Source organism: Streptomyces sp. NPDC031111 (genome assembly GCF_055570675.1).
Genome location: NZ_JBVIGS010000009.1, coordinates 218,349 through 274,219, shown reverse-complemented (window position 1 = coordinate 274,219; position 55,871 = coordinate 218,349). Strand labels below are relative to the sequence as shown.

At 72.5% G+C, this 55,871-nt stretch carries 53 protein-coding genes (2 of these 53 cut by a window edge); 18 read left to right on the top strand and 35 right to left on the bottom strand.

Annotated elements, in window-relative coordinates; genetic code table 11:
• From ACZ470_RS20790 to ACZ470_RS20745, 10 genes are all read right to left on the bottom strand, one after another.
• Positions 1-516: the 5' portion of a hypothetical protein gene (locus tag ACZ470_RS20790; protein ID WP_468429099.1), read on the bottom strand. It extends 51 nt beyond the left edge of the window; only the first 516 of its 567 coding nucleotides appear in the window; it begins with the start codon at positions 514-516; its stop codon lies off the left edge, out of view.
• A 105-nt stretch (positions 517-621) separates the two neighbouring features.
• Positions 622-3,210 (bottom strand): bifunctional FO biosynthesis protein CofGH, encoded by a 2,589-nt coding sequence (locus ACZ470_RS20785; protein WP_468429097.1) that lies wholly within the window; start codon positions 3,208-3,210, stop codon positions 622-624.
• 24 nt (positions 3,211-3,234) lie between these two features.
• The gene (locus ACZ470_RS20780; protein WP_468429095.1) at positions 3,235-4,119 is read right to left on the bottom strand and encodes an LLM class F420-dependent oxidoreductase; all 885 of its coding nucleotides are present in this window, start codon (positions 4,117-4,119) and stop codon (positions 3,235-3,237) included.
• 33 nt (positions 4,120-4,152) lie between these two features.
• Positions 4,153-5,631: a phytoene desaturase family protein gene (locus ACZ470_RS20775; protein WP_468429093.1), complete on the bottom strand. Its 1,479-nt coding sequence runs from the start codon at positions 5,629-5,631 to the stop codon at positions 4,153-4,155.
• Between the two features lie 2 nt (positions 5,632-5,633).
• Positions 5,634-5,840, bottom strand: a complete 207-nt coding sequence (locus tag ACZ470_RS20770; protein WP_468429092.1) for a hypothetical protein — start codon at positions 5,838-5,840, stop codon at positions 5,634-5,636.
• A 55-nt stretch (positions 5,841-5,895) separates the two neighbouring features.
• Positions 5,896-6,741, bottom strand: a complete 846-nt coding sequence (locus ACZ470_RS20765) for a serine hydrolase domain-containing protein (protein ID WP_468429090.1) — start codon at positions 6,739-6,741, stop codon at positions 5,896-5,898.
• A 15-nt stretch (positions 6,742-6,756) separates the two neighbouring features.
• The gene (locus tag ACZ470_RS20760; protein ID WP_468429088.1) at positions 6,757-7,785 is read right to left on the bottom strand and encodes an HTTM domain-containing protein; all 1,029 of its coding nucleotides are present in this window, start codon (positions 7,783-7,785) and stop codon (positions 6,757-6,759) included.
• Positions 7,758-8,399 carry a DUF5819 family protein gene (locus ACZ470_RS20755; RefSeq protein WP_468429086.1) on the bottom strand — a complete coding sequence of 214 codons (642 nt, stop codon included), beginning with the start codon at positions 8,397-8,399 and terminating at the stop codon, positions 7,758-7,760. The genes ACZ470_RS20760 and ACZ470_RS20755 overlap by 28 nt, the downstream gene beginning before the upstream one ends.
• A gap of 7 nt (positions 8,400-8,406) precedes the next feature.
• Positions 8,407-8,760: a hypothetical protein gene (locus ACZ470_RS20750; RefSeq protein WP_468429085.1), complete on the bottom strand. Its 354-nt coding sequence runs from the start codon at positions 8,758-8,760 to the stop codon at positions 8,407-8,409.
• 124 nt (positions 8,761-8,884) lie between these two features.
• Positions 8,885-9,157 (bottom strand): helix-turn-helix domain-containing protein, encoded by a 273-nt coding sequence (locus ACZ470_RS20745; protein ID WP_468429083.1) that lies wholly within the window; start codon positions 9,155-9,157, stop codon positions 8,885-8,887.
• Positions 9,158-9,469: 312 nt separating this feature from the next.
• Here ACZ470_RS20745 and ACZ470_RS20740 point away from each other — a divergent pair, with 312 nt between their 5' ends.
• The 5 genes from ACZ470_RS20740 to ACZ470_RS20720 all read left to right on the top strand — a co-directional run bounded on the left by ACZ470_RS20740 (position 9,470) and on the right by ACZ470_RS20720 (position 15,232).
• Positions 9,470-10,999, top strand: a complete 1,530-nt coding sequence (locus ACZ470_RS20740; RefSeq protein ID WP_468429081.1) for a CehA/McbA family metallohydrolase — start codon at positions 9,470-9,472, stop codon at positions 10,997-10,999.
• A gap of 13 nt (positions 11,000-11,012) precedes the next feature.
• Positions 11,013-11,417: a nitroreductase/quinone reductase family protein gene (locus ACZ470_RS20735; RefSeq protein ID WP_468429079.1), complete on the top strand. Its 405-nt coding sequence runs from the start codon at positions 11,013-11,015 to the stop codon at positions 11,415-11,417.
• A gap of 125 nt (positions 11,418-11,542) precedes the next feature.
• A complete protein-coding gene (gene afsR / locus ACZ470_RS20730) occupies positions 11,543-14,500 on the top strand; it encodes an SARP-family global regulator AfsR (RefSeq protein ID WP_468429077.1) in 2,958 nt (985 codons plus the stop codon).
• A 198-nt stretch (positions 14,501-14,698) separates the two neighbouring features.
• Positions 14,699-14,902 (top strand): regulatory protein AfsS, encoded by a 204-nt coding sequence (gene afsS, locus ACZ470_RS20725; protein WP_468429076.1) that lies wholly within the window; start codon positions 14,699-14,701, stop codon positions 14,900-14,902.
• 183 nt (positions 14,903-15,085) lie between these two features.
• Positions 15,086-15,232, top strand: a complete 147-nt coding sequence (locus ACZ470_RS20720) for a hypothetical protein (protein WP_468429074.1) — start codon at positions 15,086-15,088, stop codon at positions 15,230-15,232.
• 72 nt (positions 15,233-15,304) lie between these two features.
• Here ACZ470_RS20720 and ACZ470_RS20715 read toward each other — a convergent pair whose 3' ends face one another.
• From ACZ470_RS20715 to kbpA, 3 genes are all read right to left on the bottom strand, one after another.
• Positions 15,305-15,808 carry a hypothetical protein gene (locus tag ACZ470_RS20715; RefSeq protein ID WP_468429072.1) on the bottom strand — a complete coding sequence of 168 codons (504 nt, stop codon included), beginning with the start codon at positions 15,806-15,808 and terminating at the stop codon, positions 15,305-15,307.
• 172 nt (positions 15,809-15,980) lie between these two features.
• Positions 15,981-18,356 (bottom strand): protein serine/threonine kinase AfsK, encoded by a 2,376-nt coding sequence (gene afsK, locus ACZ470_RS20710; protein WP_468429071.1) that lies wholly within the window; start codon positions 18,354-18,356, stop codon positions 15,981-15,983.
• Positions 18,357-18,536: 180 nt separating this feature from the next.
• Positions 18,537-19,268, bottom strand: a complete 732-nt coding sequence (kbpA, locus tag ACZ470_RS20705) for an AfsK-binding protein KbpA (protein WP_468429069.1) — start codon at positions 19,266-19,268, stop codon at positions 18,537-18,539.
• Between the two features lie 134 nt (positions 19,269-19,402).
• On the opposite strand from kbpA, the gene ACZ470_RS20700 reads away from it, so the two are divergent.
• From ACZ470_RS20700 to ACZ470_RS20690, 3 genes are all read left to right on the top strand, one after another.
• The gene (locus ACZ470_RS20700) at positions 19,403-20,038 is read left to right on the top strand and encodes a TetR family transcriptional regulator (RefSeq protein WP_468429213.1); all 636 of its coding nucleotides are present in this window, start codon (positions 19,403-19,405) and stop codon (positions 20,036-20,038) included.
• Between the two features lie 206 nt (positions 20,039-20,244).
• Positions 20,245-20,670, top strand: a complete 426-nt coding sequence (locus ACZ470_RS20695; protein ID WP_468429067.1) for a pyridoxamine 5'-phosphate oxidase family protein — start codon at positions 20,245-20,247, stop codon at positions 20,668-20,670.
• A gap of 45 nt (positions 20,671-20,715) precedes the next feature.
• Positions 20,716-21,381 carry a pyridoxine/pyridoxamine 5'-phosphate oxidase gene (locus ACZ470_RS20690; protein WP_468429065.1) on the top strand — a complete coding sequence of 222 codons (666 nt, stop codon included), beginning with the start codon at positions 20,716-20,718 and terminating at the stop codon, positions 21,379-21,381.
• Here ACZ470_RS20690 and ACZ470_RS20685 read toward each other — a convergent pair.
• On the bottom strand, positions 21,359-21,976 hold the full coding sequence (locus tag ACZ470_RS20685; protein WP_468429063.1) for a GNAT family N-acetyltransferase: 618 nt from the start codon (positions 21,974-21,976) through the stop codon (positions 21,359-21,361). The two genes, ACZ470_RS20690 and ACZ470_RS20685, sit on opposite strands and share 23 nt — an antisense overlap.
• Positions 21,977-22,082: 106 nt before the next feature.
• Here ACZ470_RS20685 and ACZ470_RS20680 point away from each other — a divergent pair, with 106 nt between their 5' ends.
• Positions 22,083-23,264: a flavin-containing monooxygenase gene (locus tag ACZ470_RS20680; protein ID WP_468429062.1), complete on the top strand. Its 1,182-nt coding sequence runs from the start codon at positions 22,083-22,085 to the stop codon at positions 23,262-23,264.
• An 87-nt stretch (positions 23,265-23,351) separates the two neighbouring features.
• Here ACZ470_RS20680 and ACZ470_RS20675 read toward each other — a convergent pair whose 3' ends face one another.
• The gene (locus ACZ470_RS20675; protein ID WP_468429060.1) at positions 23,352-24,659 is read right to left on the bottom strand and encodes an MFS transporter; all 1,308 of its coding nucleotides are present in this window, start codon (positions 24,657-24,659) and stop codon (positions 23,352-23,354) included.
• Between the two features lie 71 nt (positions 24,660-24,730).
• Here ACZ470_RS20675 and ACZ470_RS20670 point away from each other — a divergent pair, with 71 nt between their 5' ends.
• Positions 24,731-25,780, top strand: coding sequence for a GlxA family transcriptional regulator (locus ACZ470_RS20670; protein ID WP_468429058.1), 1,050 nt, complete (start codon positions 24,731-24,733; stop codon positions 25,778-25,780).
• A gap of 392 nt (positions 25,781-26,172) precedes the next feature.
• Here the strand turns inward: ACZ470_RS20670 and ACZ470_RS20665 are convergent, their stop codons facing one another.
• The 3 genes from ACZ470_RS20665 to ACZ470_RS20655 form a co-directional block, all read right to left on the bottom strand.
• On the bottom strand, positions 26,173-26,613 hold the full coding sequence (locus ACZ470_RS20665) for an ATP-binding protein (RefSeq protein ID WP_468429211.1): 441 nt from the start codon (positions 26,611-26,613) through the stop codon (positions 26,173-26,175).
• Between the two features lie 490 nt (positions 26,614-27,103).
• On the bottom strand, positions 27,104-27,616 hold the full coding sequence (locus tag ACZ470_RS20660; RefSeq protein WP_468429057.1) for an EF-hand domain-containing protein: 513 nt from the start codon (positions 27,614-27,616) through the stop codon (positions 27,104-27,106).
• A gap of 150 nt (positions 27,617-27,766) precedes the next feature.
• Positions 27,767-28,147 carry an STAS domain-containing protein gene (locus tag ACZ470_RS20655; RefSeq protein ID WP_468429056.1) on the bottom strand — a complete coding sequence of 127 codons (381 nt, stop codon included), beginning with the start codon at positions 28,145-28,147 and terminating at the stop codon, positions 27,767-27,769.
• Positions 28,148-28,507: 360 nt separating this feature from the next.
• Between ACZ470_RS20655 and ACZ470_RS20650 the strand changes: the two genes are divergently transcribed.
• Entirely contained in the window at positions 28,508-29,089 is a 582-nt protein-coding gene (locus ACZ470_RS20650) for an RNA polymerase sigma factor (RefSeq protein ID WP_468429054.1), read from the top strand.
• Complete coding sequence (locus ACZ470_RS20645) at positions 29,086-30,231, top strand: maleylpyruvate isomerase N-terminal domain-containing protein (RefSeq protein WP_468429052.1); 1,146 nt, start codon at positions 29,086-29,088, stop codon at positions 30,229-30,231. Before ACZ470_RS20650 ends, ACZ470_RS20645 begins: the two co-directional genes overlap by 4 nt.
• Before the next feature lie 140 nt (positions 30,232-30,371).
• On the opposite strand, the gene purU is transcribed toward ACZ470_RS20645, so the two are convergent.
• Positions 30,372-31,253, bottom strand: a complete 882-nt coding sequence (purU, locus tag ACZ470_RS20640) for a formyltetrahydrofolate deformylase (RefSeq protein ID WP_468429051.1) — start codon at positions 31,251-31,253, stop codon at positions 30,372-30,374.
• 47 nt (positions 31,254-31,300) lie between these two features.
• Positions 31,301-31,747 carry an SCO4402 family protein gene (locus tag ACZ470_RS20635; protein ID WP_468429209.1) on the bottom strand — a complete coding sequence of 149 codons (447 nt, stop codon included), beginning with the start codon at positions 31,745-31,747 and terminating at the stop codon, positions 31,301-31,303.
• A 172-nt stretch (positions 31,748-31,919) separates the two neighbouring features.
• Here ACZ470_RS20635 and ACZ470_RS20630 point away from each other — a divergent pair, with 172 nt between their 5' ends.
• A complete protein-coding gene (locus tag ACZ470_RS20630; protein WP_468429049.1) occupies positions 31,920-33,233 on the top strand; it encodes an ABC transporter substrate-binding protein in 1,314 nt (437 codons plus the stop codon).
• Between the two features lie 75 nt (positions 33,234-33,308).
• On the opposite strand, the gene ACZ470_RS20625 is transcribed toward ACZ470_RS20630, so the two are convergent.
• Positions 33,309-34,955, bottom strand: a complete 1,647-nt coding sequence (locus tag ACZ470_RS20625; protein ID WP_468429047.1) for a hypothetical protein — start codon at positions 34,953-34,955, stop codon at positions 33,309-33,311.
• 188 nt (positions 34,956-35,143) lie between these two features.
• Complete coding sequence (locus tag ACZ470_RS20620) at positions 35,144-36,529, bottom strand: transcriptional regulator (RefSeq protein WP_468429045.1); 1,386 nt, start codon at positions 36,527-36,529, stop codon at positions 35,144-35,146.
• Between the two features lie 307 nt (positions 36,530-36,836).
• Between ACZ470_RS20620 and ACZ470_RS20615 the strand changes: the two genes are divergently transcribed.
• From ACZ470_RS20615 to ACZ470_RS20605, 3 genes are all read left to right on the top strand, one after another.
• On the top strand, positions 36,837-37,499 hold the full coding sequence (locus ACZ470_RS20615; protein WP_468429043.1) for a bifunctional DNA primase/polymerase: 663 nt from the start codon (positions 36,837-36,839) through the stop codon (positions 37,497-37,499).
• A gap of 130 nt (positions 37,500-37,629) precedes the next feature.
• Positions 37,630-38,406 (top strand): ABC transporter ATP-binding protein, encoded by a 777-nt coding sequence (locus ACZ470_RS20610; RefSeq protein WP_468429041.1) that lies wholly within the window; start codon positions 37,630-37,632, stop codon positions 38,404-38,406.
• Positions 38,403-39,998 carry a transporter gene (locus ACZ470_RS20605; RefSeq protein WP_468429039.1) on the top strand — a complete coding sequence of 532 codons (1,596 nt, stop codon included), beginning with the start codon at positions 38,403-38,405 and terminating at the stop codon, positions 39,996-39,998. Before ACZ470_RS20610 ends, ACZ470_RS20605 begins: the two co-directional genes overlap by 4 nt.
• 16 nt (positions 39,999-40,014) lie before the next feature.
• On the opposite strand, the gene ACZ470_RS20600 is transcribed toward ACZ470_RS20605, so the two are convergent.
• A complete protein-coding gene (locus ACZ470_RS20600; protein ID WP_468429038.1) occupies positions 40,015-40,893 on the bottom strand; it encodes an alpha/beta fold hydrolase in 879 nt (292 codons plus the stop codon).
• A gap of 514 nt (positions 40,894-41,407) precedes the next feature.
• Positions 41,408-42,100 (bottom strand): metal-dependent transcriptional regulator, encoded by a 693-nt coding sequence (locus tag ACZ470_RS20595; protein WP_468429036.1) that lies wholly within the window; start codon positions 42,098-42,100, stop codon positions 41,408-41,410.
• A 226-nt stretch (positions 42,101-42,326) separates the two neighbouring features.
• On the opposite strand from ACZ470_RS20595, the gene ACZ470_RS20590 reads away from it, so the two are divergent.
• Positions 42,327-43,082: an SIS domain-containing protein gene (locus ACZ470_RS20590; RefSeq protein WP_468429034.1), complete on the top strand. Its 756-nt coding sequence runs from the start codon at positions 42,327-42,329 to the stop codon at positions 43,080-43,082.
• Between the two features lie 206 nt (positions 43,083-43,288).
• On the opposite strand, the gene ACZ470_RS20585 is transcribed toward ACZ470_RS20590, so the two are convergent.
• From ACZ470_RS20585 to ACZ470_RS20575, 3 genes are all read right to left on the bottom strand, one after another.
• Positions 43,289-44,683, bottom strand: coding sequence for a PAS domain-containing protein (locus ACZ470_RS20585; RefSeq protein WP_468429032.1), 1,395 nt, complete (start codon positions 44,681-44,683; stop codon positions 43,289-43,291).
• Between the two features lie 132 nt (positions 44,684-44,815).
• Positions 44,816-45,271: a GNAT family N-acetyltransferase gene (locus tag ACZ470_RS20580; RefSeq protein WP_468429030.1), complete on the bottom strand. Its 456-nt coding sequence runs from the start codon at positions 45,269-45,271 to the stop codon at positions 44,816-44,818.
• Positions 45,272-45,584: 313 nt separating this feature from the next.
• Complete coding sequence (locus ACZ470_RS20575; RefSeq protein WP_468429028.1) at positions 45,585-46,685, bottom strand: citrate synthase 2; 1,101 nt, start codon at positions 46,683-46,685, stop codon at positions 45,585-45,587.
• Between the two features lie 292 nt (positions 46,686-46,977).
• On the opposite strand from ACZ470_RS20575, the gene pdxH reads away from it, so the two are divergent.
• Positions 46,978-47,646 carry a pyridoxamine 5'-phosphate oxidase gene (gene pdxH, locus ACZ470_RS20570; protein WP_468429026.1) on the top strand — a complete coding sequence of 223 codons (669 nt, stop codon included), beginning with the start codon at positions 46,978-46,980 and terminating at the stop codon, positions 47,644-47,646.
• A gap of 9 nt (positions 47,647-47,655) precedes the next feature.
• Here the strand turns inward: pdxH and ACZ470_RS20565 are convergent, their stop codons facing one another.
• The 8 genes in view from ACZ470_RS20565 to ACZ470_RS20530 are tightly spaced (at most 54 nt apart) and all read right to left on the bottom strand, a layout consistent with a single transcriptional unit that may run on beyond the window.
• Entirely contained in the window at positions 47,656-48,237 is a 582-nt protein-coding gene (locus tag ACZ470_RS20565; RefSeq protein WP_468429024.1) for a hypothetical protein, read from the bottom strand.
• A 34-nt stretch (positions 48,238-48,271) separates the two neighbouring features.
• Positions 48,272-48,886: a TetR/AcrR family transcriptional regulator gene (locus ACZ470_RS20560; RefSeq protein ID WP_468429023.1), complete on the bottom strand. Its 615-nt coding sequence runs from the start codon at positions 48,884-48,886 to the stop codon at positions 48,272-48,274.
• Entirely contained in the window at positions 48,874-49,608 is a 735-nt protein-coding gene (locus ACZ470_RS20555) for an enoyl-CoA hydratase family protein (RefSeq protein ID WP_468429021.1), read from the bottom strand. Before ACZ470_RS20555 ends, ACZ470_RS20560 begins: the two co-directional genes overlap by 13 nt.
• Entirely contained in the window at positions 49,605-51,185 is a 1,581-nt protein-coding gene (locus tag ACZ470_RS20550; protein WP_468429019.1) for a 4-coumarate--CoA ligase family protein, read from the bottom strand. Before ACZ470_RS20550 ends, ACZ470_RS20555 begins: the two co-directional genes overlap by 4 nt.
• A gap of 36 nt (positions 51,186-51,221) precedes the next feature.
• Positions 51,222-52,367 (bottom strand): acyl-CoA dehydrogenase family protein, encoded by a 1,146-nt coding sequence (locus ACZ470_RS20545; protein WP_468429017.1) that lies wholly within the window; start codon positions 52,365-52,367, stop codon positions 51,222-51,224.
• 54 nt (positions 52,368-52,421) lie between these two features.
• Positions 52,422-54,266, bottom strand: coding sequence for an acetyl/propionyl/methylcrotonyl-CoA carboxylase subunit alpha (locus ACZ470_RS20540; RefSeq protein WP_468429015.1), 1,845 nt, complete (start codon positions 54,264-54,266; stop codon positions 52,422-52,424).
• 5 nt (positions 54,267-54,271) lie between these two features.
• Complete coding sequence (locus ACZ470_RS20535) at positions 54,272-55,870, bottom strand: acyl-CoA carboxylase subunit beta (RefSeq protein ID WP_468429013.1); 1,599 nt, start codon at positions 55,868-55,870, stop codon at positions 54,272-54,274.
• Positions 55,867-55,871, bottom strand: the end of a protein-coding gene (locus ACZ470_RS20530; protein WP_468429011.1) for an acyclic terpene utilization AtuA family protein. Its footprint extends 1,678 nt past the window's final position; the window shows 5 of its 1,683 coding nt (coding positions 1,679-1,683); the start codon falls outside the window, past its right edge; its stop codon occupies positions 55,867-55,869. The genes ACZ470_RS20535 and ACZ470_RS20530 overlap by 4 nt, the downstream gene beginning before the upstream one ends.

The following is a 55,871-nucleotide window of genomic DNA, read 5'->3' as shown; positions in this document are numbered from 1 at the left end:
CTTGCCGTCGGGCTTGGCGACGCGGATGCCGCCCGTCTTCGCGCCCGGGTCGGCGGGCGGGGGCGAGGAGCCGTCGACCGCGTTGGAGAAGGCGACGAAGACGCCGGACTTCTGGGCGAAGTACATGATGTGCTCCACCGCCACGCCGTCGCTTCCGGTGGTGGCCTCGGTGCGGGTGCCGATCGTGTAGGAGCCCGGGTCCGGGGAGACCGTGCCCGGCCAGACCACGAAGGAGCGGCGCGGGGCGTCGCTGGCGTCGACCAGCCAGACCCGCTTCTCGCCGAGGGAGTAGACGATCCGGCGGCCCGTACCCGAGTCGGCCGGGACCGCCACCGGCTTCTTCTCCTCCGGCTCGGCGGACGGCTTGGCGTCCGCCGTCGCCGACGCGCTCGGCCGGGCCGTGGCGGCGACGGGCTTCGTCCCCTGGTCCGCCTGGACGGCCAGGACCGCCACCACGGCTATCGCCCCCGTGGTCAGCCCGGTCACCCAGGCCCACGAAGGAAGACGGGCAGACACCGGTACGCATCTCCTCAGCTACGGGTCCCGATCGAAAGCCACGGGGCCCGATCGAACGCGGGTCGGAACATCCTACTGCCAGCGCCCGCGCTCCCCCGGGCCGTCTCAGTCCAGCACCGGCAGCAGCTCCGGGAGGTGGCCGTCGGAGGCCGCCGCCGCGCGCTGCCGTTCCTCCGGGACCTCGCCGTAGAGGGTGGTGCGGGGTTTGGCCGGGCGGCCGGCGGCCTCGGCGACGGCGATCAGGTCCTTGACGGACTTGTAGGAGCCGTAGGAGGAGCCCGCCATGCGGGAGATGGTCTCCTCCATGAGCGTGCCGCCGAGGTCGTTGGCGCCGGAGCGGAGCATTTCCGCCGCACCCTCCGCGCCCAGTTTGACCCAGCTCGTCTGGATGTTGGGGATGTGGGGGTGGAGGAGGAGGCGGGCCATCGCGGTGACCGCGCGGTTGTCGCGGATCGTCGGACCCGGGCGGGCGATGCCGGCCAGGTAGACGGGGGCGTTGGTGTGCACGAAGGGCAGGGTCACGAACTCCGTGAAGCCGCCGGTGCGCTGCTGGATGCCGGCGAGGGTCCGCAGGTGCCCGAGCCAGTGGCGGGGCTGGTCGACGTGGCCGTACATCATCGTCGACGAGGAGCGGATGCCCAGTTCGTGGGCCGTCTCGACGACCTCGATCCACGTCGCCGCCGGGAGTTTGCCCTTGGTGAGGATCCAGCGGACCTCGTCGTCGAGGATCTCGGCGGCGGTTCCGGGGATGGTGTCAAGGCCGGCCTCCTTCGCCGCCGTCAGCCACTCCCGGATCGACATGCCGGTGCGCGTCGCGCCGTTGACGACCTCCATCGGGGAGAAGGCGTGCACATGCATGCCGGGGACGCGCTCCTTCACCGCCTTCGCGATGTCGAAGTACGCCGTCCCGGGCAGGTCGGGGTGGATGCCGCCCTGCATGCACACCTCCACCGCGCCCACGTCCCACGCCTGCTGGGCGCGGTCGGCCACCTGGTCCAGGGAGAGGGTGTAGGCGTCGGCGTCCGTGCGGCGCTGGGCGAAGGCGCAGAAGCGGCAGCCGGTGTAGCAGACGTTGGTGAAGTTGATGTTGCGGGTGACGATGTACGTCACCTCGTCCCCGACGGCCGACTTGCGGACGTCGTCCGCGACCCCGCACAGGGCGTCCAGCGCCGGACCGTCCGCGTGCAGCAGGGCCAGCGCCTCCGCGTCGGTGAGCTTCGTCGGGTCGTCGGCCGCCGTGCGCAGGGCCTCGCGGACGTCGGTGTCGATGCGCTCCGGGACCATCCCGGGGGCGGCGGCCTCGCGCAGGGCGTCCCAGTCGCCGTACACCTCGTCGAAGTCGTCGCGGCGGTCGCCCGTACGCCCCTCGGTGTCGATGGTGCGGTGCAGATCGGTGCGGCCCGTCGCGGTGAACGCCTCGTCCGGCTCCTGCCAGGGCAGCCCCTCCGGGAGGGCGTCGGGGCGCGCCAGGCCCGTGGCCGGGTCGGCGAGCGCGGCGACGTGCGGGCGCAGCCGCGGGTCCAGCCACGGCTCGCCGCGCCGTACGAACTCCGGGTAGACACAGAGGCGTTCGCGCAGCTCGAAGCCGGCCGCCCGGGACTTCTCGGCAAGTTCCTCGATCTGCGGCCAGGGGCGTTCGGGGTTGACGTGGTCGATGGTGAGCGGGGAGACGCCGCCCCAGTCGTCGATGCCGGCCGCGATCAGCCGCCCGTGCTCGGCGTCGACCAGGTTCGGCGGCGCCTGGAGGCAGGCGGACGGGCCGAGGACGAGCCGGGCGACGGCGACCGTGGCGACCAGCTCGTCCAGTTCCGCGTCCGGCATCCCGCGCATCGCCGTGTCCGGCTTGGCGCGGAAGTTCTGGATGATCAGTTCCTGGATGCCGTGGTGGGCGCGGGAGATCTTCCGCAGCGCGAAGAGGGACTCCGCGCGCTCCTCGTACGTCTCCCCGATGCCGATGAGGATCCCGGAGGTGAAGGGGACCGACGAGCGGCCCGCGTCCTCCAGCACCCGCAGCCGTACGGCGGGTTCCTTGTCCGGGGAGCCGTAGTGGGGGCCGCCCGGCTCGGACCACAGACGGGTCGCGGTCGTCTCCAGCATCATGCCCATGGACGGCGCGACCGGCTTGAGGCGCTGGAAGTCGGTCCAGGTCATGACCCCGGGGTTGAGGTGCGGGAGGAGTCCCGTCTCCTCCAGGATGCGGATGGAGATCGCGCGCACGTAGGCGATCGTGTCGTCGTAGCCGTGCGCGTCGAGCCACTCGCGCGCCTCGGGCCAGCGGTCCTCGGGCTTGTCGCCGAGGGTGATGAGGGCTTCCTTGCAGCCGAGCGCGGCGCCCTTGCGGGCGATGTCCAGCACCTCGTCCGGCGACATGAACATCCCGTGCCCGGCCCGGCGCAGCTTGCCGGGCACGGTGACGAACGTGCAGTAGTGGCACTTGTCCCGGCACAGCCGGGTCAGCGGGATGAAGACGCTCTTCGAGTACGTGATGACACCCGGCCGCCCCGCCGCCTCGAGCCCCGCGTCCCGCACCCGGGCGGCCGACGCGGACAGGTCCTCCAGGTGCTCACCGCGCGCCTGGAGCAGGACCGCCGCCTCGGAGACGTCCAGGGAGACGCCGTCCCGGGCGCGTCTGAGGGCACGACGCAGGGAGTTCTCGGTGGGGCCGCCGGTTCCGGTGGTCGCGGAAGTCGTCATCCTTTGAGCATACGTTCGCAGTGATCAGGACCTTCGCCCGTCCGCGTCCCCGTCCACTTCCCCCGCCAGGAAGGGCTGGTAGGCGTCCAGCGCCCGCAGCACCCCCGCCTCCCCCTCCGGCGGCAGCTGCACCACGACCTCCTCGATCCCCAGCTCCGCGAAGTGGGCCAGCTTGCCCGCGCTGGGACGCACGGCGTACGGAACGACCTGGAGGGCGCCGGGGTCGCGCCCCGCGTCGGCCCAGGCGGTGCGCAGCGCGGGCAGCGCCTCCGTCAGGCCGCGCCCGCCGATCGGCAGCCAGCCGTCGGCGTACTCACAGATGTGCGCGAACAGCTTCGGCCCCGCGGCCCCGCCCACCAGCGTCCGCGGCCCGACCACCGGACCGCGCGGCTTCTGCACCGGCTTGGGGTGCGCGAAACTGGCCCCCACGCTCCCGAACCGCCCTTCGTACGCCGTGGGTTCCTCCGTCCACAGCGCCCGCATCAGCCCCATCCGGTCCCGGACCAGCTCCCGCCGGGTGCGCCACTCCACCCCGTGGTCGGCGGCCTCCTCCACGTTCCAGCCGAAGCCGAGCCCGAGCGTGAACCGGCCCCCGGAGAGGTGGTCCAGGGTCGCGACCTGCTTGGCCAGGTCGATCGGGTCGTGCTGCGCGGCCAGCGTGATGCCGGTGCCGAGCCCCAGCCGCTCGGTGACGGCGGCGGCCTGCCCGAGCGCGATGAAGGGGTCCAGCGTGCGGCCGTACTCGCGCGGCAGCTCCCCGCCCGCCGGATACGGGCTGGTCCGCTCGACGGGGATGTGCGTGTGCTCCGGCAGATACAGCCCGGCGAAGCCGCGCTGCTCCAGCTCACGGGCGAGCCGGACCGGGGTGATCGTCTCGTCGGTGAGGAAGATCGTGACGGCGATGCGCATGAGCGGGCCTTTCGTACGCGGACGACGGACCCATCAATACCCGTGGACGCCCTTCCTGTCCATACCGACCGGTCGGAACTCGCCTTGTGGGCGGTCTCGCCGTGTGAACTCGGCCAGGGCCGCCGTCGCGGCATGGTGTCCGCACATCCCGTGCACCGAGGGGCCGGGCGGAGTCGCCGACGAGCACAGCCAGGTGCCGGGCAGCGGCGTCCGGTACGGGTTCCACCGGGGCAGTGGGCGGGCGAGCGTCTGCCACAGGGTCATCGCGCCGCAGCCGATGTCCCCACCCACGTAGTTGGCGTTGTACGCGCCCAACCGCGCGGCCGACACCCCGCGTTCGGCGATCACCGTGTCGGTGAACCCCGGGGCGTGGGTCTCGACGGCGGCACGGATCATCGGCAGGGGGTCGCGGGTGTCGCCGTGTGGCACGTGCGCGTAGGCCCAGACCGGCCGCCGTCCCCGGACGGCCCTCGACGGGTCCGCCACCGCCGGGTCGACCAGGATGACGTAGGGGTGCTCGACCGCGCGTCCCCGGGCGGTCTCCCGTTCGGCGCGGGCGAGTTCGGGGGCGGTGCCGTGCTCGCCCCCGAGGTGCACCGTCGCGGCGGCGGCCAGTCGCCGGTCGGTCCAGGGGATGGCCCCCTCGACGAGGAAGTCCGCCTTGGCGGCCCCCGGTCCGTACCGGTAGCGCCCCAACCGGCGCCGGTAGGCGGGGGGCAGGGGGGCGATCCGGGCCAGCTCGCGGGGCGAGACGTCCAGCATGGTGATGCTCCGCGCGGGCAGGTCCCGCAGGTCGTCCACCCGGACGCCGGTGTGCGTCCGGACGCCGAGTCGCGCCAGCTCCGCGGCCATGACGGCGGCGACGGCCCCGGAACCGCCCTCGGGCACGGGCCAGCCGGTGGTGTGCGCCAGGTGCCCCAGCAGGAGGGCGACCGCCGCGGTGGCGGGCGAGGGGATCGGGCCGATGCCGTGGGCGGCCACACCGGTGAGGAGGGCGCGGGCCGCCCCGGTGCGCAGCCCGCCCCCCGCGCGCAGGGCGTGCTCCGGCAGCCGGGGGGCCAGCACGGCCAGGGCGCGGGCGGGCGGCAGGGTGCGCTGGGTGGACAGCATCAGGTCCACCACGGCCCCGGAACGCTCCATCAGCGGGCGCATCAGGCGCCGCCAGCGGGGTCCGTCGGCGCCCAGTTCCGCGCAGGTCGCCTCCAGGTCGCGCCAGGCGACGGCGGCCCTGCCGCCCTTGAGGGGATGGGCGTAGGCGGCGGGCGAGTGCAGCAACCGGACCCCGTGCGCCTCCAGGTCGAGTGTCCTCATGAACGGGGAGGCCGGAGCCATCGGGTGCACCGCCGCGCAGATGTCGTGCACCACCTCCGAGTCGAAGAGCGGCTCGGTGCGCAGTCCCCCGCCGAGGCGCTCGTGGGCCTCGAACACCTCCACGGACAGACCCGCGCGGGCGAGGGTGAGCGCGGCGGCGAGTCCGTTCGGCCCGGAGCCGACCACGACGGCGTCGGTCATGATCAGTGGAGCGCCAGATAGCCGATGCCGGCCGCCCCGGTGAGGACCACGGCGGCGATCGCGGCCTGCCGGTGGCGGCGCAGCAGGCAGCCGCACAGCACGGCGGTCAGGGCCACGGCGGCCGTGCCGATCGAAGCCCGCAGCGGCCCCTGGCTGTAGCCGAACTCGTCGACGTGCTGGGCGAGCCAGGAGAACCAGGCGAGTCTCATGACGCTCTCTTCCTGAGGTGGGGGGTTGGACACCGGAGGGGGCGGTCACTCACCCTCAGCCGCCGCCGAGCGGTGGGGCGGCGGCGAGCATCCGCCGGGCGAGGCGGTCGGTGCGGGACGGGCGGCCCAGGCGGTGGAGCAGCAGCCAGCGGCCGTCGTCGTGGGCGGCGGCCACCACGGACGAACCGCGGGTGGCGCCGTTGTGCCACAGGACGGACGGACCGCGCCGCCAGGTGGGGGCGGGAGGGCCGAGCACGCGGTCGACGAGCAGGCCGACCAGGACGTCCGCCATGGTCCCGCACGTCGACCACAGACCGCCGGCCGGCAGGATCGGCCCGGTCAGCGTCCACAGGCGCGGCCGGCCGAACAGGTCCGTCGGCACGAGCCGCAGACCGTCCGGGGGGACGGCCGTGACCGCGCCCGGCGCCAGCCCGAGGGGCCGCAGGACGTGCTCGTCCACCAGACGCTGGTACGGCAGCCCGGTCGCGGCGGTGAGGGCGTGCCCGAGGACCGCGTAACCGAAGTTGGAGTACAGCTCCTCGCCGAGCCGGCCCGTGCGCAGCCGGCCGAGGTCGCTCAGCGACTGCCGCAGGGCCGGCTCGTCGAAGGTGCCGTACGGGTCCCCGGGCGGGCCGGGCGGCACGGCGGGCAGGCGGGGCAGGCCCGAGGTGTGCTCGGCGAGGTGCCGGAGGGTGATGCCGGTCCCCCGGTCCACCTCGTCCAGGTACTCCTCGAGCGGCGCGTCGAGCGCGACCGTGCCGGCTCGGTCCAGCCGGGTCAGGACGGTCCCGGTGAAGACCTTGGTGAGCGAGCCGAGCTCGACGAACCGGTGCGCGTCGTGGCCGTGCGCGGCCCGGTCACGCACGCCCGGTCCGCCCAGCACACACAGGGGTGTCCGCACGTCGTTCCTCTCCTGTCAGACGAGTTCGGGTCGGGACGGTTCGACGACGTCACCCGCCGGTTTCGTTCCGCCGGCCGGTGCCGGGCCGTCCCGTTCCACGGCGGCCCTGAACCGTGCGGCGCGGAGCCGGCACCAGGCGACGGCGCGGTCCACGGCACCGGAGAGGAAGACGAGATCGCAGGCGATCATGGTCAGCGCGAAGCCCGTCAGCCCCATGAAGAACGCGATCGACAGGTGGAAGCAGATGGAGGCCGCCGCGGCCCACGGCCGCAGGGCCGGGACGAGGACACCGAGCGGGAAGTACACCAGGAACGCCACGGTCCCGTAGGTCCCGAGGACCACCAGGGCGTCGTTCTCGTACACCAGGTGCGACCAGCCCGGGAGTTCGAACTCGTCCACCCGCATGATGTAGAAGAGGGCCGTGCCGTCCTGCCACTCCTCCCCCATGACCTTGTAGAGGCCGGAGACGACGTAGACCAGGCAGATCTGCGCGGCGACCATGAGGACGCCCAGGTTGTGGAGGGGCACGGACAGCGCCCGCAGCCGGTCCGGTACCCGCCCGGCGAACCGGGCCGCGAGTCCTGTGGGCAGGACGAAACGGTCGTAGCACCGCGTCAGGAGCAGATACGGGATGACGACGTGGGCGAGGTTGTCCCCGCCGTCCAGGAGTCCGGGCTGCCGCTGGTAGACGGACCACAGCAGGGCCCAGTGCAGGGCGAGCCCCGGCCGGCCGCCGACCCCCAGCATCACGGCCAGCGCGACGGCGATGCCGGCGTGGTAGACGAACTGGAACCAGAGCGGGGACGGGGACAGCGCGTAGAGGCTGAACCCGGACAGCTGCGCGCGGAACTCGTCGTGCGGCAGCAGTCCCTCGGGGCCGAACAGATACGCCCGCTCCCGGTACTGGCTCACGTAGTACATGAGGCCGACGAAGCCGAGCAGGACGCGGGTTCCCGACACGCCCGTGACGGCCACCGCGTTCAGGGACCAGTGGTCCAGCCGGGCGGCGATTCCCTTCACCGCAGGTCCCTCGTGTCGGTCCACGCGAAGTCCTTCACCATGACCTCCCCCTCGGCGGACGGATCGTTCCGCCGGGACCACGGCGGCAGCGTCTCCACGTACATACGGATCTGCACCTTCTCCGCCTCGCCGGCGCACGCGGCCGGCATCCGGTCGTGGGCGTAGCGGGAGAGGGCCTTCACCGCCTCGGCCTCGGTCGCCTTCTCGTACGGCAATGGCGGCAGGACGGGCTTCTTGTCGTTGGTCTGTTTCACCCGCAGCCGCCGCAGGATCTCCTCGCTGCTGGTGATGTTCTGGATGTGGGCGGACACCACGCGCGATTCCCGGGACGGAAAGAAGCGGGAATTCCGTGCCTTTTCCAGGCCGTGGGACGTCACGTCGTAGAACGCGGACACCGATCCGTCCGCGCAGCCGGCCCGTGCCAGAATCCCGCGGTTGTCGGAGACGGGGGTGGGCGCGAACAGCTGCCAGTTCTGCGAGAAATACGGGTCGAGATACTCGGCCACCCGGTCCCCGTACACGAGTTTCGCCGGGCTGAGCGGCGCCTGGGACAGCGCGGCCATCGTCATATGGGCGCCCAGGAGGGCGCCGCCGACGAGCAGCGCCGCCCTCCTGGTGGTGCGGTACGTCTTCGGCACGTGGTGATTACCGGTCGAAGACGGCGTCGGCGGTGACCCCCTGCGGCAGATCGGCGGGGGCGGCGAACACGCTGCCGTGCGACAGCATGTTGTCGGCGTTGCTCTTCGCCACCACGGCCATGCCCTTGCCGACGGCGGTCGCCTTGTTCGCCGCCTTGGTTGCCGCCTTGCCGACGGACTTGGCGGCCTTGCCGACGAGCGAGCCGATCGCCTGCGGCGCCTTGTCCTGCGACGGAGCCGCGGCGGCGACGGGCGCGGCCGGCTGGGCCGGGGCCGCCTGGGCGCTGCCCTGCGTCGCGACGAAGAGAGCGACACCGGCGGTGGCGACACCGGCGGCGGTGGCGATCTTCTTGATGTTCATTGGGTGTTTCTCCCCGTGATGGTGTTCCAGTTTTCGGACGGATCGAGCCTGTCAGCCCACGACCCTTTCCTCCATTGCCTCTTGAGGCATTGCCCGTCACGGCATTGCCTGCCGCGGCATTGCCTCAGGAGGCAACGTCCTCCTCGGCGAGGGCTTCGTACTGGTGGAACGCCACCAGACTCGCCTCGAACCTGGAACCGACACCCAACTTCCGCACCACACTCGTGACATGAGCCCGTACGGTGCGTTCGGCAATTCCCAGCCGGCGCGCGAGCACGCGATTCGACTCGCCCTTGGCCAGGTTGCGCAGCACCTCTCGCTCGCGGGCGGTCAGCCGTTCCAGCACCGCCGTGTCCACGGAAACCGAGAAAGGTCGACTTTCAACGACCGTCGTCAAAGCGGGACTCCCCCTGCACGCACTTCCTGTCGGCCCGGACGCATCGGCGCAACAGGACGATCGGGGACTTCTCCGCGAACGATGCTGGTCAGGCAGCGAAACGGAGTCCCCCGACTCGATTCTTTGCGCGCAGTTTACGAGCATTAACAAACACCGCGCCACCAGCGGTGAGTTGAATCACAACAGGCAACCGACAATGTCAAGTTCCCCTCACTTACACGGCAGTTCACCGCTCGGTACAAAGGTTGCACCGCACCACCCCTGCACCACCCAAGCCCTGTCATCACCACTCGACACCCTGGGAGCAGCAGCATGTGCGAGGAGCAGCAGAGCGGGACCGGGCACGCCACCGGGATCGGGCGGCGGGCCGTCTTCCTGACGGGCGCCGCCGCAGCGCTTACGTTGGGAAGCGTGAGCTTCGCTTCCGCGGCGGACGGCGACGGCCGGGAGACCAGGACGGTGCGCGGCACCCTCCCCCCGGGCGCCCCCGACTTCGTGTACGTACCCGTCGAGGTGCCGGACGGCGTCCGCGAGATCAAGGTCGCCTACACCTACGACAGGCCCACCGTGCCCGCCGGCACCACCGGCAACGCGCTGGACATCGGCATCTTCGACGAGCGCGGCACCGAACTCGGCGGCCGGGGCTTCCGGGGCTGGTCGGGCGGTGCGCGCACGGAGTTCTTCCTCCGCGCCGACGACGCCACCCCCGGCTACCTCCCGGGCCCCGTGCGCGAGGGCACCTGGCACATCGCGCTGGGCCCGTACACCGTGGCCCCGCAGGGACTGTCGTACGAGATCACCGTCACGCTGACCTACGGGGAGCCCGCCGGGACCGTACGGCCGGTGTACCCGCCGGAGCGGGCCAAGGGGCGGGGGCGGGCCTGGTACCGGGGCGACTGCCATCTGCACTCCTGGTACTCCGACGGCCGCCGCACCCCCGCCGAGATCGCCGCCCTCGCCCGCGCGGCCGGACTGGACTTCATCAACAGCAGCGAGCACAACACGCACTCCGCGCACGCCCACTGGGCCGACGCCGCAGGCGACGACCTGCTGGTCCTGCTGGGCGAGGAGGTCACCACGCGCAACGGCCACGTGGTGGCGATCGGCACGGACCCCGGCACCTTCGTCGACTGGCGCTACCGCGCCCGCGACAACCGCTTCGGCCGGTTCGCCCGGCAGATCCGCCGCGCCGGCGGCCTGGTCGTCCCCGCGCATCCGCACGCCACCTGCATCGGCTGCAACTGGAAGTTCGGCTTCGGCGAGGCGGACGCCGTGGAGGTGTGGAACGGCCCGTACACGCCCGACGACGAGGTGGCGCTGGCCGACTGGGACGGCATGCTGGTCGCGTCCGTGCGGGACGGGCGGGACTGGATACCGGCCATGGGCAGCAGCGACGCCCACCGCGACCCCGATGCCGTCGGCCACCCCCAGACCGTCGTCCTCGCCGACGACCTGACCCGCGAGGCCGTCCAGGAGGGCATCCGCGCGGGACGCTCCTACGTCGCGGAATCCGGCAGGGTCTCCCTCGCCTTCACCGCGTCCGGCGGGCGCGGCGAACACGCCGGCATCGGCGAGCGGCTGCGGGTGGACAACGACACCCCGGTCACCGTCCGCCTCGAGGTCACCGGCGCCCCGCGCTGCACGGTCCGATTCGTCACCGACCAGGGAGTACTGCACACCAGCGGCCCGCTGCCGGTGTCCGGGTCGGGGGTGGTGGAGTGGCGCACCACACCGTCGTACGCCGCCTACGTACGCGCCGAACTGCGGCACGAGACGGCCGCGGGGCCGTTCCCCGGCGCCCTGGCCGGATTCACCAACCCGATCTTCCTCGGCCGCCGGTAGGCTCCCCCGCACGATGACTGCCGCGAGCCCGCACGCCGAACGCAAGTATCGGACCGCCACCGCCTTCCAGCGCCGGGTCTGGAATCCCGTCCTGCGCTGGATGCCGTTCCAGACCCTGCTGGAGACCACGGGCCGTGTCTCCGGCCTGCCCCGCCGCACCCCGGTGGGCGGCCGGCGGGCCGGGGGCTCGTTCTGGCTGGTGTCGGAGTTCGGCGAGCGGTCGCAGTACGTCCGCAACATCAAGGCGGACCCCCGGGTGCGGGTGCGCGTCCGGGGCCGCTGGCACACCGGCACCGCGCACCTCCTGCCCGACGACGATCCCGTGGCCCGGCTGCGCACCCTGCCCCGCCTCAACAGCGCCGCCGTACGGGCTGTCGGGGCGGGGCTGCTGACCGTACGGGTGGACCTGGACGACTGAGGTCGGACTTGTGTGGGCTCCGTGAGGGCCCGCTCCTCCCCGTGTGATCGCCGTCTCGCACGGCTGACGCATCTGCCATGAACAAGGCAAACTGGCCTAGTTGCTCAGGACGCAAGGGGGACTGCATGGACGGTGTGCCGCGAGGGCCGGAGCAGCGGCGTCCCGGCTCCTCGACGGAGCCCGGGGAGCTGCGCTTCAGCGTGCTCGGCCCGGTGCGCGCCTGGCGCGACGACCGGCCGGTCGCCACCGGCAGCCCCCAGCAGCGGGCGCTGCTGGCCGCGCTGTTGCTGCGCGAGGGCCGGACGGCGACGGCGGGCGAACTGATCGACGCCCTGTGGGGCGAGGAACCGCCGTCCCAGGCGCTGGCGGCGGTGCGTACGTACGCCTCCCGGCTGCGGAAGGTGCTGGACGCCGGGGTCCTGGTCAGCGAGTCCGGCGGGTACGCGGTGCGCGGGCTCGGCGAGGGCGCGCTGGATCTCGCCGCGGCGCAGGAGCTGGCGGCGGAGGCGGAGAAGGCCCGCAACACCGGGGACCTGTGCCACGCGCGGGACGTGCTGAGCCGGGCCCTGGCCCTGTGGGACGGCGAGACGCTGGCCGGGGTGCCGGGCCCGTACGCCGAGGCTCAGCGCGTCCGCCTGGAGGAGTGGCGGCTCCAACTCCTCGAAGCCCGCCTCGACATGGACCTGGAGCAGGGCTGCCACGCGGAGGCCGTCTCGGAGCTGACGGCGCTCACGGCGGCGCACCCCCTGCGCGAGCGCCTGCGCGAGCTGCTGATGCTCGCGCTCTACCGCAGCGGACGCCAGGCGGAGGCGCTCGCGGTGTACGCGGACACCCGCCGCCTGCTCGCCGACGAGCTCGGCGTCGACCCGCGCCCCGCCCTCCAGGAACTCCAGCAGCGCATCCTCCAGGCCGACCCCGGCCTCGCGGAACCGTCCGCCCCCATGGCGGAACCGGTGGCGGTCCCCGTCCGCCCGGCCCAGCTCCCGGCGACGGTCCCGGACTTCACGGGCCGCGCGTCCTTCGTACGGGAGCTGAGCGACGTACTGACGTCGGCGTCCGGCGCCGAGGGCCAGGTGATGGCGGTCTCCGCGCTGGCCGGCATCGGCGGCGTCGGCAAGACGACGCTGGCGGTGCACGTGGCCCACGGGGCCCGTTCCGCCTTCCCCGACGGGCAGTTGTACGTCGACCTCCAGGGCGCCGGCGCGAGGTCGGCGGAGCCGGAGACGGTCCTGGGCTCCTTCCTGCGCGCCCTCGGCACGGCGGACTCGGCGATCCCCGACTCCCTGGAGGAGCGGGCGGCGCTGTACCGCTCGGTCCTGGACGGCCGCAAGGTCCTGGTCCTGCTGGACAACGCGCGTGACGCGGCGCAGATCCGCCCGCTGCTCCCTGGTACGGCGGGCTGCGCGGCGCTGGTCACCTCCCGCGTGCGGATGGTGGATCTGGCCGGCGCCCACCTGGTCGACCTGGACGTGATGTCCCCGGACGAGGCGCTGGCGCTCTTCACGAAGATCGTGGGCGAGGAGCGGGTGGGGTCGGAGCGCGAGGCGGCCCTGGACGTGGTGGCGGCGTGCGGCTTCCTGCCGCTGGCGATCCGCATCGCGGCGTCCCGCCTGGCGGCTCGCCGCACCTGGACGGTCTCGGTCCTTGCGGCGAAGCTCGCGGACGAACGCCGCCGCCTGGACGAACTCCAGGCGGGCGACCTGGCGGTCAAGGCGACGTTCGAACTGGGCTACGGCCAGCTGGAGCCGGCCCAGGCCCGCGCGTTCCGCCTGCTGGGCCTGGCGGACGGCCCGGACATCTCCCTGGCGGCGGCAGCGGCGGTCCTGGACCTCCCGGTGGAGGACACGGAGGACCTCCTGGAGTCCCTGGTAGACACGTCGTTGCTGGAATCAGCGGCCCCCGGCCGCTACCGCTTCCACGACCTGGTCCGCCTCTACGCGCGTGCATGCGCGGAACGCGACGAACAGCCACCTGGCGAGCGGGAGGCGGCGCTGTCGCGGGTGCTGGACTTCTACCTGGCGACGGCGGCGAGGGTTTACGCCATTGAGCGGCCGGGAGACCGAACCGTGGAACACCTTGAGCCCACCGAGTTCCCAGGCAAGGAGTTCAGCAACGACGTCAACGCACTGGACTGGCTCCACTCCGAGTCCGCTTGCATCCTCGCGTGCGTCCGGCAGTCTCTGAGGCCGGGCACGTTGCGGCGTGGTGTCGACCTCTTGCTGGCTTCGAAGGACTTGGCGGAATCAGGGGCGAGTTCGCTCAGCTACGAGGCGGCAGCATTTGCCGCCAGGCATGCCACGGAGGCGGCGGGAGACGCCCACGCGGAGGGGCGTGCGCGCACGACGCTGGCCCAAGTCCTCAGCCGAGCCGGACGCTTCGACGAAGCAGGTGCAGAGGCCGCGTGTGCCATTGAACTCGGGAACCGGACCGGAGATCCCTGGACAAGAGGCAACGCCCACAACGAACAGGGCATCATCGCCAATTGCAAGAACCAGCGCGCCGTCAGTGAAGCCCACCTCCTCGAAGCCATCAAGGCGTTTCGGTCCGACGGCAACCGGCCCGGCGAAGCGAGCGCGCTCTGCAATCTCTCACGCGTCCTCGTATCCGTGGGGCGCACAACCTCGGGAATCGATCTGGTCCGCCAGGGAATCACCATCTATGACGAGCTGGGGCTGACCTTCCGATTGGCCAACGCGCGGTACGCACTTGGCATCGCGCTCAGCCACGCAGCGCGTCAGGCCGAGGCGTTGAATGAGCTCTCCACTGCGCTCCAGACCTTCGTGGAGAACCGTCAACGCCTGTGGGAAGGAGCGACGCACTTCCGCATTGCCCAGGTGCATCTCTCCGCTCGTCGTCCGGCTCAGGCGGCACAGCACGCCGAGCAGGCGCTGACGACAGGGAGCATCGGCGGAGATTGGATGCGCGCCAACATCCTGACGCTGCTTGGACGCTCGCTGAGCGCCCTCGACCAGATCGATCGCGCGCGTGCGTGCTGGCGGGACGCACTGACCATCTACGAGAAGTCCGAGGCAGCCGAGGCAACCGAGTTGAGGATGCTCCTTCGGCCGGTTGGAGCGGCCTGAATCGGCGGCGTTCATCGAACGTTTATGGGTGACTGCCACTCTCAATGCATCGATCCATCGCGTCGGGGGGCAGATGGGTCGTAGGGGCTTCGCCTGTAGGGTGAGCCACCCCACAACGCCTGTTCGGCGACCCGCGGGGGAGTCGCCGAACAGGCGTCTCCGCCCGTCGCTCCGTCAATCTCATGGGGGCTAATAGCTATGAGCAACACCGCTAGCAGCAACGAAGAAGCGAAGAACGACGCCATTACGACGCTCGACAGCCACATGCCGGCCCCGCCGAAGGACGGCACGGCCACCACTCAGGACAGCCACATGCCGGCCCCGCCGAGTGACGACTCGATCACCACTCTCGACAGCCACATGCCCGCCCCGCCCGCCCTGGACCTCGACGGCGGCAAGTAGCCGTCCTTCCCGCACGGGGATCGGCCGCGGCGGCGCGGAGGGGGAGCCGTCGCGGCCGACGTGTGTCCGCACGGGTTTCTGGTCAACCTTTGACGCGAACCGTTCGAATCACTCGAACAAACGGCACAGGCCGTCATAGTGTCCCGTCTCGTACGGATTTACTCTCCCACAACAGGAGCCCCAATGACCCGAACCAAGAAGGTCCTCGCGACCATCGCCCTGGTCCTCGGCATCACCGGCGCCGTCGCGAGCCCGGCGCTGGCCGACAACAGCATGCCGGTGAGCCCGCAGGACAGCGTCGCGGTGCCGCTCGACAATCACGCTCCCTGACGTAGCACCAACCATCGATGGGGGTCGAGGGAAACCTCGGCCCCCATCGTTCGTGGCCGCGAACCTGATCGGTCAGCGGGCCGGTGTGGCGTACAGCTCAGGGGCGCAGTCCGCGACGCGGGGGACGTCCGCGCTGTCTCCGACGGTCACCTCTGCCGTAGCTGTTTCGTTGGCGGGTACGGCGACGTCCTGGGTCCGGGTGACGACCTCCGTGCCGGTGGCGTCCTCGAAGGTCAGGGTGACCGTGAAGACTCCGTCCCTGGCGTTCGGGTTGGTGACCTCGACCGTCGCGTACGGGGTCTTCTGCGAGGCGCAGGTGACCAGTTCGACCGTGGCGTCCCGCAGGGACGTGGACGCGTTGCCACCGCTGCCGCCCGTGCCGCCGGAGCCGGCGTCGTAGTCGTCATCGTCGTCGCGGTGCGAGCTCGACGAGTCGTGGTTCTGGCTGGAACTGCTGCAACCGCCGCCCCCGTCGCCGCTGCCGCCGCTGCTGCGACCGGTCGAGAAACCGGTGAGGGTGAGGACGACGAGTGCCGAGACCGCTGTGAGCTTGAGAGTGTTCCCCCGGGAATTCATGACCGACAGGCTAGCGATCTCCGTGTCACGAACATGTCACCGCCTGGCGACCGTCGCGTACCCGGCGTAGCGTCTGCCGTGAGAGCGGTGACCGTGCCGCTCCCCGCAGCGGCGGCCGCCGTCCGACGCCCCTTCCGTGCAACCGGCACGACGGCCGTCCCGCAACCGCCGCCTACGTCGTCCGGGCGGTGCCCGTCCCCTTCTCCGCGTCCAGCGCGTACACGCAGCGGTCCTTGCTGCACGCGTACACCACGCCGTCCCGGACCACCGGCGAGCCGGTGATCTCGCCACCGGTCGCCAGCTTCCATCTCAGCCGGCCGTCGTCGGCCTTGAGCGTGTAGAGCAGGTGGTCGCTGGAGCCGAAGTGGATGCGCCCCTCGGCCACCGCGGGGGCGCCCACGATCTCGCCGCCCGACTGGAAGCGCCACTTGGGTGTGCCCGTGACCGCGTCCAGGGTGTACAGCCCCTTGCCGCTGCCCACGTGGACGTGACCGGCGGCGACCAGGACCGGTTCGACGGAGGAACGGGACTCGGTGGCGATGCGCCAGCGGTCGCGGCCGTCGGTGGCGTCGAGGGCGTAGACCGTGCCGAGGTAGTCGGCGAGGTAGACGCCGCCGCCGGTGACCGCCGGCCCGGGGACGAAGGCGGGCGGGGCGAGGAAGACCGCCGGGGCCTCGAAGTGCCAGCGGACGTGGCCGGTGGCGACCTCCAGGGCGAGGACGCGGGTCCCGGCGCAGACGTAGACGTAGCCGTCGGGGGCGTGGGTGACCCGGACCGGGACGCCGCCGCAGGAGGCCGCGTCGCCGATGGGGTACGACCAGCGCTCGTCGCCGGTGCGGGCGTCCAGGGCGCGCAGCCGGGCGTCCTGCCAGACGAGGACGGTGCCCTCGTGGACGGCGGGGCCGGCCTCCGGGGACTCGAAGTCGGTCTGGCAGCCGGTGACCTCCCACAGCTTCTGTCCGGTGGACGCCTCCCACGCCTGGACGCCGCCGCCGCGCGTGCCGGTGACGACGGTGCCGCGGTCGGCCTTGAGGGAGTACACCCAGGCGTCCGTGGACAGCCGCCACAGATCGCCGCCCTCGCGGGCGTCGAGGGCGAAGAGGGTGGGGCCGTCGGAGGCGTGGATACGGCCGTCGGCGACCGCCATCGACCAGGCGACGTCACGGGTCTTGAAGCGGCGCCGTCCGGTGGCGACGTCGAGCGCGTGCACCTCGAAGGAGGTGACGTAGACGAGGTCGCCGTCGACGGCGGGGGTGCCCCACACGTCGTTGGACATGCGGAAGCGCCACGGCCGCCAGCCGCCGGGCTGCTCCGGCGGCGCAGCGGGTGCCGCGGGCGCGGGCACGGCGGGGTCGGCGCCGTTGACGCCGGGGCGGGGCCTGGACCAGGTGGCGGCCAGGGCGGCCTCCGGCGGGGGCGCCTTGACGGCGGCCGCGCGCGTGTCGGCGACGCGCGGGCCGGGTCCGATGGGCACCCTCGCGCCCGCCAGCCGCACCGGGCCGGTGTCGGGCGCGCCCACACCCGCCCCGACCGGCGCGGGCACGGACGGGGGAGGCGGCGGGACGACGGGGTCGTGCGGGGGCGGAGGAGGCACGTGCGGGCGGGCGCCACCGCCGCTGCGGCCGGCCCCGGGCGAGGGCTTGGCCGCCGGGCGGCCGCCCCGGCGCGCCTCGATCAGGCCCACCGCCCGTTCGGGCAGCCAGGCCGACGCCGTACCGCTGTCGTCCGAGCCGGAGCCGAACAGGTGCGGGGCGAGCTGGGCCTGGAGGTCGGCCGGGTTGGGCCGGGCCGTGGCGTCCATCTGCATGCACGCCTCGATGAGCGGGCGCAGTTCGTCCGGGAGGCCGTCGAGGTCCGGGCCCTCGCGCAGCAGCATGAAGACGGTCTCGACGGGGTTGGCACCGTGGAAGGGCGGATGTCCCGTGGCGGCGAAGACGAGCATGGAGCCCAGCGAGAACACGTCGCTCGCGCCGGTGACGCTGCGCGAGTCCTTGGCCTGCTCCGGGGACATGTACGCGGGGGTGCCGACGGCGACGTTCGTCATCGTCAGACGGGTGTTCGAGACGCCGGACGCAATGCCGAAGTCGATCACCCGGGGGCCGTCCTCGACGACGAGGACGTTGGAGGGCTTCAGGTCGCGGTGGACCAGCCCGGCCCCGTGGATCGACTGGAGCGCCTCCGCAACGCCCGCCGCGAGCCAGCGCACCGCCTGGGCCGGGAGCGGCCCGCACTCGTTCACTATCTCCTCGAGGGAGGGCGCGGGCACGTACGCTGTGGCCAGCCACGGCACGGCGGCGCGCGGATCGGCGTCCACGACGGCCGCGGTGTAGAAGCCGGAGACCGCGCGGGCCGCCTCCACCTCGCGCGTGAAGCGGACCCGGAACAGCTGGTCCTCGGCCAGTTCGGTCCGGACCGTCTTGATCGCCACGCGCCGGCCGGACGCCGAGCGCGCGAGATAGACCAGCCCCATGCCGCCGGCTCCCAGCCGTCCCAGCACCTCGAACGGCCCGATACGCCGCGGATCGTGCTGCGTCAGCTGATCCACCACTTGCCTGCCACCTCCCCGTACGAGTCGCGCCACCACCTGTGCGCGACCGAAGTGCAGCGTCTCACCACCGCACCGCCGTGGCGGCACGCACCCCGATTCTTCCTGTCCGCGCCCCCGGTTGCGAACCGGCCGACAAATAGGGTGTCCAGGTTTTCATACGACACAGAGGGCGGAAACGGCTCAGCGGCGCAGCAGCGCGAACGACGCCCCCTGATTGTCGGTGACCACGGCCACCGAGCCGTAGGACGTCTCGAAGGGCGGAACCTGGACCCGGCCGCCGAGCCGGGCCACCTCCGCCACGCCGGCCCCGAGGTCCTCGACGGCGAAGTGCACGAGGAAGTGGGGCGGCATCTCGGCGGCGAAGACGTCGGAGACCGGGGCGCGGCCGAAGTCGGGCTCGGCGCCCGGGCCGAACAGGGCGTCGTGGAAGAGGCCGCCGTAGAAGGCGTTGGCCGTCCCGGTGTCCCGTGTGTACAGCTGGACCCAGGCGAAGGTGCCCGGCTCGTGACGGCGGCCGAAGCCGGGAGCGGCCGCGCCCTGCCAGAGGGAGAACACGGCGCCCTCGGGGTCGGTGACGAGCGCGGTGACGCCCAGGTCGCCGAAGGGGCGCGGCGTGGAGACGATCTGTCCGCCGGCCTCGCGGATCCGCCGGCACAGGGCCTCGGCGTCCGGGGTGGCGAAGGACACCGTCCACACGGTGGGCAGCCGGCCGTCCGTCTTGCGGACGAGGGAGGCGACGGGTTCCCCCTCCTTCAGGGCCCGCACCGTTCCCTGCGGCTGGTCCTCGAAGGTCCACCCGAAGAGCTCACCGTAGAACCGCTTCCCCGCCTCCACGTCCGGCAGCTGCGCGTCCACCCAGCAGGGGGTGCCCTCTGTGTACTCGGGGTACCGCTGTGCCCTGTTTTCGGCCATGCCGCCAAAGTAACCGTGTCGCCCGCAGGCCGCAGACCAGGCACACCAGCCTCCACGGACCCGCACACCCCATTTGCAGTCGGCCGAATCGCGCTCGGATCACCCGTCGGTAAGCTGACGGCATGACAGGACAAGTGCGTACCGTCGACGGCCGCGTGGCCGGCCGGCGTGGGCAGGCGACCCGGCAGAAGCTGCTCGACTGCCTCAGCGAGATGCTCAGCTCCTCCCCGTACCGGGACGTCAAAGTCATCGATGTCGCACGGAAAGCGGGTACCTCGCCCGCGACCTTCTACCAGTACTTCCCCGATGTCGAGGGCGCCGTCCTGGAGATCGCCGAGCACATGGCCGCCGAGAGCGCCGGGTTGAGCGAGCTGCTGGAGGGCCGCTCCTGGGCGGGGCGGGCCGGCTGGCAGACGGCGCAGGAACTCGTCGACGGTTTCCTGGAGTTCTGGCGGAAGAACGACGCGATCCTGCGGGTCGTTGACCTCGGCGCGGCCGAGGGCGACAAGCGCTTCTACAAGCTCCGTATGAAGATCCTCAACTCCGTGAACAGCTCGCTGGCGGACTCCGTCGCGGAACTCCAGGCCAAGGGACGGATCGACAAGGACGTGAACCCGGCGGCGATCGCCGGTTCGCTGGTCGCCATGCTGGCGGCCGTCGCCTCCCACCAGAAAGGTTTCTCCTCCTGGGGCGTGAAGCAGGCGGAACTCAAGCCCAGCCTCGCGCTGTTGGTGCATCTCGGGGTCACCGGCAAGAAGCCGACGAAGTAGCCGAGGCGGACGCCCGGTCACCCGCAGCGATGCGCGGTCTCCCCCATGTCCTGTCAGACGGGCGGCGGTTCACTCCGGTGGGCCGCCGCCCGTCACTTTCCGCGCGGTGCGGGGAACACGGCCGCGCACGGCCGGTGTTGTACCCCGGCGAGCCGATCGCCGGCCCGAGTGAACATCCGACGCAGACGCCGCAGGAGGAACCCGGAATGGCCCTGACCCGCGAAGAGCGCGAACAGTTCCTGGCCGAACCCCACATCGCCGCGCTCGCGGTCGACGCCGGGGACGGCCGCGCCCCGCTCACCGTGCCCATCTGGTACCAGTACGCACCCGGCGGCGACGTATGGATCATGACGGGTCTGGACTCGCGCAAGAACCGGCTGATCGGTGCGGCGGGGCGGTTCTCGCTCATGGTCGACCGCGTCGAGCCCACCATCCGTTACGTCTCGGTCGAGGGGCCGGTCCTCGGCAGCACTCCCGCCACGGTCGAGCAGCTGAGGGAGCTCTCGGCCCGCTACCTGCCGGCCGACAAGGTCGAGGGGTACGTCGACTTCGCGTCGAAGAACCACGGCGAGCAGGTCGTCCTCCGCATGCGGCCGGAGCGCTGGGTGTCGTCGGACCTCGGGTCGGTGTGAGCGCGGCGGTGTGAGCGCCGTCTCCCGGCGCACGAGAATCGGGACATGGAACCCGATCTTCACGAGCTGCTGAGGTCCCTGCGGGTGTGGGACCCGGAGCACACGGACCTGCCGGAGTTCGACCCGGCCGCCGCGCCCGCCGAGCCGCTGCCGCTGTTCACGCGGTGGCTCGCCGAGGCGGTGGCGGCCGGGCAGCCCGAGCCGCACACCATGTCCCTGGCCACGGCGGACGCGGACGGGCTGCCGGACGTGCGGATCGTGATGCTGCACGGCGCGGACGCCGACGGCTGGTCCTTCGCCACGCACGCGCACAGCCGCAAGGGCGGTCACCTCGCCGCCCGCCCGTATGCCGCGCTGGCCTTCTACTGGCCGGTGCTGGGCCGCCAGGTGCGGGTGCGCGGCCCCGTCGGGGCGGCCCCGGCCGAGGAGGCGCGGGCGGATCTGCGGGCCCGTTCCACCGGGGCGCTGGCGGCCGCGCTGACCGGCAGGCAGAGCGAGGTCCTCGGGTCGGCGGAGGAGCTGGCGCGGGCCTCGGAGGCGGCCTGGGAGCGGGCGCGGCGGGAGCCCGACACCGCGGTCCCGTCCTGGACCCTGTACCGGCTGCGCGCCGACGAGGTGGAGTTCTTCCAGGGGGAGGCCCGGCGGCGGCACGTACGGCTGCGCTACCGGCGCGGGGCGGCGGGCTGGGTCAGGGAGTCGCTGTGGCCGTGAACCCGGGCTCCGGGTCGGTCGCGAGGCGCGCGTGCAGATGGGCGTCGCGGAAGACGTCGTGGCGGCCGGCCTCGAAGATCGCCCCGCGCATGGTCCCCTCGTAGCGGAACCCGCACCGCTCGGCGATCCGGCAGGACGCCTCGTGCCCGACGGCGTGGTCCAGCTCCAACCGGTGCAGGCCGAGTTCGGTGAGCGCCCAGTCCGCGGTGAGCAGCAGCGCCCGGGTGGCGACGCCCCGGCCGCGGGCCTCGGGGAGCACCCAGTAGCCGACGCGGCCGACGCGCAGCGCCGGGCGGATCTCGCTGACGCCGATGTGCCCGAGCGGCGTACGGCTCTCCGCGTCCGAGACGAGGAAGGAGGCGGCCGCGCCCTCGGCGGCCCGGTCGGCCCGTGCGCGCAGGGTCCGGCGGGCGCCCGCGAGATCCGTGACCGGGTGGAGCGGGGTGTTCCAGCGCTGGAACTCCGGGTCGGTGGTGCCACGCAGCCAGATCTCGACGTCGGCGCGGGAGGCCGGGTCCCAGGGGCGAAGGTGCAGACCGTGGCCGTGGAGCTCGGGGAGGGGCCGGGATCGGGTGTCCTTGGGTGTGGGCGCCATGGGGTCATTCAAGCCCGTCCACCGACCGAAACGATGTGATCAATCCGCAACCAATTCCGGTCTTGACCGATACCCATCAACCGGGGGCGTGATTACGCTCGCGCTCATGGCCGACTCTTCCGACGCCCCCAGATCCGCGCAGCCCACCGCGCCGAACCGGGCGGACCGCCCCGTCTACGTCATCGGCGGCGGTCCGGGCGGACTCTCCGTCGCGTACGCCCTGCGCGCCCGGGGGATACGGGCCGTCGTCCTGGAGCGGTCCGATCGCGTCGGGGACTCCTGGCGGCGCCATTACGACCGGCTGCGTCTGCACACCACCCGCCGCCTGTCCGCGCTGCCCGGCCTGCCGATGCCGCGCCGGTTCGGACGGTGGGTGGCCCGCGACGACATGGTCCGGTACCTGGAGAAGTACGCCGAGCACCACCGCCTGGAGATCGTCACCGGCGTCGAGGTGTCCCGCGTCGAGCGCTCCCCCGACGGCACGGGCTGGCTGCTGCACGCCACCGGGGGACGTGAACTGACCGGTGCCGCGGTCGTCGTCGCCACGGGGTTCAACCACACGCCCCGCGTCCCCGACTGGCCCGGCCGGGACACGTACACCGGCGAGTTCCTGCACGCCTCCGAGTACCGCGCGGCGAAGCCCTTCGCCGGCCGGGACGTGCTCGTCGTGGGGGTCGGCAACACCGGCGCCGAGATAGCCGTGGACCTGGTGGAGGGGGGCGCCTCCCGGGTGCGGCTGGCGGTGCGCACCCCGCCGCACATCGTGCGCCGCACGACGGCGGGCTGGCCCTCGCAGTACTCGGCCGTCCTGGCGCGCCGGATGCCGGTCGGCCTCGTCGACCGGATGTGCCGGGTCATGGCGAAGGTCGCGATCCCCGACCTGTCGGCCCACGGCCTTCCCCTCCCCGACTCCGGGCTCTACAGCCGGGTGCTGGAGGGGGCCGTGCCCGTGCAGGACGTCGGTCTGATCGACGCCGTGCGCACGGGGGCGGTGGAGGTCGTGGCCGCCGTGGAGGGCTTCGAGGAGGGCAAGGTCGTACTGGCCGACGGGGACCGGATCGCTCCGGACGCGGTCGTCGCGGCGACCGGCTATCTCCGGGGGCTGGAGGGGCTGGTCGGCGGGCTCGGGGTGCTGGACGGTCGCGGGAGGCCGGTCGTCCGTGGCGGCCGTACCCCGGACGGTGCGTCCGGTCTCTACTTCACGGGGTTCACGAATCCGATCAGCGGCAACCTCCGCGAGATGGCGCTGGATGCCCAGCGAATCGCCAGGGCGCTGTCCCGCAGGTAGCTGCGGGCAGTCGTGCCGCTGGGGCGGCACGGGTGGGCGCAGCGGCACCCCGCGAACGCCGGGCCGCGCGACACCCCCCGCCCAGCCCTAGGCAACCGCCGCGCCCGGTCGTCGCCGGATCACCAGCGCCATCAGCGCCGCCGCCGCGCACAACGCCCCCGACGCGTACCAGACCACGTCGTACGACCCGAACGCATCCCGCGCGACGCCACCGAGGAACGCGACCACCGCCGCCCCCACCTGGTGCGAGGCGAGCACCCACCCGAAGACGATCGGACTGTCGTCGCCGTAGTGCTCCCGGCACAGCGCCAGCGTCGGCGGCACGGTGGCAACCCAGTCGAGCCCGTAGAAGACGATGAAGAACAGCATCGGCGGATGCACGCTCGGCGCCAGCAGGATCGGCAGGAACAGCAGCGAGATCCCCCGCAGCGCGTAGTACACCGCGAGCAGCCGCCGCGCGTCGAAGCGATCCGTGAACCAACCGGACGCCACCGTCCCGACGACGTCGAAGACACCGATGACGGCCAGCAGCGACGCGGCGGTCGTGACCGGCATCCCGTGGTCGTGCGACGCCGGTACGAAGTGGGTCTGGATCAGCCCGTTGGTCGAGGCGCCGCAGATCGCGAAGCTCCCGGCGAGCAGCCAGAACGGTCCCGTGCGCACCGCCGAGGACAGCACGGTCAGCGCACGCCGGGCGGCCCCCGGAACAGGCGGCGGCTTCGGCACGAACTCCTCGGCCCCGTAAGGCTTCTGGCCCACGTCGGCCGGGTGGTCGTGCAGCAGCAGCCAGACGAACGGCACCACCGCGAGCGCGGCGAGCGCCACGGTGACGGCCGCCGGGCGCCAGTCGTGCCGCGAGACGATCCAGGACAGCACGGGCAGGAAGATCAGCTGCCCGGAGGCGGAGGCGGCGGTGAGGATGCCGCTGACCAGTCCGCGCCGCTCGGTGAACCAGCGGTTGGTGACGGTCGCGGCGAAGGCCAGCGCCATGGAGCCGGAGCCGAGGCCGACCAGCAGGCCCCAGCAGAGCAGCAGTTGCCAGGCCGCCGTCATCCACACCGTCAGACCGGAGCCGAGCGCGATCACCGTGAGGGCCACGGCGACCACCCGCCGGATGCCGTAGCGGTCCATCAGCGCCGCGGCGAACGGCGCGGTGAGACCGTAGAGCGCGAGGTTCACGGAGACCGCCGCGCCGATCGTCCCGCGCGACCAGCCGAACTCGTCGTGCAGCGGGTCGATGAACAGGCCCGGCACCGAACGGAACGCGGCGGCACCGATGATCGTCACGAACGTGACACCGGCGACGAACCACGCGCGGTGGACACGGACACGGGTCGGCTTCGGGCCGCCCGCGGGCGGCTCCACGGGAGCGGCTGTCTGGCTTGTCTGGGTCACGCCATAGAGCTTCCGGGATCGGATCGGCCGCAACGAGTGGCCCGAAAGACAGCATTCGCTAGGATCGGGCCATGGATCCGGTCGCCCTCACGCCCCCTTCCGCCTCCTCCGGCGGCCCCCGGCCCCACCGCGTCGTCGTCCTCGCCCTCGACGGACTGCTCCCCTTCGAGCTGGGCATCCCGCACCGCATCTTCGGCCGCCCGAGGGACGGGCGGGGGCGGCCGCTGTACGAGGTCGTCACCTGCTCGGTCCGGCCGCCCGGCCCGGTGGAGACCGACGCCGACTTCTCCATTCACGTCGCCCACGGCCCCGAGGCCCTCGACACCGCCGACACGGTCGTCGTCCCGGCCTCCTACGAGCTCGGCCCGGTCTACGAGCGGGGCGAGCTGACCGGCGAACTCGCCGCCGCCCTCGCCCGGATCCGCCCCGGCACCCGGCTCGCCTCCATCTGCACGGGCGTGTACGTCCTCGCCGCCGCCGGATATCTCGACGGCCGGCCCGCCACCACCCACTGGGCCGATTCCGAGCGCTTCCAGCGGCTGTTCCCGCGGGTCGAGGTCGATCCGGACGTGCTGTTCGTCGACGACGGCGACATCCTGACCTCGGCGGGCGTCGCGGCCGGCATCGACCTGTGCCTGCACATGGTGCGGCTCGACCACGGCGCCGTGGTGGCCAACGACGTGGCCCGGCGCACGGTCGTACCGCCGCACCGGGACGGCGGGCAGGCGCAGTACATCGAGCGACCGGTGCCCGATCCGCAGCAGTCCTCCACGAGCCGGGCCCGCGCGTGGGCGCTGGGCCGGCTGCACGAGCCGATCCAGCTGCGCGACATGGCCGCGCGGGAGGCGATGTCGGTACGCACCTTCACGCGCCGCTTCCGGGAGGAGGCCGGGATCAGCCCGGGGCAGTGGCTGACGCAGCAGCGGGTGGAGCGGGCCCGGCATCTGCTGGAGTCGACGGATCTGTCCGTGGACCAGGTGGCGCGCGACGCCGGCTTCGGCACGGCCCAGTCGATGCGTCAGCACCTCCAGTCGGCGCTGGGGGTGACGCCGACCGCGTACCGGCGGACCTTCCGGGCCGGTGAGCGGCTGCCGGGGGCGGTCGCGGCCGTCGGCGGATGAGCGAGAAGTTGTCCACAGGCTGTGGAGAAACCGGGGCGCCCCGGTCGACGGCGGTGCGGCGCCGTCCGCCCCGAGCACGGCAGCACCGCACCGCTCTTCGGCTTCGGCGCACCCGCCCGGGTTCCCCTCGGCCCTGAGGGAACCGATGCCGAATCACGACCCACACTCGTCGAGGGCCCCCCGTCGTCGGGCCCTCGCCGTCCCCTCGCGGCGAATCGCTGACGAACAGCGTGATCAAACGGTCACGGCGCGTCAACACCACTTCGGGGGAAAATAAGTCGGTTGAGGCATATGACCTGTTCGTCGGCACCGCGCACGGAAGCACGCCCGGCGCACCGCCTCGCACCCCCACCCGCGGACCAGGCCCCCCGTGCATCCATGCACCTGGGCGCTCACACCGCCTCGTACGCCAGCCCGCCCCGCGTCGACGCCCTCTCGGCCAGCTGGGCGCAGCGGTCCAGCTCGCACCAGATCCGTTTGCCGGCGCCCTCCGCGCTCCAGCCCCACCGGTCGGCCAGCCCGTCCACGAGGGCGAGCCCGCGCCCGCCGGTCGCCTCCCCGTCCACACAGCGCGGCACCGGCGCCCGGCCGCTGCGGTCGGCCACCTCCAGGCGGACGGTGGCCTCCCCCGCCTCCGCCCCCGGCAGGGACAGCCGCAGCACGGCCGGACAGCCGGTGTGCACCACGGCGTTGGTGACGAGTTCGGAGACGAGCAGGATCAGGGTCTCGGCGAGCGGTTCGTCGGCCTCTATGCCCGACCCGGCCAGCCGCGAACGGGCCCACCGCCGGGCCCGTCCCACCTCAGCGGGGTCGGGCCGGATCTCCAGCTGCACTTGAAGCACCTGCACCGCTCACACCATCCGAACCGGCGGACACTTGGACTCGCGCCTCACGAGGGCCACGATCGTAGCCATTTTCTGCATGACCAGAACAACGCCCGGGACAGGGGTCACGGAACGTGAATCCCTTGTGGGACAGCATGGTTGACGTACAGTCACGCCAACAAGCGCTTCGGGCATATTCCAGCGCGAAGGAGTACACGTGCGGCATACTGTGCGACGCTCGTCACGGGAAGTCGAACAGGCGCCGGCGTTCCGCCTGGCCACCCGGCGAGAAGCGGCAGGCACCGGCCGGTACGGAGCCGCCTCGGGGGCGACTCCGGCGCGGTGCGTGCCAGGAACCACTCGCATCCCACACAAGGTACCGGAGCAACCACCCGACTCCGGGCCGTGACGAGTGCCGCACAGGACACAAGCAGATATCAACGCTCCGTGATCATGGCAATGCCACGATCCGTGACATTCCCGTGGGGCGTGGGGCCGATTACTCGGGGACGGTGAAGTAGCGGGCGAAGGCCCGTACGACCTCTTCCTCGCCGATCCTGCCGTCGCCGTCCGCGTCGAGCGCGGCGGCGGCCGTGCGGGCGAGGTCCTCGGGGACGCCGAGCGCCTTCAGGACGCGCTCGATGCCCTCGACGCCGGCCGTGCCGGCCCCTTCGGTGTCGGCTACGGCGAGCGCCGCGTGCAGGAAGGGCCGGGCGATCTCGGCGAACCGGTCCGGGTTGTCGCGCAGCCGCTTGACCGCGCCGTTCACGAACTCCTCGCGCGTGATGCGCTGATCGCCGTCGCGGTCCGCGATCCCCGCCATGCCCTGCCAGAACGCCTCGGCACCGATGTACAGGGCCTGGCCCCGGTCGGAGCGGGCCGCGGTGCCGAACTCGGCGAGCAGCGCCTTGGCCGCTCCGCTGAAGTCCTCGCGGTCGATGTAGCCGTTGCCGTCCTGGTCGAAGCCGGCGAAGCGGGCCGCGATCCTGCGCTCGTACTCGCTGGTGACCATGTCTCTTTCAGGCCGCCTTAGGTCAGTGGGGTCGTCTCGCTGGGAGCGTACGTGGTGCGGGGCCGCCGGGGCGCCCGAAAACGACGCTTGGCCCAAGACCGAGGGAATAACGGGACAACCGTGTGACACGTGCGAACGGTCGCGCGTATTTCACGCCGAGAGCGGGCGGGAGTCCTCGTCGACCGCGGACGGGACGTCCGGGTGTATCTCGAACAGGCGGCGGACCCCGAGGGCGCCGAGCACCTTGTTGACGTGGCTGCCGTCGGCGGCTCCCCGCGCGGGCAGGATCAGCCGCAGGCTGCCCTGACAGGAGCGGAGCAGACGGCGGGAGGCGATGAGCACGCCGACCCCGCTGGAGTCGCAGAACCACACCTCGGAGAGATCGAGGACGAGGCTGTGCCTGCCCTCGGCCACCACGTCGTGCACCCGCTGGCGCAGCACCGGGGACGTCACCAGGTCCAGCTCGCCCGACACCCGGAGCACGGCCCATTCGCCGTGCTCTTTGTCGGTCACTTTGAAGCTCACCACCACGCCCCTCGCTCGCCGAAACGGAAGCAGTCCCTACGCTTCCTTGCAGCGCGGCTGCCCACCGGCCGTTCCCTGAAACACGGGCCGAGAAACGGATACCAAACGGAAAAGGCTTGTTTCAGTCGTCTTCGATCCGATTCGATCTGTTCCGATCGTCATGCGTGTGGGTAGGCGCGCCCCCAACGGCGTCCGACGTGCGCGCGTGGCCCCTTACCATCTGCGCCTCGCCCGGGGGCGCACATTGCCACAAAGGGGCGTGCGCTGTTGTACGTGCCGACTACATTCGTGGGGTCGCCGGCCACACGCCGGACCCGGGCACGACCGGCCCGGGACGCGGGGGAGGAACAGGGGGTGAGGGGCCGCATGCCGAAATCCGACGTACCGGCCCGCTGGGACCGCAAGATGCAGCAACGGCTGGCACACGGGGAGGCCGCCGCGCTCGGCGAGCTCTACGACCGCTTCGCCTCCCTCGTCCACGGCCTCGCCCACCTCGTCGTCGGCGACGAACGCGCCGCCGACGCCGTCACCCGGGACGTCTTCGCCCATGTCTGGGAACACCCGGAGACCTACGACCCCGGACAGGAACCCCTGCGCACCTGGCTCGCCGCCCTGACCAACCGGCTGGCCGTGCAGCGACTGCGCACCACCGGGACCGCGGCACTCGCCCGGGGCGGCCCCGGCACCCCCGAGGACCTGGAGCGCAAGGTCCGGCACGCCTCGGTGGCCGCCCGCGCCGACTACATCGTCCAGTCCATGCCGGCCCCGCTGCGGGCCGCCCTGGAACTGGCGTACTTCCAGCGCCGGGACTACCGCCAGACCGCCGTCGACCTCGGCGTCACCGACGACGAGGCCCGCCGCCGGCTCCGCCTGGGCCTGCAACTGCTGGCCACCGCCCACGACACCGAGACCCCGGGCGCCCCGCCCGGAATCGGGGGTGCCGCGTGAGCGAGAGCCCGGAGAACGGGCCGGACCGTCCGCTCGCGCTGGAGCACCACGTGCTGAAATCCCTGCTGGGCGCCTGGGCGCTGGCCGCCTGCGCGCCGGCCGAGGCGGAGGCGGTCGAGGAGCACCTCGGCACCTGCGGTCCCTGCGCGGACGAGGCGCTGCGGCTGCGCGAGGCGGTCGGCCTCCTCCAGCGTCCCGAGAGCCTCGACCTGGACCCCGGCCTGCGCACCCGCGTCCTGGAGTCCTGCCTGGAGCGCCGCCCACCGCGCGTCCCCGTACCGGAGTGGGCCGCCGCCTACGACGCGGAGACCGCGCGGCTGGACGCGCTGCTCCAGGACTTCGGGGACTCCGAGTGGCACGCGCCGGTCCGGCTGCGCTGGTACGAGTCCGACGAGGCGAGCAGCCGCCGCACCACCGTCGCCGGGGTCATCGCGCACCTGCTGACGGTCGACGGGCTGGTCGCGGTCGCCCTCGGCCTCGACGACCCGCTCGGCGACGTCACACCCGCCCGCCCCACCCCGACGGACCGCACCGAGGCGTACTGGCGGGCCGCCCACTTCCCGCCCACCCGCTCCGTGCGGACGCCCTGGCGGGAGCAGAGCCACACCCTCGTACGGACGGTGTCCTTCGCGGACGGCGGCACCGGACGGCTGCCCGTGTCGTACGGCGACTACGAACTGCCCCTGCGCGACGCGATGCTGGACCGGGCCTTCGAGTGCTGGGTGCACGCGGAGGACATCGCCGAGGCGGTGGACTACCCCTACGAGCCGCCCTCGGGACGCCATCTGAACCACATCGTCGACCTGGCCGCACGGATGCTCCCGGCCGTACTGGAACACCGCCGGCTGCACGGACTGGCCTCGCCCGTCGAGCGCCACCTGGTCGCCGCCGGGGAGCCGGGGCGCAGCCTCCGGCTGGAGATCGAGGGTTCGGGAGGGGGCGAGTGGCTGATCCCGCTGGACTCCCCCGCGGCGAAGGGGTCGGCGGAGCACGAGGTCGCGCATGTCGCGCTGGACGGAGCGGAGTTCTGTCGCCTGGCGGCGGGACATGTCGCTCCGCGGGAGGCGGCGGTGGGGCAGGTCGGTGACCGCGAGGCGATCAGGGACGTGCTGCTTGCAGCGGCGAGCATGAGCCGGATGTAGGGGCGGGTTGCGGTGCGCCGGCGGCTGCGGGCCAGTGGGGGCTGATCGCGCAGTTCCCCGCGCCCCTGGAGGGGCGCGGGGAACTGCGCGAGCAACCACAGACCACCCGCAGCCGCCCCCGCGCCGGAAATCCCGCCCCCTTAGGCGAAAACAACCGTCCGGCGGCCGTTGAGGAGAATCCTCCGCTCGGCATGCCACTTCACCGCCCGCGCCAGCGCCTGGCACTCCACGTCCCGCCCGATCGCGACGAGCTGGTCCGGCGTGACGTCGTGGCCCACCCGCTCGACCTCCTGCTCGATGATCGGCCCCTCGTCGAGATCGGCGGTGACATAGTGCGCCGTGGCGCCGATGAGCTTCACGCCCCGCGCGTGCGCCTGGTGGTACGGCTTCGCGCCCTTGAAGCTCGGCAGGAAGGAGTGGTGGATGTTGATGATCCGCCCGGAGAGCTGCTTGCACAGGTCGTCGGAGAGGACCTGCATGTAGCGGGCGAGGACGACGAGCTCGACGTTCTCGCCGCGCACGATCTCCAGCAGCTTGGCCTCGGCCTCCGGCTTGTTGTCCTTCGTCACCGGGATGTGGTGGAAGGGGATGCCGTACGAGGCGACCAGCTCGGCGAAGTCGGTGTGGTTGGAGACCACCGCGGCGATCTCCACCGGCAGCGCGCCGATCCGCGCGCGGAACAGCAGGTCGTTCAGGCAGTGCCCGAACCTGCTGACCATGAGCACGATGCGCATCTTCTCGTCGGCCCGGTTGATCTGCCAGTCCATGTGGAAGGAGTCACCGATCGCCGCGAAGCTGGCCCGCAGTTTCTCCACGGTCACGGGGGCGTCCGCCGAGAAGTGGACGCGCATGAAGAACAGTCCCGTGTCGTGGTCGCCGAACTGCTGGCTGTCCTCGATGTTGCAGCCGGTCATGAACAGATAGCTCGACACGGCGTGCACGATGCCCTGCTTGTCGGGGCAGGACAGGGTGAGGACGTACTGGTCGGCCGGGGCCGCTGCGCGGGTGGACTGCTCGCTCATGCGGTAAAGGGTCGCACAAGCGGGGGCCCGGACGGCCGGCCGTTCCGCTACGCGGACCGTGTCAGGATCCGCAGCACCTCGAGCGTGCTCGGCGCGGCGTCGGGGTCGTCGCCGTCGCTCGCCGCCATCCGCACATGGGCGTCCCGCGCGGCCCGCATCGCCTCCGGCCATCCCTCGTGCTCGAGATAGGCGGTCACCGGAGCGTCCGGGCCGACCTGGTGCATGATCCGCAGCACGCGCAGCACCGCGCTGTCGACGAGCGCCGCCTCCTGGGAGTCACGGAAGATCGTGCCGACGTACTTCTCGGCGGACCAGTTGTCCAGCCAGGTGTCCTCGACCAGCCGGTACACGGCGTCGGTGACGTCACCGTAGCCGTCCACACCGGCCAGCCAGACGTCCCGCTGGAAGGCGGGATCGGAGAGCATGTGCAGCGCGGAGCGCACATTGCTGCGCCAGCGCCACCACGGCATGTCGTTGAGTGGCATGCCGCCCATGGTGAAGGAGCGACGGCCGCGACGGGAAGAGTTCTCCGAACCTTGCACGATCGTCGATCGTACGTTTCCGCCTCCCACGGACCCCACCGGCCCCCGTAATTCACCTCCGCGTCACCGCACGTTGACCAACGGTCACTCCGGGGTTGGCCGTGTGGCGGAATCGTGCGGGGACATGACCGGCAGGCGACGCATCCGCAGCACATTCTTCCCCCGCCTCCTCGCCCGGCGCGTCAGAGCCGGCGCGCTGACCACGGGCGCGCTGGTGACGTGCGCGACGCTCGCCACCGGATGCGGGATCGTCCCCGGTGCCACGGGGGGCTCCGGGGACGACGGCCCGATCACCGTGATGACGTGGGCGCCCCAGGACACCAACGCCACCAACAAACCCGGCATGCCCGCGTTCGCCGAGGCGTACGCGCGCTGGGTCAACTCCCAGGGCGGCCTCAACGGCCGCCACCTCAACGTGCTGACCTGCAACGACGAGAACGACACCGTGACCGCCGCGCGGTGCGCCCGGCGCGCGGTCCAGGAGAAGGCCGTCGCGGTCGTCGGCTCGTACAGCCAGTACGCCGACTCCTTCATGCCCACCCTGGAGGGCGCGGGCATCCCGTACATCGGCGGTTACGGCATCACCAACAACGAGTTCACCAGCCCTCTCTCGTATCCCGTCAACGGCGGACAGCCGGCGCTGCTGGCCGGGCTCGGCCGCACCCTCGCCGACGCCTGCGGGCCGGTCACCCTGATCCGGCCCGACACGATCGCGGGCGACCAGCTGCCCCCGCTGCTGAACTCGGGCCTGACGGCGGGCGGCCACGCGTCCGCCGGCGACCAGCGGGCGGCCGAGGACGCCACCTCGTACGAGAGTCAGGCGCGGCAGGCCCTCGGGCGCGCCACCTCGGACGCGGCCGAGCAGGGCTGTGTGGTGCCCGCCCTCGGCGACCGCACCGGCACCTTCATGGACTCCTTCCGGCGGGCCCGCGAGGACTTCCCCGAGGTGCGCACCGCGACCGTGCTGGGCAGCGTCGACCAGACGACGATCGACGCGTCGGGCGGGGCGTCGGGGCCGTACGAGGGGTCGTACGTCACCGGCTGGTACCCGGCGGCGAGCGATCCGAGCTGGGACCCCATGAAGAAGGTGATCAAGGAGGAGGCGTTCGGCGACAACCGGATCGACGCCGCCGACGCCGGGGTGCAGACCACCTGGATCGCCTACACCGTGTTCAAGCAGGTCGTGGAGTCGCTGGGCGACGGCGAGGTGAGCTCCGACACCGTGACCGGTGCGCTGAACAGCGGCCTGAAGGTCACCACGGGAGGGCTCACCCCCACCCTGCGGTGGAACTTCCAGGACGAGCTCGCCGCCGTGGGCTTCCCCCGCCTGGTCAACGCGAACGTGACCCTCCAGGTGGTCAAGGACGGCCGACTGGTAGCGGCCCGCAAGGGCTTCACCGACGTGACGAAGACACTGCGGGAAGCGGATCTGGCCTGACAGCCGGCACAACGAACCGCGGACGCGTACGGCCCGGCCCCGCCCCACCCCGGGCGGAGCCGGCTCAGCGCCCCGTCACAGCTGGGTCGGCTGCCGCTCGGTCAGCCCGTACTTCTTGGCGATCGCGTTCCACAGCGCGGCGGCCTTCTTCTTCTCCGCGGTCGCGGTGCCGCTGGCCCGGTTGCCGGCCTGGGTCTGCCCGGTCGACCGGGCCTGACCCTTCTTGCAGAGCTTGCCCTTGGCCCCGGCGACCTGGTCGGCCCAGGCCGCGTAGTGGTTGTCGGCCGAGGCGGACGCCTGCCACGCCTTGGTGAGCGCGGTGGTCAGCGCCTGGTGGTTCGGCAGCTCGTCCACCGAGAGCCCGGAGAGATCGGTCACCAGCTGACTGCGCTGTCCGGCCGCGCCCCGCAGGTCCTTGGCCGCCTGCCCCAGTTCGCGGCACGCCTTCACATCGGCGACCGCGTTGATCACGGTGCTCCGGCTGTCGCCGCTGTCGGCCAGCAGCTTGTCCAGCGCCACGGCCTGCTGACGGGCCGGGTCGACGGACGGCGAGGCGGACGCCTCCTCGCTCGCGGGCGCGGTGGCGGACACGGTCTGGTTGTCGCCGCCGTCGTCGTCACCGCCCCCGTTGCCCATCAGCGCGCCCGCGCCGACGCCGAGCACGGCGATGCCGATGCCGACCGCCGCGATGAGCGGCACCCGGGAGCCGGTGCGGCCACCGCCGCGTCCGCCCCGGCCGCCGTCGTCGTCGTGGGCGGCACGTCGGCCGCCGCCCTGGGCGGGCGACGGGGTGTGGACGGCGCGGACCGGCGGCCCGTAGTCCATGCGTGGGAGCTGCTGGGTGGACCCGGCCGGGCCGCCGCCGTCGTCGCTGCGGAAGAGGCTGTCGAACTCGGCGGGCGGCTGCCGGTTGCCGTCGTCGGCCGGCGGGGCACCGTAGGGCTGGTCGGTGACGGGGGCGATGTACTGGGTGGCCTCCGCGTCGGGGTTGCCGGCGCCGTTCGGCGCGGGCAACCCCAGGTACCGGGTCTCCTCGGAGCCGTGCGCGGCGGGCATCTCGGGCGGCAGCGCGCCCGGGTTCACCGGGGGTATGTACTGCGTCGCCCCCTCGTCGACCCCGGCGGCGGGCACCGGCGGCATGTACTGGGTGGCCCCCTCCGAACCGTCGGGCGCGGCGGCCGGCGGGTACTGGGCGGCGCCCTCGGGAACGGCGGGCGGAAGATGCGCGCCGTAGGACCCGGTGTTCGCGGGCGGCAGCGGGGCTCCGGAGGCCGATCCGTACGACGGGGCATGCCCGCCGTGGTGACCGCCGTAACCGGCGCCGTTCCCGTCGTACGGGGTGTGGCCACCGTGGGCCGGCGCGCCCTCGGGCGGCAGCGGCCCGGGACCGCCGCCGTGCGTCGGGGCGGGCGGGTTCTGCGCGCCCCAGGGGGACGGCTCCGGGCCGCCCCACTGGCCGTCGGCCTGCGGCTGCCAGTCCTGGCCCGGCGCCGGCGCGGGGGCCTGCTGCTCGGGGCCCCAGGGCGTGCCCCAGGTCTGGCCGCCGGGCGGGGCCGAGGCGGGGAACCCACCGCCGGCGTTCCGGCCGTCCGCGCCGCCGCCGGGCGCGACCGGACCGGCCGTCATGCCCGGCAGCAGGGGTTCACCACCGTCGGAGGGCAGCACGATGCCTTCGCGCGCGGGGCGCGCCGAGGGCTCCTCGCCCTGTCCACTCTGCGTCACCGGGACTCCTACTAATGGGGGACCTTGTGAATCGTCGGCTCACGCTACCGGGTCCCCGGAGCCCGGTGCCACGCAGCACAGAACCTGACCTCATGCCCTGTGAGCGCGGTAACAAAACCGGGTCACCGCACGCTGCTTACGTCACCTACCTCCCGCCCTGTCTCCTTGCGGCCGGCGTCATGCCGCCGTCATGCCGCCGTCTGAAGTTCCATCCGCGCCCCGAACTCCCTCACCACGGACTCCTCCCGGTACGGCTCGAGTCGCTGCTGGAGGTCCTCCAGGTACTCGGAACCCCGGTTGGACCGGAGCCCGTCGAGCAGCTCCACCGCCTTCAGGCCGGTGCTACAGGCCTGTTCGATCTCGCGCTGCTGCACCTGGGCCGTGGCCAGCAGCACATAGCCGATGGCCCGCCGCCGCGCCCGCGACTCGGGATGCCCCTCCAACGACTCGCGGGCGCACCGCGCGGCGGCCTGGGCCTGGCCGAGGTCGCGGTGACAGTGGGCCAACTCGTCGGCCAGATAGGCCTCGTCGAAGTGCGCGATCCACACCGGGTCGTCCCCGGACGCCGGATCGGCCGCGTCCATGGCACTCATCGCGCGCCCGGCCGCCGTGTGCGCGGCGCTCGCGTCACCCATCAGCGCGTGCCCGCGCGCCTCCGCGGCGTGGAACATCGCCTCCGCGCGGGGTGTCACGCGCCCCCGCGCCCCTTCCTGCGCCGCACGCGCCAACTGGGCGATCTCGCGCGGGTTTCCGAGCTGCGCGGCCAGGTGGCTCATGGACGCGGCGAGCACGTATCCGCCGTATCCGCGGTCCCCGGCCGCCTGCGCCAGCCGCAGCGCCTGGATGTAGTAGCGCTGGGCGAGACCGGGCTGCCCGGTGTCGACGGCCATGTACCCGGCGAGCTCGGTCAGCCGCGCGACCGCCGCGAACAGGTCGCGGCCCACGGCCTCGCGGTACGACCCCGCCAGCAGCCCCGAGACGACGCTGTTGAGGTAGTGCACCACGACCGGGCGCACATGCCCGCTGCCGTACTGGTGGTCCAGGTCCACCAGCGCCTGTGTCATGGACCGTACGGCCGCCACGTCGGACTGGCCCACGCGCGGCCCGGCGGAGCGTGCCACCTGCCCGTCGGGCGCGGAGATCAGCCAGTCACGGCTCGGTTCCACCAGCGCGGACGCGGCGACGGAGGAGCCGGACAGGAAGTCCCGCCGGCCCACGTCGCTGCGCCACAGCTCGCAGACCTGCTCGATGGCCCCCAGTACCGTCGGCGAGAACTGGAGACCGACACCCGACGCGAGATTCTTGCCGTTGGCCATGCCGATCTCGTCGATCGTGACCGTACGACCCAGTTTGCGGCCCAGTGCCTCCGCGATGATCGCCGGTGCCCGGCCCCGCGGCTGCTGTCCGCGCAGCCAGCGGGCCACCGACGTCTTGTCGTAGCGCAGGTCGAGGCCGTGCTCGGCGCCGCACATGTTGACCCTGCGGGCCAGTCCGGCGTTGGAGCATCCGGCTTCCTGAATGAGCGCCTGCAGCCGTTCGTTCGGCTGCCGCGCGACGAGAGGCCTTGCGGCCATGGCGTACCCCCTGAGGCTGCGGTGCCCTGCCCACGCACCGGGTTGAGTGTCTTCCGCGGCCGTACGTCTCGCGTCCCGGCGAAAAGTTCCGGCCGGGAAGATCAATGCCCCGTCGACGTGCCGACAATGCGAGGCATGTGAGGATTGCCGGGGTTACGGCAGTCGCCGGCCCCACTCCTGGCTACCCACCCCCGGACACGGATCCTCCCGCGCGCCCCCATGGATGCACCCATGCGCCCCGAACAGGGAACCGATGCTCCTCCCCCGCGCATGCGGGCGGGCGTAACCCCTGGTGACGGCCGTAGTTGTGTTCATCGTGGAAGAGACGATCGCGGGCACCGACGCCGTACAGATCCCGAAGCAGCGCGGGGAATCGCTGCTGGACACCGCAGTTCGCTATGCCGAGGAGCGGCACTGGGACGTGTTCCCGGGCACCTGGCTGGAGGCCGTCGACGGGGTGCAGCGCTGCTCGTGCGGTGACTCCGCGTGCCCCGCACCCGGCGCGCACCCGGCCCGTACGGACTGGGCGGCGCAGGCGACCGGCAGCGCCACCGTCGCCCGCCGCATGTGGCAGAAGCAGCCGGACGCGTCGATCCTGCTGCCCACCGGCCGTACCTTCGACGCGGTCTCCGTGCCCGAGACGGCGGGGTTCCTGGCGCTGGCGCGCATGGAGCGGATGGAGCTGACGCTGGGGCCGGTCACGCTGACGCCGGACCGGCGGATGGAGTTCTTCGTGCTGCCGGGGGCGACGGTGAAGGTTCCGGATCTGCTGCGCAAGCTGGGGTGGACGCCGGGGGTTCTGGACCTGGCGGTCCTGGGGGAGGGCGGGTTCGTCGCCGCGCCGCCGACGCGGTTCGGGTGCCGGGGGGCTGTGCAGTGGGCCTGCCGGCCCACGCCCGCGAATCGGTGGTTGCCGGATGTGGAGGAGTTGGTGTCGCCGTTGGCGTATGCGTGCGGTCGGGATCGCTAGGTCGCGCCATGTGTTCAGCGGGGCTTGTGTTGTTTTGCGACCGCGGGTCCGTCGGGGCTGGTCGCGCAGTTCCCCGCGCCCCTTCAGGGCGCTGTGCTCGCCGTAGGCTGTTTCGCTGACGGAGGGAGACGTGGTGGGGACTGTTGCCGTGAGTGTGCGGGGGCTCTGGAAGCGGTTCGGGGAGCAGGTGGCTGTCGGGGGGATCGATCTGGAGTTGCCCGCCGGGCGGTTCATCGGGCTGGTCGGACCGAACGGGGCCGGGAAGACCACCACGTTGTCCATGGTGACCGGGCTGCTGCGGCCCGATCAGGGCTCCGTCGAGATCGTCGGGCACGACGTCTGGCGGGACCCGGTGGAGGTCAAGTCGCGCATCGGCGTGCTGCCGGAGGGGCTGCGCCTCTTCGAGCGGCTCTCGGGACGTGAACTGCTCGCCTACTCCGGCAGGTTGCGGGGGCTGCCCGGCGCCGAGGTCGACAAGCGGGCCACGCAGCTGCTCGACGTCCTCGATCTGACCGGTGCCCAGCACAAGCTCGTCGTCGACTACTCGACCGGCATGCGCAAGAAGATCGGCCTCGCCGCCGCCCTGCTGCACAATCCCGAAGTGCTGTTCCTGGACGAGCCGTTCGAGGGCGTCGACCCGGTCTCCGCGCAGACCATCCGGGGCGTTCTGGAGCGGTACACGGCGTCCGGCGCCACGGTCGTGTTCTCTTCCCACGTCATGGAGCTGGTCGAGTCGCTGTGCGACTGGGTGGCGGTGATGGCCGCGGGCCGGATCCGGGCCCACGGGCCGATTGCCGAGGTGCGCGGTGACGCGCCCTCGCTCCAGCGGGCGTTCCTGGAACTCGTCGGCGCGGACGGCCGCGACACCGGTTCCTCCCTCGACTGGCTGGGCGGCGGGTCCCGGTGAGCGCGCCCGCGATCACTCCCGTCTTCGTCCGGCTGAAACTGTCCCTGCTGCGCAACGGTCTGCGGCAGTCCGGGGGGCGCAAGGCCGCGTACATCGCCTCCGCCGTCGTCGCCCTGCTGTTCGCCGCGCTCCAGCTGCTCGGGCTGATCGCGCTGCGCGGCTTCGATCACGTCGAGTCGCTGGTGATCCTGCTGGTGGGGGTGCTGGCGCTCGGCTGGGCGGTGATGCCGCTGTTCTTCCCCAGCGGCGACGAGACCCTCGACCCGACCCGGCTGGTGATGCTGCCGCTGCGGCCGCGTCCGCTCGTACGGGCCCTGCTCACGGCGTCGCTGGTCGGTCTCGGGCCGCTGTTCACGCTGTGTCTGCTCACCGGGTCGGTGATCGCCGTGGCGCACGGCGGGGCGGCGTTCGCGGTGGGCGTCCTCGCCGTCCCGCTGGCACTGCTGGTGTGCGTGGCGCTCGCGCGTGCGGTCGCCGCCGCCAACGTACGGCTTCTCACCAGCCGCAAGGGCCGGGACCTCGCGGTGCTCAGCGGGCTGGTGATCGCCATCGGGGCGCAGGTGGTCAACTTCGGTGCGCAGCGGCTCGGTTCGTCCGGTCTGGAGCAGCTGGACCCGGTGGCGGACGTGGTGCGGTGGCTGCCGCCGGCGTCGGCGCTCGGCGCGGTGCACTCGGCGGGCGAGGGCTCGTACGGGGTCGCGCTGGCGCAACTGCTGCTGAGCGCCGTGGCGTTGGCGGTGCTGCTCACGCTGTGGTCGCGGTCCCTGACCCGGCTGATGACCTCGCCGGACGGCTCCACCCTCCAGGCGGCCGGGGACACGGTGGTCCGCGACCGCACGTCGACCGGCCTCGCCCGGCTGCTGCCGCCGGGCCGCACGGGTACGGTCATGGAGCGCAGCCTGCGCTACATCTGGCGCGATCCGAAGACGAAGGCCGCGTGGGTGACCTCGCTGGCGCTCGGGCTGATCGTGCCGGTGTTCAACGCCTGGCAGGGCACCGGCTCGGTGTACTTCGCCTGTTTCGCCGCCGGGATGCTCGGCATCATGATGTACAACCAGTTCGGTCAGGACATGTCCGCGTTCTGGATGGTCGCGATGACGATCTCGTCCACCCGGGACGCGTATGTGGAGCTGCGCGCCCGCGCGCTGGCGCTGCTGCTGATCACCCTGCCGTACGCCACGCTCGTCACCGTGCTGACCACGGCGATGCTCGGCGACTGGGCGCGGCTGCCGGAGGCGCTGGGGCTGACCTTCGCGCTGCTCGGCGCGATGCTCGCGACGGGCGCGTGGACGTCGGCGCGGTTCCCGTACTCCATCCCGCAGGAGGGCCACAAGAACGTCGCGCCCGGGCAGACGGGGCTGGCCTGGATCTCCATCTTCGGCGGCATGGTCGCGGCGGCGGTGCTGTGCGCCCCGGTGATCGTCCTCACGATCTGGCTGAACATCGGCGCGGGCGGCGACGACTGGCTGTGGCTCCTGCTGCCGGTGGGTACGGCGTACGGCGCCGCCCTGACCCTGCTCGGCCTGCGGCTGGCGGCCCCGCAGACGGCGCGCCGGCTGCCGGAGATCGTGACGGCGGTCAGCAAGGGGTGAGCCCGGGGCCCGGGGGTCAGCCGGTGCTGAGCGAGTCCAGGAAGGGTTCGATCGCCGCCAGCCAGGTCTCCGGCTGGTCGTAGTGGACCAGATGGCCGGCGTCGGCGACCTCCGCGTACTGGCCGTGCGGGAGGACGCGGACCATTTCCTGGGCCTCCGCGCGGCCCAGCTCGCCGTCGAGGCCGCGGACCACCAGGGCGGGGCAGCGCACCTGGGCCAGTTCCTCCCAGTGCGCGTCGAACACCCAGGTCTCGCGGGAGCGGAGCATCTGGTCCGGGTCGAAGACCGGGCGCCAGCCGTCCGGGGACTCGGCCATCACCTCGGCGTAGAACTCGCCGCGCGCCGGGTTGGGCCGCTCCACCCAGGGGTCGTCCTCGCCGAACCACTTCCGTACGTCGGCGAGCGTGGCGAAGGGGACCGGCCAGGCCTTGAACCACTCCGCCCACTCGCGCTGCGAGGCGGCGCCGAGGGCGGAGGCCCGCATGTCGCAGATGATCAGGCCGTGGACCAGGTCGGGGCGTTTCGCGGCCAGTTGCCAGGCGGTCAGCGCGCCCATCGCGTGGCCGATGAGGACGGTGGGGCCGAGGCCGAGCTGTTCGAGGGCGGCCTCGGCGTCGTCGACGTAGGCGTCGCGGGTGAAGGAGGCCTGCGGGGGCTTGTCGCTGCGGCCGTGGCCGCGCTGGTCGAGGGCGACCGCGCGGTACCGCGCGGAGAGCCGGCGGGCGGTGGACGCCCAGTGCGAGGCGCGGCCCATCAGGCCGTGCAGTAAGAGCACGCCGGGGGCGTTCTGCGCGGTGCTCTCCGCCGGGTCGGACCCGTTCTTGGGCGGGTCGCCGAACTCCCAGGCGGCGAGCCGTACGCCGTCCGCCCCGGTCACGTCGATGCGTCGCGCCATGCCCTGGCACCCCCCAAGCTCGCTGCCTGCCCGCTGCCTGTTGTGCTGGCCCTGCCTGTTGCTCCGGCCCTGTTGTTCCGACCGCAGATTATCGAATGCGCATTCGAGAATGGCTTCTTGCCCGGCAACACCCCTCGTTCGAGTGACCCCCTTCGGGGATTGATCGCCGCGGCCCAGGGGAGATCTTCAGCGGGAGGCGGACCGCTCGGGGAAACCGGTCCGAGGGGAATGACCCTGAGAGCTCGGGGCTCCGGGTCAGCACAGGGGAGGACAGGCCCCGGCGCCGTGCGGCGCCGGGGCTCCTCACGTGGTCACGGCACATCGTCCCGCCCCTCCCCTGCCGGGGTGACATCTCTGTCGGGCCCGGCCAGAGCCCCTCAGGTCATATGCCTCACGCGACAGCCTTGCACGCGAACCCGGCGAGCGCTGCCGTTCCCCGCAGTGGATCGAGAAATCGGCGCGTTCGCACCGGCGGGCGTGAATCGCTCGCCCGGCCGGTCCCGGCCGCCGCCGGTCAGGGCTTGGCCACGAACACGTGCGAGGCCACCTCCGAGTCCAGCTCGGCCGCCTCGCCGCTGCTGCCCACCAGCACGCCGCCCGCCGACTCGGTCACGCTGACCACCGAACCGGGCTGTACGCCCGCCCGGCGCAGCGTGTACATCAGCTGCGCGTCCGTCTGGATCGGCTCGCCGATCCGGCGCACCACGACCGTCTTGCCCCCGGCGCCCGGGTCGAGGTCGGCCAGCGACACCATGCCCTCGTCCAGGAACGGGTCGGCGCCGTCCTTCTCGCCCAGCTCCTCCAGGCCCGGGATCGGGTTTCCGTACGGCGACTCGGTCGGGTGCCTCAGCAGCTCCAGCACGCGGCGCTCGACGGCCTCGCTCATCACGTGCTCCCAGCGACACGCCTCCGCGTGGACCTGCTCCCACTCCAGGCCGATCACGTCGACGAGGAGACACTCGGCGAGGCGGTGCTTGCGCATCACACGCGTGGCCAGCCGGCGGCCCTCGTCGGTGAGCTCCAGGTGCCGGTCGGGGGCGACGGACACCAGGCCGTCGCGCTCCATGCGCGCCACCGTCTGGCTGACCGTCGGCCCGCTCTGGTCGAGCCGCTCGGCGATCCGGGCGCGCATGGGGACCACACCTTCCTCCTCAAGCTCGAGGATGGTGCGGAGATACATCTCCGTGGTGTCGATCAGTCCGGACATACTCGCCCCTCGATGAGATCTGCGGATTGGCTCTGCCGGAGGCCGGGGCTCACCGGCGCGTGCGCTGGCCCAGGACTCAATTCTGACGCATACGACGGACAACCGGGCCGCGCCATGAGAACGAGGGCCTTCCGGGCGGGAAACCGGGCCCTCGGGCGCCGTATTGACAGCGCACTGGTCCAGACCGCACGGTGATCCGCAACACTCCTCCCCGAAGGGATGCCGCATGAGCGACCGCACGCCGGCCGATCGGTTCCTCGACGCCGCGATCGACCTGCTCCAGCGGATCCGCGACGAGGAGGCCGAGTCCGTCGCGGCGGCGGGCACCCTGCTGGCCGACACGGTCGCGGACGGCGGGCGTCTCTTCGCCTTCGGCGCGGGGCACTCGTCGCTCGCCGCGCAGGATCTCGTCTACCGGGCGGGCGGCCTCGCGCTGATGAACCTGCTCACCGTGCCGGGGGTCGTCGGCGTCGACGTCATGCCGGCCACGCTGGGCTCCGCCCTGGAACGCGTCGACGGGCTCGCGGGTGTCGTACTCGACGCCTCGCCGCTCCGCGCGGGCGACGTGCTGATCATCATCTCCCTGTCCGGGCGCAACGCGCTGCCCGTGGAGATGGCGATGAAGGCCCGCCGGCTGGGCGTGCGGGTGATCGGCGTGACCTCCGTGGCCTACGCGACGCAGACGTCGTCCCGGCACTCCTCCGGGACGTTCCTGAAGGACCACTGCGATCTCGTGCTGGACTCCGGTATCGCGGTCGGTGACGCGGAGCTCACCCATGACAACGTGCCGGCGCCGTTCGCGCCCGCGTCGACGGTCGTCACGACGGCCCTGCTCCAGGCGGTCATGGCCACGGCGGCGGCGACGCTTGCCGATCGGGGGATCGAGCCGCCGCTGCTGCGGTCCGGGAACGTGGACGGCGGCCACGACTGGAACGCGCGGATCCTCGCCGACTACGCCGACCGCATCTTCTACCACCACTGACCCGCGGGGGCCCAGGCTCTTCTTCGCCCCCGCCGCCCCTTCCCGTCCCGACCCGGGGGCGCTGCCCCCGGACCCCCGCTCCTCAAACGCCGGAGGGGCTAAGTTTCAGCCCGTCCGGCGTTTGAGGACGAGGCCCGAAGGGCCGAAGGGGGGTCTGGGGGCGCAGCCCCCAGGGACGGGAACGGGAAGGGGCGGCGGGGGCGACATCAATGGTCGGGATCGACGAGGACCGCCAGGTCCAGGGCCGTGGCGATGTGGATCGCCACGTCCTCCGCGTACATCGCGTCGGACCGCTCGAACGCATTGCGCGCCGCCGTGCGCAGAAACGTCACGGCACCAAGCGTCCGGCCACGACTCCGCAGCACCGTGCACAGCGCGTGCACCGTATCCGCCGGCCACTGCCGCGACAGCGCCCACGCCCGCGCCTCCTCCGCCGCCATGGAGCCGACGTCCGCCCGGACCGTCCCGGCCCGCTCGACGCACTGCACGGCCGGATGCCCCTCGCCGTACCGCACCGGCAGCCCCGCCCGGCCGGCCAGCCTGCTCGGTCCCGGCGCGCCGGACGGAGTGGCGGCGATCCGTACCAGCCGCACCCGGTCGGCGTCCTCCGCGCCATCGGCCACGCGGTCGATCAGCGCGTGGTCGGCGAACCCGGCGAGGGCGAAGTCCAGATGGATCGTCGCCGCCTCCGCCGGATCCTCGCACTCCGCCGCCGCGCGCGCCGCGCGGTGCAGCTGCTGCGCCCGGAACCGCAGCAGCGACGCCTCCTGCTCCCCCTGCCGTGACTCGGTCACGTCCTGGAACAGCCAGCCGACCCCGAGCGGCACCGGCTCCTCCGCGAGCGGTGACGCCAGCCGCACGAACCCGCTCCGCCAGCACCGCCGCCGTTCGCCCTCCGCCGTGCGTACGCTCACCCACAGCTCGGCCGGCGCGGGCGGCGCGCCCTCGGCGAGGACATGGGTGAGCGCGCTCTCCAGCTCCTCCACGCCCTGGGACAGCAGCTCCCCGAGAGGCCGCCCCAGGACGGACGTACGCCCCGCGCCCAGCGCACGCGCGGCGTGCGCGTTCACCACCGCGGGCCGCAGATCGGCGTCGACCAGGACGACGCCCCAGCTCGCCTCCTCCAGCAGCGCCTCGCTCAGCGCGATGGACCGCTCCAGGTCGATCTGCGCGTGCACCTCGCTGAACGCGCAGTACACACCGGCCGGCTTCCCGTCGGGACCGCGCACGGCCGCGGACTGCGTCCGCACCAGCACCCGGCCGCCGTCCTTCGTCAGCAGCGCGAACTCGTTCACCTGCCGGCCCGGGGCGTCCATGGCCGACATCAGCCGCGCCTCGACCTCCTCGGCGTCCGCGCTGCGCACGGCCCACCCGGCGAATCCGGGCCGCCCGACCGCCTCCGCGGCGGTCCAGCCGAGGATCCGCTCCGCCTCACGGTTCCAGTGCGTCACCACCCCGGCCGCGTCGAACGCGCACAGGGCGGCGTCCATGCCGTCGAGCAGCGCGGCGAGCAGATCGGAGCCGTCCGAGCCCTCCCGCTCGGGCCCGGGCTCGTCCGGCCCCAGCTCGTCGGTGGTCCCACTACGCCTGGAAGCACTCACCTGGACCCCCTGCAGGCTGCGTCCGCACGTACGGCACGACGGTTCGCTCACTTGCAATCATTCAACTTGAACGTGATGCAGCGCACATCGAGTTCCCACAAGATTGAGAGAATCGTTGTACGCCACAGTTCCCTAGGACGGCGAGGACACCAGCCGCAGGTCGACCCACTCGTCGCTCTCGCCGTCCAGCACGTACCGCTCCCGCTCGACGAACCCGCGTGCCCCGGCGAACCGCAGCCCCTCGGTGTTGGCCGCCAGCACCACGGTCTCGACCTCCTCGGCGCCGAGCCCCCGCGCGTGCGCCAGCCCCGCCTCGTACAGCGCCGCCCCGTACCCCAGGCCCCGGTGCTCGGGCAGCACCCGCGCGATGACCGTCGCCACGGCCTCCTTCCCCGCCGGGGGCCGCACCGTGGAGCAGCCGACGAGCACGTCACCGGCGTACGCGTTGTCCAGCCGGTACCCGCGCGCGACGCGCTCCCGCGCCTCGTCGAGCGTCATCGCGGCGGGCGGCACGATCACGTTGTGGACGTGCCGCCACTGCTCCAGCATGGCGTCGCCGTCGACGGCTGCGATACGAAGATCACTCATCGTGCAAGCCAAGCGCGGTCGCGCGCGGAGGTCAACGAAAAAAGTGGTTGATCCGGCGCGCATCGCTTCTTAGGGTGGCGGTACTTCGGAAAGGAGGTGGTTCGGCAGATGTATGAGAACCGGACGGAAGAGGTGGCTGCGGGCTAGTGGCCCGCCGTCGTACTCGGTTCGGCGCCGGACCAGCGTGTGCGCGATACACGCAGCCGGCCTAATCCAACGCAGTCACCCGACCCGCGAGTCGCCGGTAACGTCCGGCCGGCTCCTCCCGAGGGAGGAACCAGACTCGCGGGTCGCCTGCGTTCACGGGCCCGGTTCAGCGGGCGATGTCCGCGTAGCCCTCGATCTCGCGCGGGTCGCGCGTGCCGGGGCCGACATAGCGGGCCGACGGCCGGACCAGACGGCCCGTGCGCTTCTGCTCCAGGATGTGCGCCGACCAGCCCGCCGTACGGGCGCAGGTGAACATCGAGGTGAACATGTGCGCCGGGACCTCGGCGAAGTCCAGCACGATGGCCGCCCAGAACTCGACGTTGGTGGCGAGGACCCGGTCGGGCCGGCGGGCGTGGAGCTCGGCCAGGGCGGCCTTCTCCAGCGCCTCGGCGACCTCGAAGCGCGGGGCGCCGAGATCGCGGGCGGTGCGGCGCAGCACGCGGGCGCGGGGGTCCTCCGCGCGGTAGACGCGGTGGCCGAAGCCCATGAGGCGTTCGCCCTTGTCGAGGGCCTGCTTGACGTACGCCTCGGCGTCCCCGGTGCGCTCGATCTCCTCGATCATGCCCAGCACGCGCGAGGGCGCGCCGCCGTGCAGCGGGCCGGACATGGCGCCGACGGCGCCCGAGAGGGCCGCCGCGACGTCCGCGCCGGTCGACGCGATGACCCGCGCGGTGAACGTGGAGGCGTTCATGCCGTGCTCGGCGGCCGACGTCCAGTACGCGTCGACGGCCGCGACGTGCCGGGGGTCGGGCTCGCCGCGCCAGCGGATCATGAAGCGTTCGACGATGGACTCGGCCTTGTCGATCTCCCGCTGCGGCACCATGGGCAGGCCCTGGCCGCGCGCGGACTGGGCGACGTAGGACAGGGCCATGACGGCGGCGCGGGCGAGGTCGTCGCGCGCCTGCTCGGCATCGATGTCCAGCAGCGGTTTCAGACCCCACACGGGGGCCAGCATGGCCAGCGCGGACTGCACGTCGACGCGGATGTCACCGGAGTGCACGGGGATCGGGAACGGCTCGGCGGGCGGCAGTCCGGGGTTGAACGCCCCGTCGACGAGCAGTCCCCAGACGTTGCCGAAGGAGACGTGACCGACCAGATCCTCGATGTCGACGCCCCGGTACCGCAGGGCGCCGCCCTCCTTGTCCGGTTCGGCGATCTCCGTCTCGAACGCGACGACTCCTTCGAGACCGGGTACGAAGTCGGACATCTGGCGGCTCCTTGTGAGGTGGGTGACAGATGGTGTTGTGGGGTGGGACGACCATGTGTCGGCAGTCGGCAGAACCTCGGGCGCACGTCCGGGGGATCCACGGTCCGTTCGAAGGGACTCGCGGTCCGGGACGTCATCCCTGTGATGCCCGGCTGGCGGTCACCCAACCGGATCAGTGCCAGCACGATATCCCCGAGTGCCATCTTTGGGGAGAGTTCGCGGCACTCAGTGCCACCACGTGACGAAGGACACCACGGCCCCCGGGGCGCCGCGCATACGGCAGGATGACGGCGTGACCGACCGAGACGCCGTCCCCTTCGATCTCGCCTCGATGCGCAAGCAGTACCGGACCGAGGGGCTCTCCGAGACCGACCTGGCCGCCACTCCCGTCGAGCAGTTCGCGCGCTGGTTCAAGCAGGCCGCGACGGACGGCGGGCTGTTCGAGCCGAACGCCATGATCGTCTCGACGGCGGACGCGGCGGGAAGGCCCAGCTCACGCACGGTGCTGCTGAAGCACTTCGACGACGACGGGTTCGTCTTCTACACGAACTACGACTCCCGCAAGGGCCGCGACCTGGCCGAGAACCCCCATGTCTCGCTGCTGTTCCCCTGGCACCCGATGGCCCGGCAGGTCATCGTCACCGGCACCGCGCGCCGCACCGGCCGCGACGAGACGGCCGCGTACTTCCGCACCCGCCCGCACGGCTCCCAGCTGGGCGCGTGGGCCAGCGGCCAGTCGTCGGTCGTCTCCGGCCGGGCGGAGCTGGACGCGTCGTACGCCGACCTGGCGGCGCGCTACCCGGAGCACGAGCAGGTACCTGTACCGCCCCACTGGGGCGGCTTCCGCGTGGTCCCGGAGTCGGTGGAGTTCTGGCAGGGGCGCGAGAACCGCCTGCACGACCGCCTGCGGTACGTCAGCGAGGCGGGCGGGACCTGGCGGGTGGAGAGGCTGAGCCCGTGAGGCGGGGCATCACAGCTTGCCCCACACCAGCCGGGGGCGGTGACCGCCGAGGGCGTGGGAGAACCGGGTCAGGAACTCCGGTGTGAACTCGGGCCAGTTCCAGAACTCGAAGCCGAGGTGGGCGAAGGTGAGGTAGTCGTCGGCCCAGCGCCACTCGGGGAGCGGGACGGGCTCGGCGCAGGCCGGGCACGCGACCTGCGCCTGCCCGGTTTCGTACCAGGCGTCCATGGCGTCGCGGAAGGGCTCCCAGACGCCGTCGATCGGGTCCCACTCTTCCGTGACGAACCGTGTGGTGGCGGCACACCGCGGGCAGGTCACCGCCTCCGGTTCGCCCTGGCCGCCGTCGAAGACCGTGCGCCCGACCTTCACGGCCAGTCCGTCCGACGGCTCCCAGTCGGCGTCCTCCTCCGCCACGGCACGGTGCCAGTGCGGACCGGGCGGATGCCCGAGCGGCTCGCCGAGGACACAGCCGGTGCGCTCGGCGAGGACGATGCCCTCGGCCACGAGCCACGCGACCGCGCGGTCCGCGAGCCGCGCGGCCTCGTCGGGGCCCGCGTCGAGGTCGACGATCGTCTGGAAGTGATCACCCATGCGGAGACCGTAGACCCCGCCTCTGACAACGGCCTCAGCCCAGCGCCTCGTCCAGCAGCACCGCCCACTGCGCCACCACACGCTCGCGGCGGGCCGTGTCGTCGGTGAGGAGGTTGGCGAGGCCCAGGCCACGGGCCATGTCCAACAGGCCCTGCACGGTTTCGCGGACGCCGGGGCGGGATTCGTCCGCGCCCAGGAGTTCGACGGCGATGCGGTGGGTCTCGCGGCCGACGCGCAGCTCCAGCTCGGTGACGCGCGGACGCAGCTGTTCCTCGTTGGAGGCGGCGACCCACAGATGGAGCGCCGCGCGGAAGACGGGGCCGGTGTAGAGGTCGACGAGGGCCGCGATCACCGCGCGGCGGTCGCCGGCCGCGGCGCCGTCGGGGAACAGGGCGCGCAGGGCGGTGGAGCGTTCCTCGGCCACGTACTCGACGGCGGCCGTGAAGAGGTCCTCACGGGTGGGGAAGTGGTGCTGGGCGGCTCCCCGGGAGACGCCCGCGCGTTCGGCGACGACGGAGACCGTGGAGCCCGCCCAGCCGTGTTCGGCGAGGCAGGCCACGGCGGCCTCCAGGAGCCGCTGCCGGGTGGCCCGGCTGCGGTCCTGCTTGGGGACTCGTTCCGCACGGTCGGCCGTGCTCACACCACCCATTCCGGATCCCGTCGTTCGAGGAAGGCCGTCATTCCCTCGCGCGCGTGGGCGGAGGCGAAGAGGCGCGCCGAGAGCGCGGTCAGGTCGGCCGCGTCCCGGTCGAAGGTCTCCAGCACCCTAGCCGTGAGCAGCCGTTTCGTCTCGGCCAGGGCCTCGGGGGCGGATCGGCGCAGCCCGTCGAGGATCGGCGCGAGGACCTCGTCGACGTCGTCACCGGCGGCGGTGAGCAGGCCGATGCGGGCGGCCTCGGCGGTGTCCAGGCGTTCGCCGGTGAGGTAGTAGCGGGCCAGTGCGCGCGGGTCGGTGCGGGGTAGCAGCGGCAGCGAGATGACGGCGGGCGCGACACCGATGCGGACCTCGGTGAACGCGAACGTCGCCGCGCGGGACGCGACGGCGATGTCGCAGGCGGCGAGCAGGCCGAGCCCGCCCGCGCGGACATGACCGGTGACCCGCGCGACGACCGGTTTCGGCAGCTCGACGATCCGCCGCAGCAGACCGACGAGCGCGTCCGGCGCGGGCGGGTCGCGCAGGTCCGCGCCCGCGCTGAACGTGTTGCCGGTGTGGGTGAGCACCACCGCGCGGACGCCGGTGTCCTCACCGGCGTCGGTGAGCGCGTCGGCCAGCTCACCGACGAGCGCGGCGGACAGGGCGTTGCGGTGCCGCGGGGCGTCGAGGCTGAGCGTTTCGACGCCCCGCGCGCGGGTGCGGCCGATCAGGGTCACGAGGGCTCCTTGCGCGCCGCGCGGAGTTCGCGGCGCAGGATCTTTCCGGAGGCGGCGCGCGGGACGCCGTCGATGAAGGTGACGTGCCGGACCCTCTTGTAGGGGGCGACGCGTTCGGCGACGTACATCATGATCTCGCCCTCGGACAGCTCCGGGACGGACGGCTGACGGACGACGTAGGCGTGCGGGACCTCGTTGCCGTCCTCGTTGTAGACCCCGATGACGGCGGCGTCGGCGACACCGGGGTGGGTGAGGAGCAGCGCCTCGAGCTCGGCGGGGGCGACCTGGAAGCCCTTGTACTTGATCAGCTCCTTCACGCGGTCGACGACGAACAGCCAGCCGTTCTCGTCCGCGTGGCCGACGTCTCCGGTGTGCAGCCAGCTGTCCGCGTCGATCATCGCGGCGGTGGCGTCGGGCCGGCCGAGGTAGCCCTTCATGACCTGCGGGCCACGGATGAGGATCTCGCCGGACTCTCCGGGTCCGAGGTCCTTGCCGGGGTCGTCGAGGGAGACGATCCGCATCTCGGTGCCGGCGATCAGCTTGCCGACGGTGCCGGGAGGCGCCTCCCGCATCGCGTCCAGGGGCACGACGTGGGTGCCGGGCGAAAGTTCCGTCATGCCGTACGCCTGGCCGACGGGCGGCAGCCCCAGCCGCCGCGCGCAGGCCGCGGCGAGGCCCGCGTCCAGGGGCGCGGCGGCGCTGATGACGTACTTCAGTGAGCTGAGGTCGTACTGGGCGACCAGCGGGTGCTTGGCGAGGGCCAGGACGATCGGCGGGGCCACGTACAGGCCCGTGATGCGGTGGTTCTGGATGGCCGCGAGGAACGTCTCCAGGTCGAAGCGCGGCAGGACGACGACGGTGGCGCCCACCCGCAGCGGGGCGTTCATCAGGGCCGTCAGCCCGTAGATGTGGAAGAACGGCAGGACGGCGAGGACGCGGTCGCCCGGGCCCGCAGTGATCAGCGGATGGAGCTGCGCGAGGTTGGTGGCGATCTGGCGGTGGGTGAGCATCACGCCCTTGGGGACGCCGGTCGTGCCGGAGGAGTACGGCAGCGCGGCGACGTCCTCGACCGGGTCGATGGCGACGACCGGCTCGGGGGCGGTGGAGGCCAGCATGTCGATCAGGGAACGGTGTCCCGGCGCGCTGTCGCAGACGAAGATCTCCTCGATCCCGCCGGCCAGCTCGGCGGCCCTCCGCGCGGTGTCCAGCAACGGCGAGACGGTGACGATCCAGCGGGCCGCGCAGTCCTTCAGTTGCTTGCCGAACTCCTCGGCGGTGGCGAGCGGGTGCACGGTGGTGACGGAGGCACCCGCGCGGGTGGCCGCGTAGAAGGCGGTGGGGAAGGCGATCGTGTTGGGGCTGTGCAGGGCGAGCACGTCCCCCTTGCGCACGCCCGCCTCGGCGAGAGCGGCGGCGACACGCCGGTGGAAGCGGTCCACCTGCTCGTAGGTGAGGGTGGTGCCGTCGGTGCCGTCGATCAGCGCCGGGGTGCTCCCGAACTCGGCGGCGCGGGCCAGCACGGCCTCGTGGATGGGGAGTTCGACGGGTGCTACGTCTGCGTACTCGCTGCGGAACATGGTTCCTCCAAGACGGCCGAAGGGGCCAGGTACGGCTCAGTACGACTTGGGCAGGCCCAGGGTCTGGTGGGAGACGTAGTTGAGGATCATCTCCCGGCTCACCGGAGCGATACGGGACACACGCGCGGCGGTGATCAGCGAGGCGAGCCCGAACTCACGCGTGAGGCCGTTCCCGCCGAGGGTGTGCACCGCCTGGTCGACGGCCTTCACACACGCCTCGGCCGCCGCGTACTTGGCCATGTTGGCGGCCTCGCCCGCGCCCATGTCGTCACCGGCGTCGTAGAGGTGGGCGGCCTTCTGCATCATCAGGCGGGCGAGTTCGAGGTCGATGTGCGCCTGGGCGAGGGGATGGGCGATGGCCTGGTGGGAGCCGATGGGCGCCTTCCAGACGGTGCGCTCTCGCGCGTACTCGACGGCGCGGGCGAGCGCGTAGCGGCCCATGCCGATCGCGAAGGCGGCGGTCATGATGCGTTCGGGGTTGAGACCGGCGAAGAGCTGGAGCAGGCCCGCGTCCTCGTCGCCGACGAGCGCGTCGGCGGGCAGGCGTACGTCGTCGAGGGTCAGCTCGAACTGCTTCTCGGCGGCGTTGAGTTCCATGTCGATCTTCCGGCGCTCGAAACCGGGGGTGTCCCGGGGGACGATGAACAGGCAGGGCTTGAGCCTGCCGGTGCGGGCGTCCTCGGTGCGGCCGACGATGAGGGTGGCGTCGGCGATGTCGACGCCGCTGACGAAGACCTTGCGGCCGGTGAGGAGCCAGTCCCCGGTGCCGGGGTCGCGGCGGGCGGTGGTGGTGATGCGGTGGCTGTTGGAGCCGGCGTCGGGTTCGGTGATGCCGAAGGCCATCAGGCGGCTGCCGTCGGCCAGGGCGGGGAGCCATTCGCGTTTCTGGGCCTCGGTGCCGAAGCGGGCGATGACCGTGCCGCAGATCGCCGGGGAGACGATCATCATCAGCAGGGGGTTGCCGGCGGCGCCCATCTCTTCGAGGACGAGGCAGAGTTCGGTGATGCCGCCGCCACCACCGCCGTATGCCTCCGGCAGGTTGACGCCGATGTAGCCGAGCTTGGCGGCGTCCTGCCAGAAGGAGCGGTTGTCCGTGCCGGGGGCGTGGGGGTGTTTCGTCGCGAACGCGGCGACGGCCTCGCGGAGGGCCTTGTGCTCTTCCGATTCGATGAGGGTGGTCATGTGGCTCCTTCGGCTGCGGGTTGTTTGTGGCTGGTCGCGCAGTTCCCCGCGCCCCTAGGGAGTTGCCTCCACGACCGCCAGAAGGGCGCCGACTTCCACTTGCTGTCCCGGTGTTGCATCGAGGGCGATGAGGATTCCCGTGGCCGGGGACGTGATCTTGTGTTGCATCTTCATTGCCTCCAGCCAGAGGAGGGGCTGGCCGGCCTCCACCGGGGAGCCCTCGGTCAGGCCCTCGGCGATGCGGACGACCGTGCCCGGCATGGGGGCGAGGAGGGAGCCGGGGGCGTGTTGGGCGGTGGGGTCGGGGAAGCGGGGGAGGGCGGTGAGGGCGGTGGCGCCCACGTGCACCTGGTCGCCGTAGCGGTGGACCTCGAACCTGCGGCGTACGCCGTCCACCTCCAGGACCACCAGCCCCGCGTCGGCGTGCACCACCCGCACCCCGTCGGCCGTGAGGCCGTCGCGCGTGTGCCGGTAGCGGACCTCGTGCTCCTCCCCCGCCATCGCGTACCGCTTGACCTGGGGCCGCGAGGGCAGGTTGCGCCAGCCGCCGAAGCGGGAGCGGCCGTGGGCGTCGGCGAGGGCGGCGGCCAGCGGGGCGTGGGGGTCGGGGGCGGGGGCGGTCAGTTCGGGCAGGTGGCGGTCGTAGAAGCCGGTGTCCATACGGCCTTCCGTGAACTCCTCGTGCCGCAGGGAGCGGACGAGGAGGTCCCGGTTGGTGACGGGGCCGTGGATCTCCGCGCGTTCCAGCGCGGACGCGAGTGTGCGGAGCGCCTCCGCGCGGGTGGGGGCGTGGGCGACGACCTTGGCGAGCATGGGGTCGTAGTGGACCCCGATGTCGTCGCCGTCCTCGTAACCGGTGTCCAGGCGCACCGCGTCGGGGACGGCCAGGCGGTGCAGGCGGCCGGTCTGCGGGGCCCACTCGTGGGCGGGGTCCTCGGCGTAGAGGCGGGTCTCGACGGCGTGTCCCCGCGCGGGTGGAGGGTTGTCCGCGAGGGCGTGGCCCTCGGCGACGCGGATCTGCTCGGCGACGAGATCGAGCCCGAAGACGGACTCCGTCACCGGGTGTTCCACCTGGAGGCGGGTGTTCATCTCCAGGAAGTGCGCCCGGTCCCCGGCGACCAGGAACTCGACGGTCCCGGCGCCGACGTAGGCGACGGCGCGGGCGGCGCGTACGGCGAGGGCGTGGAGTTCGTCCTTGAGCCCCGGGGTCAGTCCGGGCGCCGGGGCCTCCTCGATCACCTTCTGGTGGCGACGCTGGAGGGAGCAGTCGCGGGTGCCGAGCGCCCACACCGTGCCGTGCGTGTCTGCGAGGATCTGCACCTCGACGTGCCGTCCGCCCTCCACATAGGGCTCGACGAACACCTCGCCGTCACCGAAGGCGCTCGCGGCCTCCGCGCGGGCGGCGGCCAGTTCGCCGTCCAGGTCGGCGAGGCGCCGTACGACGCGCATCCCGCGTCCGCCGCCGCCCGCCGCCGCCTTCACCAGCACGGGCAGGTCGGCCTCGGTGACCTCGCGCAGGGGCTCGATCCCCATGAGTTCCTTGGCGCGCGTCTTGGACGCCATCGCCTCGATCGCCTCCGGGGGCGGCCCGATCCACACCAGGCCGGCGTCCCGCACGGCCCGCGCGAAGTCGGCGTTCTCGGAGAGGAAGCCGTAACCGGGGTGCACGGCGTCCGCACCGGCCGCGAGGGCGGCCTTCACGATGAGTTCGCCGCGCAGGTAGGTGTCGGCGGGCGCCGACCCCGGCAGTCGTACGGCGGTGTCGGCCACGCGCGCGTGGAGGGCGTTTTCGTCGGCGTCCGAGTGCACCGCGACCGTCCGGATTCCCAACTGGCGGCAGGTGCGCATGACACGGCAGGCGATCTCGCCCCGGTTCGCCACAAGAACGGAAGTAATCACGGGCCTCACATCCGGAAGACGCCGAAGCCACCGCGCGCACCCTCGTAGGGGGCGGTGTGGATGGCGGACAGGCACAGGCCGAGGACGGTGCGGGTGTCGCGCGGGTCGATGACGCCGTCGTCGTACAGCCGCCCGGACAGGAACATCGGCAGCGACTCGGACTCGATCTGCTGCTCCACCATGGCGCGCAGCGCCGCGTCCGCCTCGTCGTCGTACGGCCGTCCCTTCGCCGCCGCCGACTGCCGGGCGACGATGGACAGCACACCGGCGAGCTGCTGCGGGCCCATGACGGCGGACTTGGCGCTGGGCCAGGCGAAGAGGAAGCGCGGGTCGTAGGCGCGACCGCACATGCCGTAGTGCCCGGCGCCGTAGGAGGCGCCCATGAGGACGGACAGGTGGGGGACCTTCGAGTTGCTGACCGCGTTGATCATCATCGCGCCGTGCTTGATGATGCCGCCCTGCTCGTACTCCTTGCCGACCATGTAGCCGGTGGTGTTGTGCAGGAAGAGCAGCGGGATGTCGCGCTGGTTGGCGAGCTGGATGAACTGGGCGGCCTTCTGGGACTCCTCGCTGAAGAGGACCCCCTGGGCGTTGGCGAGGATGCCGACGGGATAGCCGTGGAGGGTGGCCCAGCCGGTGGTCAGGCTGGGCCCGTAGAGCGGTTTGAACTCGTCGAAGTCGGAGGAGTCGACGATCCGCGCGATGACCTCGCGCGGGTCGAAGGGGATCTTCAGATCGCTCGGGACGATGCCCAGCAGCTCGTCCTCGTCGTACTTGGGCGGGGCGGCCTGCCTTGGATCGTCGTACGCCTTGCGGTGGTTGAGGCGGGCGACGACCCGGCGGGCCTGGCGGAGGGCGTCCGGCTCGTCGACGGCGAAGTAGTCGGCGAGGCCCGACACGCGCGCGTGCATCTCGGCGCCGCCCAGGGACTCGTCGTCGCTCTCCTCGCCGGTGGCCATCTTCACCAGCGGCGGACCGCCGAGGAACACCTTCGCCCGCTCCTTGACCATGATCACGTGGTCGGACATGCCGGGGATGTACGCGCCTCCGGCGGTGGAGTTGCCGAAGACGACGGCGACGGTGGGGATACCGGCCGCCGACAGCCGGGTCAGGTCCCGGAAGATCGCCCCGCCGGGGATGAAGATCTCCTTCTGGGAGGGCAGGTCGGCGCCCCCGGACTCGACGAGGCTGATGCAGGGCAGCCGGTTGGTGAGCGCGATGTCGTTGGCGCGCAGGGCCTTCTTCAGGCTCCAGGGGTTGCTGGCGCCGCCGCGCACGGTCGGGTCGTTGGCGGTGATCAGGCACTCCACGCCCTCGACGACACCGATACCGGTGACGAGGGAGGCACCGACCGCGTACTCGCTCCCCCAGGCCGCCAGCGGGGACAGCTCCAGGAACGGCGTGTCGGGGTCGAGGAGCAGTTCGATGCGCCCGCGGGCGAGCAGCTTGCCGCGCTTCCGGTGCCGCTCGACGTACTTGTCGCCGCCGCCCGCGAGGGCCTTGGCGTGCTCGGCGTCGAGTTCGGCGAGCTTGGCGAGCATGGCCTCGCGGTGCGCCCGGTACTCCGGGTCGGCCGTGTTCAGGGCGGATTCGAGGACCGTCACA

What these genes read in the sequence shown, in the direction of transcription:
- ACZ470_RS20545 (WP_468429017.1), bottom strand. Translation starts at nt 52,367, where the DNA reads ATGACCACCCTCATCGAATCGGAAGAGCACAAGGCCCTCCGCGAGGCC.
- ACZ470_RS20685 (WP_468429063.1), bottom strand. Translation starts at nt 21,976, where the DNA reads ATGGCGCCCACACCCAAGGACACCCGATCCCGGCCCCTCCCCGAGCTC.
- ACZ470_RS20770 (WP_468429092.1), bottom strand. Translation starts at nt 5,840, where the DNA reads ATGAGACTCGCCTGGTTCTCCTGGCTCGCCCAGCACGTCGACGAGTTC.
- ACZ470_RS20695 (WP_468429067.1), top strand. Translation starts at nt 20,245, where the DNA reads ATGGCCCTGACCCGCGAAGAGCGCGAACAGTTCCTGGCCGAACCCCAC.
- ACZ470_RS20580 (WP_468429030.1), bottom strand. Translation starts at nt 45,271, where the DNA reads ATGAGTGATCTTCGTATCGCAGCCGTCGACGGCGACGCCATGCTGGAG.
- kbpA (WP_468429069.1), bottom strand. Translation starts at nt 19,268, where the DNA reads ATGGCCGAAAACAGGGCACAGCGGTACCCCGAGTACACAGAGGGCACC.
- ACZ470_RS20660 (WP_468429057.1), bottom strand. Translation starts at nt 27,616, where the DNA reads ATGGTCACCAGCGAGTACGAGCGCAGGATCGCGGCCCGCTTCGCCGGC.
- afsS (WP_468429076.1), top strand. Translation starts at nt 14,699, where the DNA reads ATGAGCAACACCGCTAGCAGCAACGAAGAAGCGAAGAACGACGCCATT.
- afsR (WP_468429077.1), top strand. Translation starts at nt 11,543, where the DNA reads ATGGACGGTGTGCCGCGAGGGCCGGAGCAGCGGCGTCCCGGCTCCTCG.
- ACZ470_RS20635 (WP_468429209.1), bottom strand. Translation starts at nt 31,747, where the DNA reads ATGGGCGGCATGCCACTCAACGACATGCCGTGGTGGCGCTGGCGCAGC.
- ACZ470_RS20690 (WP_468429065.1), top strand. Translation starts at nt 20,716, where the DNA reads ATGGAACCCGATCTTCACGAGCTGCTGAGGTCCCTGCGGGTGTGGGAC.
- purU (WP_468429051.1), bottom strand. Translation starts at nt 31,253, where the DNA reads ATGAGCGAGCAGTCCACCCGCGCAGCGGCCCCGGCCGACCAGTACGTC.
- ACZ470_RS20600 (WP_468429038.1), bottom strand. Translation starts at nt 40,893, where the DNA reads ATGGCGCGACGCATCGACGTGACCGGGGCGGACGGCGTACGGCTCGCC.
- ACZ470_RS20630 (WP_468429049.1), top strand. Translation starts at nt 31,920, where the DNA reads ATGACCGGCAGGCGACGCATCCGCAGCACATTCTTCCCCCGCCTCCTC.
- ACZ470_RS20750 (WP_468429085.1), bottom strand. Translation starts at nt 8,760, where the DNA reads ATGAACATCAAGAAGATCGCCACCGCCGCCGGTGTCGCCACCGCCGGT.
- ACZ470_RS20620 (WP_468429045.1), bottom strand. Translation starts at nt 36,529, where the DNA reads ATGGCCGCAAGGCCTCTCGTCGCGCGGCAGCCGAACGAACGGCTGCAG.
- ACZ470_RS20735 (WP_468429079.1), top strand. Translation starts at nt 11,013, where the DNA reads ATGACTGCCGCGAGCCCGCACGCCGAACGCAAGTATCGGACCGCCACC.
- ACZ470_RS20575 (WP_468429028.1), bottom strand. Translation starts at nt 46,685, where the DNA reads ATGTCCGACTTCGTACCCGGTCTCGAAGGAGTCGTCGCGTTCGAGACG.
- ACZ470_RS20670 (WP_468429058.1), top strand. Translation starts at nt 24,731, where the DNA reads ATGGATCCGGTCGCCCTCACGCCCCCTTCCGCCTCCTCCGGCGGCCCC.
- ACZ470_RS20565 (WP_468429024.1), bottom strand. Translation starts at nt 48,237, where the DNA reads ATGGGTGATCACTTCCAGACGATCGTCGACCTCGACGCGGGCCCCGAC.
- ACZ470_RS20780 (WP_468429095.1), bottom strand. Translation starts at nt 4,119, where the DNA reads ATGCGCATCGCCGTCACGATCTTCCTCACCGACGAGACGATCACCCCG.
- ACZ470_RS20775 (WP_468429093.1), bottom strand. Translation starts at nt 5,631, where the DNA reads ATGACCGACGCCGTCGTGGTCGGCTCCGGGCCGAACGGACTCGCCGCC.
- ACZ470_RS20595 (WP_468429036.1), bottom strand. Translation starts at nt 42,100, where the DNA reads ATGTCCGGACTGATCGACACCACGGAGATGTATCTCCGCACCATCCTC.
- ACZ470_RS20560 (WP_468429023.1), bottom strand. Translation starts at nt 48,886, where the DNA reads ATGGGTGGTGTGAGCACGGCCGACCGTGCGGAACGAGTCCCCAAGCAG.
- ACZ470_RS20650 (WP_468429054.1), top strand. Translation starts at nt 28,508, where the DNA reads ATGCCGAAATCCGACGTACCGGCCCGCTGGGACCGCAAGATGCAGCAA.
- ACZ470_RS20720 (WP_468429074.1), top strand. Translation starts at nt 15,086, where the DNA reads ATGACCCGAACCAAGAAGGTCCTCGCGACCATCGCCCTGGTCCTCGGC.
- ACZ470_RS20550 (WP_468429019.1), bottom strand. Translation starts at nt 51,185, where the DNA reads ATGTTCCGCAGCGAGTACGCAGACGTAGCACCCGTCGAACTCCCCATC.
- ACZ470_RS20740 (WP_468429081.1), top strand. Translation starts at nt 9,470, where the DNA reads ATGTGCGAGGAGCAGCAGAGCGGGACCGGGCACGCCACCGGGATCGGG.
- ACZ470_RS20590 (WP_468429034.1), top strand. Translation starts at nt 42,327, where the DNA reads ATGAGCGACCGCACGCCGGCCGATCGGTTCCTCGACGCCGCGATCGAC.
- ACZ470_RS20715 (WP_468429072.1), bottom strand. Translation starts at nt 15,808, where the DNA reads ATGAATTCCCGGGGGAACACTCTCAAGCTCACAGCGGTCTCGGCACTC.
- ACZ470_RS20680 (WP_468429062.1), top strand. Translation starts at nt 22,083, where the DNA reads ATGGCCGACTCTTCCGACGCCCCCAGATCCGCGCAGCCCACCGCGCCG.
- ACZ470_RS20785 (WP_468429097.1), bottom strand. Translation starts at nt 3,210, where the DNA reads ATGACGACTTCCGCGACCACCGGAACCGGCGGCCCCACCGAGAACTCC.